Source organism: Shinella zoogloeoides (genome assembly GCF_003574625.1).
In the GTDB taxonomy this organism is placed as follows: Bacteria; Pseudomonadota; Alphaproteobacteria; order Rhizobiales; family Rhizobiaceae; genus Shinella; species Shinella zoogloeoides_A.
In genome coordinates this window covers 1-55,139 of the sequence record NZ_QNUJ01000015.1, presented here as the reverse complement: position 1 = coordinate 55,139, position 55,139 = coordinate 1, and the positions used below count along the sequence as shown (strand labels likewise).

Sequence of the window (55,139 nt, the reverse complement as noted above, 5' to 3'; positions counted from 1 at the left end):
TGCTGCTTCGTTCCATGTCCGCCGAAAACTACAGGTCGCTCCGCTCGATCCGCATGGATCTCGGGCGGGTGAACCTGTTCGTCGGCGAGAATGGGGCCGGCAAATCGAACCTCTATCGCTCGCTGCAACTGGTGCAGGCCGCGGTGCGCGGCACCTTCGCCCACGAGATCGCGGCGGAGGGCGGCATGGCTTCGGCGCTGTGGACCGGCAGGCGGCGGGCCAACGAGCCGGTGCGCATCCGGCTGGAGACGGAACTGCTCGACGAGGACCGGGCGATCACCTTCCGCTACCGCGTCGAGGCGGGGTTGCGCCCGCCGAAGGCGTCGGCGGGTTTCGCCTTCGAGCCGCAGGTGAAGGCCGAGGAGCTTTCCATTGAAACCGGCCGCCGGCCGGTGACGGTGATGAAGCGCGCGGGGCCGGGGATCATGGTCCGGGACGAGACCGGGCGCATGGTCGAGCATCCCGAGCAGGCGCTGACCTCGGAAACCGCGATCGCCCTTCTCGGCGATGCCGGGCACTATCCCGAGATCGGAACCTTCCGCCGCGCGGTGTCGCAATGGCGCTTCTTCCACGGCTTCCGCTCGGATCGCGGCTCGGCGCTGCGCCAGCCCTGCCTTGCCGTCACCGCGCCGCTGCTCGACGAGGACGGCGCCAACATGGCGGCGGTCTTCGCGACGCTCGTGTGGACGCGGGAGGATACGGTCGATCTCGACCGCGCCGTCGCGGAGGCCTTCGGCGGGGCGAAGCTTTCCGTGCCGGAGCCGGAGGAATTCGCATCCTTCGGGCTGGTCTTCCCGCAGTTTCCGCAGCGCGTCTTCCAGCCGCGCGAACTCTCCGACGGGCAGATCCGCTTCCTTTCGCTCGCCGCGGCGCTGCTCTCCTACCGCACGCCGCCGCTGATCGCGCTCAACGAGCCGGAGGCGAGCCTTCATCCCGACATGCTGCCGCCGCTCGCCGGCATGATCGCGCGGGCGGCGGAGACGAGCCAGATCTGGATCGTCACCCATTCCGAACGGCTGGCGCAGGAGGTGGAGGCGCGCTGCGGGGTGCGAGCGAAGCGCGTCGTGCGCAACGACGGGGCCACCTGGATCGACGGCATGCGGCTTACCGGCGAAATGGACGAGGACGAATGAGCGGCGCGGCGATCTTTGCGGTTCTCTTTGCGCGACGGCGGGGGCATCTTCGCGGGAAATGAGCAGCGATTCGACCAACCTCTTCGGGGAAAGGCTTTTTCCACGCACCGTGCCCGTCCTTGTGCCGGTGCCGACGGCCGTCGCCTATTCCTATACGGTGCCGGAGGGCATGGCGGTGGAGCCGGGCTCCATCGTGCAGGTGCCGCTCGGCCCGCGCCTTGTCGCCGGCGTCGTCTGGGACGGCGGGGATGACGGCAGGGTCGATCCGAAGAAGCTGCGGCCCATCGAGAAGGTCTTCGACTGCCCGCCGCTTTCGAAAGAGATGCGCGATTTCCTCGACTGGGTCTCCGCCTATACGGTGACGCCGCCGGGCCTCGTCGCCCGCATGGCGCTGCGCGCGCCGGCGGCCTTCGATCCGGAGCCGATGATCGAGGGCCTGCGCTTCACCGGCCACCGGCCGGAGCGGCTGACGAGCGCGCGCGAGCGCGTATTGGAAATGGTCGAGGACGGCATCCCGTGGACCCGGTCGGGCCTTGCCCATGCCTCCGGCACCTCGACGAGCGTCATCGACGGGCTGGTGAAGCAGGGCAGTTTCGAGACCGTGTTCCTGCCGCCGCCGCCGGTGGTGGCCGCGCCCGATCCCGATTATGTCGCCCCGCGGCTCGAAGGGCCGCAGACGGAGAGCGCGGCCGATCTGGTCGAGAGCGTGCGCAAGGGCGGCTTTTCCGTCTCGCTGATCGACGGCATCACCGGCTCGGGCAAGACGGAGGTCTATTTCGAGGCGATCGCCGAGACGTTGCGGCAGGGCCGGCAGGTGCTCATCCTCTTGCCGGAAATCGCGCTGACGGCGAGTTTTCTCGAGCGCTTCCACGACCGCTTTGGGGCCAAGCCGGCGGAGTGGCATTCCGATCTTGCCCCGCGCATCCGCGAAAAGGTCTGGCGGCAGGTGACGACGGGGGATGTGCGGGTGGTGGCCGGCGCGCGCTCGGCGCTGTTCCTGCCTTTCGAGAATCTCGGCCTCGTCATCGTCGACGAGGAGCACGACCCGGCCTACAAGCAGGAAGACCGCGTCTTCTACAATGCCCGCGACATGGCGGTGGTGCGGGCGCGCATCGGCGATTTCCCGGCCGTGCTCGTCTCGGCGACGCCGTCGGTCGAAAGCCGGGTCAACAGCGAGGTCGGGCGCTACCGCAAGCTGCACCTGCCGACGCGCTACGGCGATGCGGCGCTGCCGGACCTGCACCTCATCGACATGCGCCGCCATCCGCCGGCGCGCGGCGGCTTCCTCTCGCCGATCCTCCTGCGCGGTATCGCCCGCACAATCGAGAAGGAGGAGCAGGCACTGCTCTTCCTCAACCGTCGCGGCTATGCGCCGCTGACGCTCTGCCGTGTCTGCGGCCATCGCTTCCAGTGCCCGCAATGCTCGAGCTGGCTGGTGGAGCACCGGTTCCGTGGGCAGATCCAGTGCCACCATTGCGGCTATGCCGAGCGCACGCCCGAGGCCTGCCCGGAATGCGGCACCTTCGATCATCTGGCGGCCTGCGGGCCGGGGGTGGAGCGCATCGCGGAGGAGGTGGAGCGGCATTTCCCGGAGGCGCGGACCATCGTGCTCTCCTCCGACCTCATGGGCGTCAAGCGCCTCAGGCTGGAGCTGGAGGCCATTGCGCGGGGCGAGGCGGATATCGTCATCGGCACGCAGCTCGTCGCCAAGGGGCACAATTTCCCGCTGATGTCGCTGGTCGGGGTGGTGGATGCGGATCTCGGCCTTTCCAACGGCGATCCGCGCGCGGCGGAACGGACGTTCCAGCTTCTCTCGCAGGTGACCGGCCGCGCCGGGCGCTCGGGCCTCAAGAGCCACGGCCTCATCCAGACCTACCAGCCGGCCCATCCCGTCATGCAGGCGATCGTTTCGGGCGATGCACAGGCCTTCTACGACCGCGAGATCGGCGAGCGAGAAAAGGCGTTGCTACCGCCGTTCGGGCGGCTCGCCTCGGTCATCGTCTCGGCCGACAGCCGCGGCGAGGCGGAGGCGCATGCGCGGGGGCTGCGACAGGCCGCGCCCCATGTCGACGGCATTTCGATCCTCGGTCCGGCGGAGGCGCCGCTGGCGCTGGTGCGGGGCCGCCATCGGTTCCGCCTGCTGGTGCACGGCCGGCGGGGCAGCGATATGCAGACCTTCCTGCGCGCCATGCTGGCGAACGGGCCCAAGGAGCGCGCCTCGCTCCAGGTCCAGCTCGATATCGACCCGCAGAGCTTCCTGTGAGGCGCAAGGTTAACAAAGAGTTGTGCGAATTGGCCCCGTGCGCTTCTGCGCGCCGGGCGCCTGTGCGATAGAAGGCCGCAGCAACCGACGGGAGAGACGCCAGATGGAATTCTACATCCCCACCGAGACCGGCGAGCTCCTGGCGTTCCTGGCGGCCATCGTCACGGGGCTTTTCGGCCTCTTCGTGCTCTTCGCGCCCGGCATGGCGCTCAAGTTCGCCGGGCTCCAGCCGAAGGAGGGCAGCCGTGAGGCCTATGCCTTCGCCCGTTCGGCCGGCGGTTTTCATGCGGGGCTTGCAATCGTGGCGCTGATGATGGCGCAGAGCTGGATCTACATGGCCATCGGTGGCGGTTTCGCGCTGGCCGCCTTCGGTCGCATCCTCTCCCTGATGTCGGACCGTTCCTTCTCGCTGAAGAACCTTCTCGCGCTCCTCGTGCAGGCGGTGCTCGCCGCCCTGCCGCTCGGCTACGCCTTCGGCTTCATCTGACCGGAAAACCGGGCCGCGAAGGCCCGCAGACGTGTAAATAGACCACGCGCAGTCAACTTTTGCCCCGACTGTGGCCGACTTATGGCGCATTCCTGCGTCCGGCGTGTTGCGAGTCCCGGTTTCGTATGCTAGACGAACCGCGAAATTCAGAAAAAGCGGGCGCCCGAGCCTGTGGGAACTGAAGATTACCGCAACGATTTCAGATGGTTAGGACCGTAGCTTCGCTACTGCCCAGCGCTCTGGATGATAAGAAGAGAAGCTTGTGCCCGTGGCAGACACATCCCAGCTTGTTTCCGGTGTTGCAGAAAGATACGCGTCTTCGCTTTTCGACCTCGCTCAGGAAGCCGGTTCGGCTGACAGTGTCGGTGCCGATCTCGCCCGTTTCCAGGCGCTGATCGACGAAAGCGACGACCTGAAGCGGCTGATCGCCAGCCCTGTCTTCTCCGCCGAAGATCAGACCAAGGCCATTGCCGCCGTCGCCGCCAAGGCCGGCATCACGGGCCTCGTGGCAAACTTCCTCAAGGTGGTTGCGTCCAATCGTCGTCTTTTTGCCGTTCCCGGCATGATCAAGGCGTACCGCGTCATCGCGGCCCGCGCCCGCGGCGAAATCACGGCCGACGTCACCTCGGCCCATGCGCTGACCGCAGCGCAGGAAAACGAATTGAAGGCGGCGCTGAAAGGCGTCACCGGCAAAGACGTGGCGGTTGCCGTCACCGTGGATCCGTCCATTCTCGGTGGTCTGATCGTCAAGGTGGGATCGCGCCAGATCGACACGTCCCTTCGCACCAAACTCTCTACTCTTAAGCTTGCACTGAAAGAGGTCGGCTGATGGATATCCGCGCCGCGGAAATTTCCGCAATTCTCAAAGATCAGATCAAAAACTTCGGCAAAGAGGCGGAAGTCTCGGAAGTCGGCCAGGTGCTTTCCGTCGGTGACGGTATCGCCCGCGTTTACGGCCTCGACAATGTCCAGGCCGGTGAAATGGTGGAGTTCCCCGGCGGCATCCGCGGCATGGCGCTGAACCTGGAAAGCGACAACGTCGGTGTCGTTATCTTCGGTTCGGACCGTGACATCAAGGAAGGCGACACCGTCAAGCGTACGGGCGCCATCGTTGACGTTCCGGTCGGTCCGGAACTGCTCGGCCGCGTCGTCGACGCGCTCGGCAATCCGATCGACGGCAAGGGCCCGATCAATGCCAAGCAGCGCGCACGCGTCGACGTCAAGGCTCCGGGCATCATTCCGCGCAAGTCGGTTCATGAGCCGATGTCGACCGGCCTCAAGGCCATCGACGCCCTGATCCCGGTCGGCCGCGGCCAGCGCGAGCTCGTCATCGGCGACCGCCAGACCGGCAAGACCGCCATCATTCTGGACACGATCCTGAACCAGAAGGCCATCCACGACAACGGCCCGGACGGCGACAAGCTGTACTGCGTCTACGTCGCCATCGGCCAGAAGCGTTCGACCGTCGCCCAGTTCGTGAAGGTTCTCGAAGAGCGCGGCGCTCTCCAGTACTCGATCATCGTTGCTGCAACCGCGTCCGACCCGGCGCCGATGCAGTACCTCGCACCGTTCGCCGGCTGCGCGATGGGCGAATACTTCCGTGACAACGGCAAGCACGCCCTCATCGGCTACGACGACCTTTCCAAGCAGGCCGTTTCCTATCGCCAGATGTCGCTGCTGCTGCGCCGCCCGCCGGGCCGCGAAGCTTACCCGGGCGACGTCTTCTACCTGCATTCGCGTCTCCTCGAGCGCGCTGCAAAGCTCAACGACGACATGGGCGCTGGCTCGCTGACGGCTCTGCCGGTCATCGAAACCCAGGGTAACGACGTTTCGGCGTTCATCCCGACCAACGTGATCTCGATCACCGACGGCCAGATCTTCCTTGAAACGGACCTGTTCTACCAGGGTATCCGCCCGGCCGTTAACGTCGGTCTGTCGGTTTCCCGCGTGGGCTCGTCCGCACAGATCAAGGCGATGAAGCAGGTCGCCGGCTCGATCAAGGGCGAGCTTGCCCAGTATCGCGAAATGGCAGCCTTCGCCCAGTTCGGCTCGGACCTCGACGCCGCGACGCAGCGCCTGCTCAACCGCGGTGCACGCCTGACCGAACTCCTGAAGCAGCCGCAGTTCTCGCCGCTGAAGACGGAAGAGCAGGTCGTCGTGATCTTCGCCGGCGTCAATGGCTACCTCGACAAGCTTCCGGTCGCACAGGTCGGCAAGTTCGAGCAGGGCCTGCTCGGCTACATGCGTTCCGAGGGCAAGGCTATCCTCGACACAATCCGCACGGACAAGGCCATCAGCGACGACACGAAGGGCAAGCTCAAGGCTGCTCTCGACGCCTTCGCCAAGACCTTCGGCTGAGCTGACGGTTCTAGCCCTGCGCGCTCACCGGCGCGCAGGCGCCCCGAACTTTGGATTTGACGCATGATCCCTCCGGATCGTGTTACAGGACGGAAAACGGATGCCTTCACTTAAGGATCTGAAAAACCGGATCGCCTCCGTCAAGGCGACGCAGAAGATCACCAAGGCGATGAAAATGGTCGCCGCGGCGAAGCTTCGGCGTGCCCAGGAAGCGGCCGAGGCCGCCCGGCCCTATTCGCAGCGCATGAGCGCCGTTCTCGCCAATATCGCCCAGGCTGTCGGCCAGGACGATTCGGCGCCGCGCCTGATGACCGGCACGGGCAAGGACGATGTCCACCTGCTCGTCGTCTGCACGGCCGAACGCGGCCTGTGCGGTGGCTTCAACTCGCAGATCGCGCGTCTGGCGCGTGACCATACCCGCAGGCTTCTGGCGAGCGGCAAGACGGTCAAGATCATCTGCGTGGGCAAGAAGGGCTTCGATATCCTGCGTCGCGAATTCGCTTCGCTGATCATCGACCGCGTCGACCTTCGCGAAGTCAAGCGCATCGGCTTCACCAATGCCGACGAGATCGGCCGCAAGGTCATCGGTCTCTTCGAACAGGGCGAATTCGACGTCTGCACGCTGTTCTATTCCGAGTTCAAGTCGGTCATCGCGCAGATCCCGACCACGCTCCAGCTCATCCCGGCCTCCGCTCCGGCGGCAGCTGCCGAGACGACCGGCGCAACGGCGATCTACGACTACGAGCCGGATGCCGGCGCGATCCTCGGCGACCTCATCCCGCGCAACATTTCGGTGCAGATCTTCCGGGCGCTGCTCGAGAACGTCGCCGGCGAAATGGGCGCCAAGATGAGCGCCATGGACAACGCGACCCGCAATGCTGGTGAGATGATCAACAAGCTGACGCTCAACTACAACCGTCAGCGCCAGGCTCAGATCACCAAGGAACTCATCGAAATCATCTCGGGCGCCGAAGCGCTCTAAGGACCAGGACAAAGAGGGTAAGAGATATGGCTAAGGCAGCTACCCCGAAGGACACCGCAGCGGCGAAGAAGCCGGCTGCGAGCAAGACGGTAACGGCGGCGGCTCCGGCCGCAGCGGCAACCAAGGCTTCGGCCACTGCCGCCAAGGCAAAGGCACCGGCCGCGAAGACCGCTGCGACCAAGGCTTCGGCTCCGGTCGCAGCCGGCGCAACCGGCCGCGTTACCCAGGTTATCGGCGCCGTCGTTGACGTCGCCTTCGACGGCGCTCTGCCGCTCATCCTGAACGCGCTGGAAACCGACAACAACGGCAACCGCCTCGTTCTCGAAGTCGCCCAGCACCTCGGCGAGAACACCGTCCGCACGATCGCCATGGACTCGACCGAAGGTCTCGTCCGCGGTCAGCCGGTCACCGACACGGGCGCTCCGATCTCCGTTCCGGTCGGCGACGAGACCCTCGGCCGCATCATGAACGTCATCGGCGAGCCGGTCGACGAAGCCGGTCCGCTCGTCACCAAGGCCAAGCGCGCCATCCACCAGGACGCTCCGGCCTATGTCGAGCAGTCGACGGAAGCGCAGATCCTCGTCACCGGCATCAAGGTCGTCGACCTTCTCGCGCCCTACGCAAAGGGCGGCAAGATCGGCCTCTTCGGCGGCGCAGGCGTCGGCAAGACCGTTCTCATCATGGAACTGATCAACAACGTCGCCAAGGCGCACGGTGGTTACTCGGTGTTCGCAGGCGTGGGTGAACGCACCCGCGAAGGCAACGACCTCTACCACGAGATGATCGAATCGGGCGTGAACAAGCACGGCGGCGGCGAAGGCTCCAAGGCCGCCCTCGTTTACGGTCAGATGAACGAACCGCCGGGCGCCCGCGCTCGCGTCGCCCTGACGGGTCTGACGATCGCTGAAGACTTCCGCGACAAGGGCCAGGACGTTCTGTTCTTCGTTGACAACATCTTCCGCTTCACGCAGGCAGGTTCGGAAGTGTCGGCTCTGCTCGGCCGTATCCCGTCGGCCGTGGGCTATCAGCCGACGCTCGCCACGGACATGGGCCAGATGCAGGAACGCATCACCACCACGACCAAGGGCTCGATCACCTCGGTTCAGGCCATCTACGTTCCCGCCGACGACTTGACCGACCCCGCGCCGGCAACCTCGTTCGCCCACCTCGACGCCACGACCGTTCTGTCGCGCTCGATCGCCGAAAAGGGCATCTACCCGGCCGTTGACCCGCTCGACTCCACGTCGCGCATGCTCGACCCGATGGTTGTCGGTGAAGAGCACTACGAAGTCGCCCGTAAGGTCCAGACGACCCTGCAGCGCTACAAGGCTCTCCAGGACATCATCGCGATCTTGGGCATGGACGAACTGTCGGAAGACGACAAGCTGGCCGTTGCCCGCGCCCGCAAGATCGAGCGCTTCCTGTCCCAGCCGTTCTTCGTCGCCGAAGTCTTCACCGGTTCGCCGGGCAAGCTCGTCGCTCTCGAAGACACGATCAAGGGCTTCAAGGGTCTCGTCAACGGCGAGTACGACCATCTTCCGGAAGCTGCCTTCTACATGGTCGGCTCCATGGAAGAAGCCATCGAGAAGGCCAAGAAGCTGGCTGCCGAAGCTGCTTGATGATTGTCGGGCGCCCGCACCGGGCGCCCTTCTCTTCCCGGCCGTATGAAATCAGAAGAAGTGAATGGTCATGGCTGACAGTTTCAACTTTGAACTCGTTTCCCCCGAGCGCCTGCTGGTTTCCGGCAGCGTCAGCGAAGTCGTCATCCCGGCGACCGAGGGCGAGATGACCGTCATGGCCAACCATGCGCCGACCATGACGACGATCAAGCCGGGCATCGTCACCGTGAAGACGGCCGACGGCAAGAAGGACCGCTACGTGGTCTTCGGCGGTTTCGCCGACATCATTCCGACCGGCTGCACGCTGCTCGCCGAATCGGCGGTCCATGTCGACGAATTCAACAACGACGACATCACGCGCCGCATCGAGGCTGTCCGCAAGGAGCTCGACCACGTGAAGACGGACGACCAGAAGTTCGGCATCGAGACCTATCTCGCTGAGCTGACGACGCTCCAGGGCATCGTGATGCCGGTCTGATGCCGGCCGCATGAAACACATCGAACCCGCTCCGGCGGGTTTTTTGTTGCCTTGTTTCGGGCGGAAGGACTCCTTTACCTTTCCGCGAGAATGGCTCACCCTTCATTCTGACAACCGCGGCGCGATTTCCTGTTTCTTTACGGGACGAGAGGAGATTGGCGCGAGATGCGGTCGCCGCGATGGCGGCTGGATGTCAGGATGGAATGGATGAGCAGCAAGATCGTACCCGTCATCATGGCCGGCGGAAAAGGCACCCGCCTCTGGCCCCTGTCGCGCGCTTCGGCGCCCAAGCAGTTCCTCGAATTCCTCGGGGAAACGACGCTCTTCCAGAAGTCGCTGGCGCGGGTTTCCGACAAGGCGCTTTACGAGCCGCCGGTTATTGTCACCAACAGCGATTTCCGTTTCCTTGTCGCCGAGCAGGCGCGGGCGGTCGACATGGCGCTGACCTCCATCCTTCTTGAGCCAGTGGCGCGCAACACAGCGCCCGCGCTCGCAGCCGCCGCGACGCTGATCGCCCGTGTCCATGGCAGTGACGCGATCATGCAGGTGCTCGCCTCCGACCATGAGATCGACGCCGATGCGACCTATTTCGACTGCATCGCCAAGGCGGCCGCCGCCGCCCGCACCGGACGCCTCGTGACCTTCGGCATCACGCCCAAGGAGCCGGCGACCGGCTACGGCTATATCGAGATCGGCGAGGAGCTCGGCAACGGCGCCCATGCGGTGCGCCGCTTCGTCGAGAAGCCGGACCACGACAACGCCGCCGCCATGCTGGCGACGGGCGGCTATCTGTGGAATTCCGGGATGTTCATGCTACCGGTCGGCCATTTCCTGCGCGAGCTGCAGCAATATGCGCCCGAGGTGCTGAATGCGGCGAGCGAAGCGGTCGCCAAGGCGCAGCACGACCTCGATTTCGAGCGGCTGGATGCCGAGGCCTTCGCCCGCGCGCCGGATATTTCCGTCGACTACGCTATCTTCGAGAAGACGCCGATCGCCGCGGTCGTGCCTTCGCCCATCTCCTGGTCCGATCTCGGGAGTTGGGATTCCGTGTGGAAGACCGGCCAGCGGGACGAGGCGGGCAATGTCGCCGACGGCAGCACGACGGTTCTCGACACGCGCAATTCGCTGGTGATTTCCCGCGATATCCATGTCGCCGTGCAGGGGCTGGAAAATGTCGCGGTCGTCGCCAGCGAGGATGCCGTCTATGTCGGGCGGCTGGAGGACAGCCAGAATGTCGGCAGGCTGGTGAAACATCTCGCGGCGCTGCCGAAGACGGCCAAGCTGACGGAGACGCATCCGACGTCCTATCGCCCCTGGGGCGGCTATACGTCGGTGCTGAACGGCGAGCGCTTCCAGGTCAAGCGCCTGTTCGTGACGCCCGGCAAGCGGCTGTCGCTGCAAAAGCACCATCACCGCTCGGAGCACTGGATCGTCGTGCGCGGCACCGCCGAGGTGACGATCGGCGACAGGACGATCCCGCTGCGCGAGAACGAGTCGGTCTATATCCCGCAGGGCGAGATGCACCGGCTCGCCAATCCGGGCAAGATCCTGCTGGAGCTCATCGAGGTCCAGACCGGCTCCTATCTCGGCGAGGATGACATCATCCGCATCGAGGACGAGTTCGGCCGCGGCTAGAGAAGCGTCTCGCCGTCGGGTGTGACCTTCAGGGCCGTCAGGCGGCCGGTGGCGTAGCAGGTCGTGTCGATGCAGATGCGGCCCGGGCGGAAGACCGGCTCGGGCCCCGCCGTGTGACCGTGGATGACGGTGACGGGCAGGCCCGGTCCGTCGCTGAGGAAGGGCTCGCGGATCCACATCATGTCGTGGTCTTCCTGCTGGCGCAGCGGCACGCCGGGCAGGATGCCCGCATGCACGAAGAGGCGGTCGCCGCAGCGGGCGGCGATCGGCAGGCCTTGCAGGAAGGCGATATGGCGGGCGGGTATGCGTGCCCGAAGGTCTGCGCCTAGGGCCTGCAGGCCGCCGGGGCGGTCGAGATAGCCGGAAGGTTCCAGCCCGTAGGAGCGTAGCGTCGCATCGCCACCGAAATCGAGCCAGCGCTGGTGTTGGGGCGGATCGGCGATGAATTTCAGGAACGTGTCGTCATGATTGCCGCAGAGCGCGATGCGCTCGATGCCGTCGCCATGGCGTTCCGCGGCGAGATGCTCGATGACGGCGCTCGAGGCCGGGCCGCGGTCCACATAGTCGCCGAGATAGATGATCAACGGCTGCGTGCCCGGATGGCCGGCCGCATCCTCCCGAATGCGCGCCTCCAGCGTCAGCAGCGTGGCATCGCAGCCGTGCACGTCGCCGATGGCGTAGATGAGCGGCCGGTCGGCGGCAAGGGTGAGACGCTGGCGGGGGGAGGAGGCGGATGCGGTCATGGTGACTGTCATAGCCGCCCGGGCGGGGCGCGGTCCAGAGCCGTTGCCGCGCTGGGCAGGGGCGGCCGCGCTTCACTTCGCCCTCTTGACATCCGCCGCGTTGAGGCCGACTTCACGGGGGGAGAAGACGCGAAGGAGACGAGCCATGAGTGAGGCAGCCCGCACGACGATCGACCAGGCGGAAGTCGACCGCTTTTCCGCCATGGCCGCCGAGTGGTGGGACCCGACCGGAAAGTTCCGGCCGCTGCACAAGTTCAATCCCGTTCGCCTTACCTATGTCCGCGATCTCGTCTCCGCCCAGTTCGGCCGCGATCCGCGGTCCCATCGCCCGCTCGAAGGTCTGCGCATCCTCGATATCGGCTGCGGCGGGGGCCTGCTCTCCGAGCCGATGGCGCGCATGGGGGCGGATGTGCTCGGTGCGGATGCGTCGGAAAAGAATATCGGCATTGCCAAGGCCCATGCGGCCGGCAGCGGCGTTCCGGTCGATTACCGCGCGGTGACGGCCGAGGCGCTGGCGGAAGCGGGCGAGACCTTCGATGTCGTGCTCAACATGGAAGTGGTCGAACACGTCTCGGATGTCGATTTCTTCCTCGGCACCTGCGCCTCCATGGTGCGGCCCGGCGGCATGATGTTCGTCGCCACGATCAACCGCACGCTGAAGGCGGCGGCGCTGGCTATCTTCGCGGCGGAGAACGTGCTGCGCTGGCTACCGCGCGGCACCCATCAATACGAGAAGCTGGTGCGGCCGGAAGAGATCGAAAAGCCGCTCACGGCATCCGGCCTGACGGTGACGGACCGCACGGGCGTGTTCTTCAATCCGCTGCTCAACCAGTGGAACCTCTCGAAGGACATGGACGTGAACTACATGCTGGTCGCGCGCCGCGCGTCCGCCTGATCTTCGCATTCAGGGCGAGGCGGCGTCAGTTCGTGTCGTCGGGCAGGACGGGGAGGGGGGCGACTTCGACGCCTTCCTCAAGAAGGTCGCGTACCTCGTCCGCGGTCGCCCGGCCGATCAGGCCGCGCTGCTCGGTCTCGCCATAGTGGATCTTGCGGGCTTCCTCGGGAAAGCGGTCGCCGACATCCTCGGAATTCGCGCGGATGGTCGAGACGATCTCGCGCAGCTTCGCCATCATCTCGCGCTGACCGGTCTGCACCGCCAGCTCCTGGCGCTGCTGCTTCTTGCGGGCGGTCGACACGGAAGGCGCCATCAGGCGCTTGGCGACGTGGGTCGAGCCGCAGGTCGGGCAGGAGACGAGCGCCATCTTCTGCTGGTGGTCGAAATCGTCCGCCGAGCCGAACCAGCCTTCGAAGGCGTGGCCGTTGTCGCAGGAGAGTTCGTAGCGGATCAAGCGGCAACGCCTCCCTTCGCGGGCGCGCCGGGCTCTTCGCCCGTCACTTCCAGGCTGAAGCTGCGCCCGTTGCGCAGGTTGGGAATCTTGTCGCGGGCGGCCTTCACGGCGGCGGTGTCGACCTCAGCCAGCACCACGGCCTCGCCAGTGCCGCCGGCAGAGGCGAGCACGCGGCCCCAGGGATCAACGATCATCGAATGGCCGAAGGTCTCGCGGCCGTCCTCGTGCAGGCCCGCCTGCGCGGCCGCGACGATATAGACGCCGTTCTCGATGGCGCGGGCGCGCAGCAGCGTTTCCCAATGCGCCTCGCCCGTCTGGCGGGTGAAGGCGGCGGGAACGGAGATGATCTGCGCGCCGGCCTGCGCCTCGGCCTTGAAGAGCTCGGGGAAGCGCACATCGTAGCAGATGGCAAAGCCCAGCCGCCCGAAGGGAAGGTCGGCAAGGCGCGCGACCGCGCCCGGCGAATAGACCGCGCTCTCGCGCCAGCTCTCGCCATTGTCGAGGTCGACGTCGAACATGTGGATCTTGTCGTAGGTGCAGATGCGCGCGCCGTCCGGACCGAAGAGGAAGCCGCGATTGGCGACCTTGCCGTCGGCAAGCGCGATGGCGGTGGAGCCGACATGGACGTGGATGGCGAGTTCGGCCGCAAGCGCTGCTGCTGCGGCGACCACGGGGTCGTCCTCCTCCTGCCGCAGGATGGCCTTGAGGCCGGCGCGGTCCCTCTGCAGGGCGCCGGTCATTTCCGGCGTCTGGACGTAGGTGGCGCCCTTGGCGGCCGCTTCGCGCACGAGCCGCCGCATCGTCTCCACGTTGCGGACCGGATCGGTCCCGGAGCACATCTGGACGGCGGCGATCGTGACGGTCATGGGCGGTCTCCTCAGGCGGCGAGCAGGGCGTCGAGCTCGCCCGCGCGCTCCAGCGCATGCAGGTCGTCGCAGCCGCCGACATGGCGATCGTTGATGAAGATCTGCGGGAAGGTGCTCCGGCCGGCGCGCTGGATCATCTCCTGGCGAAGCTCGGGCGCGTGGGTGGCGTCATGCTCCTCATAGGCTACGCCCTTCGTCTCGAGGAGTTTTTTTGCGGCGCTGCAATAGCCGCAGAACTGACGCGTGTAGATGACGACCGAAGCCATGCGTTCCTGCTCCAATGCTTGAAAAACCTGCCTTTCATATAGGTCCGGGAAGCGCCCTTGCAAAGGTCAAAACGGTCACGTCGCTGACGCCAGCCCGTTTCAGGCTGCGCGTCACGGCGGCGACGGTGGCCCCTGTCGTATAGACATCGTCGACAAGGACGACGCGGCGGCCGAACAGGGTTTCCCGGCCGGCGGTCGTGATGGCGAAGGCGCCGCGCACGTTCTCCTCGCGGGCGCGCGGGCCAAGGCCCACCTGCCGGCGCGTGCGCTTCGTGCGGCGGAGCGCGTCGACAAGCACGGGCTTGCCAGCAAGCCTTCCGATGGCGCGGGCAAGCTCGGCCGCCTGGTTGAACTTGCGCCAGATGAGGCGGGAGCGATGCAGCGGCACGGGCAGGATGACATCCGCCGCCTGCACGCTGCCATCGCCCGCGCGCAGCATCCAGCCGGCCATCATGGGCGCGAGATCGGTGCGGTCGCGGTATTTCAGCGACTGGACGAGGATGCGGGCAAGATCGTCATAAAGCGCGACGGAGCGCAGTCGGTCGAAGGGCGGCGGATTGGCGATCGCGTCGGCGCTGAGGATGCCGGGGCCGAGATCGTGCGAGAAGGGCGTGCCGAGCACGTCGCAATAGGGCCGCTCGATCAGCGCCAGCTTCAACCAGCAATGCGGGCACAGGCTCGCCTTGCTGCCGAGGAGCACGCCGCAGCCCGCGCAGGCCGGCGGATAGACGATGTCGAGCGCGGCGCCGGCAAGGGCGAGAAACCGGCGGGCGGCAGCCTGCCGGAAGGGGACTGCCGGCAATGGATCCGCCTCGATTTCGCCCATGCGGTTGACAATAGTCGCAGTTCGCGGCCAAAGCGAAGGAAATCCGAACGGGACTTCTCTCATGGAAACGCTCTTCGACCACGCCCTCATCGATGCCAACCGCCTGCGGGCGCTGCGCGGCGAGCCGGCGGACTTCCTCCTCAACGTGGTGGCGCGGGAGCTTGCCGAACGGCTCAGTGTCATCGATCGCCGCTTCGAGCGCGCCGTCGAGCTGCACGGCCATACCGGGGCAGCGGCGCGGGCCATCGTCGAGACCGGCAAGGTGGATGCGCTGGAGCGCGTGGAGAGCGACCGGCGCTTTGCCGGGCAAGGGGAGGCGGTCGTCGTCTCGCCGCTCGAGACGGTGCCGCTGGAGCCGCAGTCGGTCAACCTCATCGTCTCGCCGCTTTCCCTGCATCTCACCAACGATACGCCCGGCGTCTTCGTGCAGATCCGCCGTGCGCTGAAGCCCGACGGGCTGTTCCTCGCGGCCATTCCGGGCAGCGGCACGCTGCAGGAGCTGCGCGAGGTGCTGCTCGCCGCCGAGAGCGAGATCGCGGGCGGGGCGAGCCCGCGGGTCATTCCCTTCCCGGATGTGCGCGATGTCGGCGCGCTGCTCCAGCGCGGCGGCTTCGCCCTGCCGGTGACGGACAAGGAGAGCTATACGGTCCGCTACGATTCGATCTTCCCGCTGATGAAGGACCTGCGCGCCATGGGCATGGCCAATCCGCTTACCGGCCGCAGCCGGCGGCCGCTGACGCGGGGTATCCTGCTTCGGGCGGCGGAGCTCTATGCGGAACGGTTTTCCGATCCGGACGGGCGCATCCGGGCGACATTCTCGATCATCTATGTCTCGGGCTGGGCGCCGCATGAAAGCCAGCAGAAGCCGCTGAAACCCGGCTCGGCGAAGATGCGCCTTGCCGATGCGCTCAAGCAGGGCGGACAGGAATAGCCGTCAGTTCGGCGACTTGATCTTGTCGTTGAGCGTCATGAAGGTGTTGTTCAGGCTGTCGCTGAACGCCGTCAGGCCCGCGAGAAGGCCAACGGAGATGAGGGCGGCGAGGAGGCCGTATTCCACGGCGGTCGCCCCTTTTTCGTCGGAGAGGAACGATCGTACTAGTCCTGCAATCATTCCACCTCTCCCGTGTGCCATGCGGCACGTGACTTTCGCGCGCGGTTCAGCAGCCGCTGCCCGCTCCCGGGCCGTCGACGATGCAGACGGCGCCCGGCATTTCCTGCAGCACGCTGCGGCGGACCGTGTAGCGCTTGCCGGTTTCCGCCGGCTGGACGGAGCCCGTGGAGATCATGTCGAACTCGTCCGGCACATTCGCCATTATGCGTTTGTCGGTCTTGGCCGACAGGACCGGGGTGAGGACCAGTGCAAGGGCGATCACCGCCGTACCGAACAACAGGGCAAGGTTCAGCGCACCGGTCCGGGTGTCGCCGGCCGGGGTGAAATCCTTCTCCTGAACGGCTTTCCAGAAGTCTTCGTCACGCATCACAGGGTCTCGTAAGCATTCATTGCAACGTTTAGGCCCAATCTTTGAACGAGGGTGCTAAATGATTGCTTAACGCAGACCGGAAAATGCGAGGTTATTCCCTGCCTTGAGGCTCAGAGCAGGTCCATCAGGAAGGGGATGAGCGGCTCGTCGGCCGGCGGCATCGGATAATCGCGCAGCGCCTTCGGCCGCACCCACTTGATCGCCTGCCCCTCGCGGCCCCGCGCGGTGCCCTCGAAGCGCCGGCAGACATAGAGCGGCATCAGGAGGTGGAAGTCGTCATAGGTGTGGCTGGCGAAGGTCAGCGGCGCGAGGCACGGGATCTTCGTGGCGATGCCGAGTTCCTCGTCCAGCTCGCGGATCAGGGTCTCCTCCGGCGTTTCGCCGGGCTCGACCTTGCCGCCCGGAAATTCCCACAGGCCCGCGAGCTGCTTGCCCTCGGGGCGCTGGGCAAGAAGGATGCGGCCGTCGGCATCGACCAGCGCGCAGGCGGCGACGAGGAGGATGCGGCGCTGTTTGGCGATGGTCTCGGTCATGCCGCGTTCGGTCCCCGGTAGCTGTATTCGTAGACGTCCCGGAAGCCGGCGCGGCGGTAGAGCGCAAGCGCGGCGGCATTGTCCGCCTCGACCTGCACCCAGGCGTGGCGGGCGCCCTTGAGCTTGGCCCAGCGCAGGCTGGCATGCAGGATCGCCGTGCCGAGACCCCGGCCGCGTCGCTCTTGTGCAACGCCGAGCTGGAGGATGCCGGCAAGGTCGTTGTCCTGCACGGCGATGGTCACGGCGGTCGGGCCGAAATCGGGCTCCTCGAAGATGAAGAGGCCGGCCTCCGGCTTGATGGCGTTGATGATCTCGGTAAGACCCGGCTTGAGGCCGGGATCGTCGCCGGCGACGCGGATGCGCGCATCGACGAAGCGGCCGACGTCGCGGCTCGGCAGGTGGTCGAGGCCCTCGTCGCGCGACAGATCCGCAAGGTCCACCATCATGACGACGGTCCGGCCGACATTCGCCCAGCCGGCCTCGTCCATGAAGGCGACGAGCTTTTCGGGGGTAAGGGGCGTCTGGCGCACCAGCAGGGGGCGGCCATAATCGGCAAAGCGCTTGGCCGCCTTTTCGAGACGGATCTCGATGTCGCGCGTATCGGAGGGATCGAGCGGATTGACCGAGTTCAGCCGGCGCGAGGGATGGCCCGCCGTCAGCCGGCACAGCCAGCTTCCGTCATACTGCACGCTGGCCGCGGGCCATGCGCGGAAGCCGACGGCTTCCAGCCGCCGGACTTTCGGGAGATCGCTCATCGTCGTCTTCTGTCCGGAAGGGGTCACGCTCCGGGCCTCCATTCTGGCGCAATTCCGCTGCGCGCTTTTCCGGAACTGCCTAGCTGCGGTAGTCGCCGTTGATCTCGACATATTCCTTGGTGAGGTCGCAGGTCCAGACCGTCGCCCGGCCTTGGCCGAGGCCGATCTCGACGCGCACCGGAATATCCTCGCGCTTCATGACGGCGGTGGCGGCCGCTTCGGAATAGGACGGGTCGCGCTCGCCGTCGACGGCGACGCGCACGTCGCCGAACCAGATGGCGAGGCGGTCGCGGTCGGCCATCTCGCCGGACTTGCCGACGGCCATGACGACGCGGCCCCAATTGGCGTCCTCGCCGGCGACGGCGGTCTTGACCAGCGGGGAATTGGCGATGGAAAGCGCGATGCGCTTGGCCGCCTCGTCGCTCTCGGCGCCTTCCACGGTGATCTCCACCATCTTGCGCGCGCCTTCGCCGTCGCGGACGACCTGAAGGGCAAGGTCGCGCAGGAGATCGCCCAGGGCGGCGCGGAAGGCATCGAGGGATGCATTGTCGGCCGTGACCGGCTTCTGGCCGTCGGCGGCGGCAGCGCCGGTGGCGAACAGCATCAGCGTATCCGAGGTGGAGGTGTCGCTGTCGACGGTGACGGAATTGAAGGTCGGACCGACGCCGGCCGACAGCAGCGATTGCAGCACGCCGGCGGGAATGTCGGCATCGGTCACGACGAAGGAGAGCATCGTCGCCATGTCGGGTGCGATCATGCCGGCGCCCTTGGCGATGCCGTTGATGCGGACGGTGACGCCGCCGAGCTCGGCGGTGCGCGTCGCCACCTTCGGATAGGTGTCGGTCGTCATGATCGCCTTGGCGGCCTCGAACCAGAAATCCTCCGTGCCGGAGGCGGCAAGGCCGTCGAGCACGCCGGAGAATTTTGTGGCGTCGAGCGGTTCGCCGATCACGCCGGTCGAGGCGAGGAAGACCTCACCTTCGCCGCAGCCGACGGCCTTGGCCGCGGCCTCGGCGGTCAGCTTCGTCGATTCGCGGCCCTTGCGGCCGGTGAAGGCGTTGGCATTGCCGGAATTGACCACCACGGCGCGGGCGACGCCGCCCGGAAGGTTGGCGCGGCAGAAATCGACCGGGGCCGAAGGGCACTTGGAGCGGGTGAAGACGCCCGCGACGGCGGCGGGACGGTCGAAGACCATCATCAGCACGTCGGTCCTGTTCCTGTACTTGATCCCGGCGGCGGCGGTCGCCATGCGCACGCCGCGCACCGGCGGCATTTCGGCATAGGTTTTCGGGGCGAGCGGGGAGATGGAACCGGACATGGCGCTTTCCTGAAGGGTGGAGGCCCGGCTCGCGCCGGGCCATGGTCGTCTTACTGCTGGCCTTCGGTCGCGGGGGCGGCGTCTTCCGCGCCTTCCGCTTCCTGCTTGTTGACCGCGTCATAGGCGGTCTTCAGGGCGGCGTCCGTGATGTCGATCGGCGCTGCGGCCTTGGCCTTTTCGAGCAGTTCCAGATACTTGTCGCGCATGACGAGCTGGCGGACCTGCGGCTCGACCTGGTCGAGCGCCGGGGGCTGCTGCTTGCGCTTGTCCTCGACCTTGATGACGTGATAGCCGAACTGCGTCTTCACCGGCTCCTTGGAATAGGCGCCCTTTTCCAGCGCGAAGGCGGCCGCTTCGAATTCCGGGACCATGCGGCCCTTGGCGAAATAGCCGAGGTCGCCGCCTTCCGACTTGTTCGGGTCGGTCGACTTCTCCTTGGCGATCTCCACGAAGTCCTTGCCGGCGTCGAGGTCCTTGATGATGGCCTTGGCCTCTTCCTCGGTCTTGACGAGGATATGGCGGGCGCGGATCTCGTCCTGCGGCTCGATGGCGGCGATTTCCTTCTCGTAGCGCGCCTTGACCTCTTCCGGCGTGACGGCGTCGACGACGTGCTTCTTGAAGTAGGCGTTGTGCAGCTCGCGATCCGTCAGGAAGGCGAGGCGCTGCTTGAAGTCGGCGGTGTCCTGGAGGCCTTCCTTGTCGGCGTCTGCGGCGAGCAGCTTGACGTCGATGATCGAGGAGAGGGCGGCGACGCGCTTCTGGTCGTCCGGCAGGTTGGCGAGCTGCGGATCGAGGCCGGCCATGCCGAGCTTCAGCTCCGATTCGTGGATCTCGACCGCGCCGACCTTGGCGACGACCGGATCGGCTGCCGCATCCTGCGCACGGGCGATGCCGCCGGCGGCGACGATCGCGACAAGAGCGACCGTTGCGAGCTTGCTGTACTTGAACATATCGAAAAGACCTTTCACATCCTCGCCGGAATCGGGCCGATATCCGGTGCCAGACGGCTCAACAGCACCAGAATGTGGCCGTTGTGCAACCGCCTGAGCCGTTGACATCATTCGACCCCCCTCTTATCTGTCACGCAATCCCGCGTCCAGAACAGTTTCCGGGCGTTTCACGGCTTTGCGCGCAATTATCGTGCGACCTGTCACGCGCCGGGCGCCCACAAAGAAAGGACCATCCTGATGGTCAGCCTCGGCGGCATCGCCCGCAAGTTGTTCGGCTCTTCCAACGATCGCCGTGTCCGTTCCTATAAATCCCGCGTCGACGCGATCAACGCGCTCGAACCCGAGATCAAGGCGCTCTCCGACGAGGCGCTCCGCGCCAAGACCGTGGAATTCCGCGAACAGCTGGCCGCCGGCAAGACGCTGGACGATATCCTGGTGCCGGCCTTCGCGGTCGCCCGCGAGGCGGCGTTCCGCGTCCTCGGCCTTCGTCCCTTCGACGTGCAGCTCATCGGCGGCATGATCCTTCACGAAAAGTCGATCGCCGAAATGAAGACCGGTGAAGGCAAGACGCTCGTCGCCACGCTCCCCGTCTATCTCAACGCCCTTGCCGGCAAGGGCGTGCATGTCGTGACGGTCAACGACTACCTCGCCACCCGCGACAGCGCCCAGATGGGCCGGATCTACGGTTTCCTCGGCCTTTCGACCGGCGTCATCGTGCACGGCCTCGACGACGACCAGCGCCGCGCGGCCTATGCCTCGGACATCACCTACGCGACGAACAACGAGCTCGGCTTCGACTATCTGCGCGACAACATGAAGTACGAGCGCGGCCAGATGGTCCAGCGCGGCCACTTCTTCGCCATCGTCGACGAAGTGGACTCGATCCTCGTCGACGAGGCGCGCACGCCGCTGATCATCTCCGGCCCGCTCGACGACCGCTCCGACCTCTACACGACCATCGACGCCTTCATCCCCATGCTGGAAGAGGCCGACTACGAGATCGACGAGAAGCAGCGCTCGGCCAACTTCTCGGAAGTCGGCACGGAGAAGCTGGAAAACCTCTTGCGCGAGGCCGGGCTTCTCAAGGGCGAATCGCTCTACGACGTCGAGAACGTCGCCATCGTCCACCACATCAACAACGCGCTGAAGGCCCACAAGCTCTTCACCCGCGACAAGGACTACATCGTCCGTAACGACGAGATCGTCATCATCGACGAGTTCACCGGCCGCATGATGCCGGGCCGCCGCTATTCGGAAGGCCAGCACCAGGCGCTGGAAGCCAAGGAAAAGGTCACGATCCAGCCGGAAAACCAGACGCTGGCCTCGATCACCTTCCAGAACTATTTCCGCATGTACGACAAGCTCGGCGGCATGACGGGCACGGCCTCCACGGAAGCCGAGGAATTCGGCAACATCTACGGCCTCGAGGTCGTGGAAGTGCCGACCAACCTGCCGATCCAGCGTCTCGACGAGGACGACGAGGTCTACCGGACGGCGGAAGAGAAGTACAAGGCGATCATCGAGGAGATCAAGGCGTCCCGCGAGAAGGGCCAGCCTGTCCTCGTTGGCACGACGTCCATCGAGAAGTCCGAGCTTCTGGCCGAACTCCTCAAGAAGTCGGGCTTCAAGGACTTCCAGGTTCTCAACGCCCGCTACCACGAGCAGGAAGCCTATATCGTCTCGCAGGCGGGCGTACCGGGCGCGGTCACCATCGCCACCAACATGGCCGGCCGCGGCACCGACATCCAGCTCGGCGGCAATGTCGACATGCGGCTGGAGCGTGAGCTCGCCGAGATGGAGCCGGGCGCCGAGCGGGATGCGAAGCGCGATGCGATCATCGCCGAGGTCAAGCAACTCAAGGAGAAGGCGCTCGCCGCCGGCGGCCTCTACGTTCTCGCCACCGAGCGTCATGAAAGCCGCCGCATCGACAACCAGCTTCGCGGCCGTTCGGGCCGTCAGGGCGACCCGGGCCGCTCGAAATTCTTCCTGTCGCTGCAGGACGACCTGATGCGCATCTTCGGCTCCGAGCGCATGGACTCCATGCTCCAGAAGCTCGGTCTCAAGGAAGGCGAGGCCATCGTCCATCCGTGGATCAACAAGGCGCTGGAGCGCGCGCAGAAGAAGGTCGAAGCCCGCAACTTCGATATCCGCAAGAACCTCCTGAAATATGACGACGTGCTCAACGACCAGCGCAAGGTCATCTTCGAGCAGCGCATCGAGCTGATGGACAGCGAGAACCTGTCGGAGATCGTTTCGGACATGCGCCACGAGGTCGTCGAGAACCTCGTGCGCCTGCACATCCCGGAAAACGCCTATGCCGAACAGTGGGACGGTCCCGGCCTCAAGCAGGGCGTCGCCGAGCAGCTGAACCTCGACCTGCCCATCGAGGCGTGGGTCGCCGAGGAAGGCATCGACGAGAAGGACATCCTGGAGCGCCTGCGCGCCGCCGCCGACGGCGCTGCCGCCGACCGCGCCGAGCGCTTCGGCCCGGAAATCATGGCCTATGTCGAGCGCTCCGTGCTGCTCCAGACGCTGGACCACCTGTGGCGCGAGCATATCGTCAACCTCGATCACCTGCGCTCCGTCATCGGTTTCCGCGGCTATGCCCAGCGCGACCCGCTGCAGGAATACAAGGCCGAGGCCTTCGAGCTGTTCCAGGCGCTTCTGGCGAACCTTCGCCAGACCGTCACGGCGCAGCTCATGCGCGTCGAGCTGGTGCGCCAAGCCGCCGATGCACCCGCGCCGGTGCCGCCGTCCATGGAAGGCCACCACATCGACGGCACGACCGGCGAGGACGATTTCGGCGAAGGCGGCAACCTGATGGCCGATGCGGTCGATCCGGAAGACCGTGATCCGAACGATCCGTCGACCTGGGGCCGCGTCGCGCGCAACGAGCCGTGCCCCTGCGGTTCGGGCAAGAAATACAAGCATTGCCACGGCGCCTTCGAGCAGGCGTGACGATCTGAAAATGCCGCCTCCGGGCGGCATTTTCTTTCGGGGGATGAAGGGTGCCGTCCAACCCTTTGTTAACCCTGATCTGACAAGACTGGCTTCATCAGTTTTGCGTAGCGTTCGGGTTCCTGTGTTGATGGCGGTCATTCAGACGGCGGAGAAATTGCTGCCTGCGGGTCTGCGCGGCAAGGCCGAGCCGTTCGTGCGAACGCTCGCGAGCCTTACCGCCGGCAACGACCCCCGTACGCTCGCCCAACGCATGGCGCTCGTCACCTTCGCCATTCGTGTCGCCAGCGCCGCCATCGCCTTCATCACCCAGATCGTCCTTGCCCGCGTGATGGGCGAGTTCGAATACGGCGTCTTCGTCTTCGCCTGGGCGCTCGTCGTGATCTGCGGCGACATGTCCTGTCTCGGCTTCCACACGACCGTCGTGCGCTTCCTGCCGGATTATGCGGGGCGCAATGCCCATGCGGAGATCCGCGGCCTCACCTCGACCGCGCGCATCTTCGCCATGCTGTCCTCCACGGCGCTGGCGATCCTCGGCTTCCTCGTGCTCTGGCTCTTTCATGAGAGCTTTGCCGGCTACTATGTCGTGCCGCTGTTCATCGGCCTCTTCTGCATGCCGATGATCGCGCTCGGCGACGTGCTGGACAGCACTGCGCGGGCGCATAGCTGGGCGCTGGCGGCGCTGAGCCCGACCTATATCATCCGCCCGCTGCTGATCCTCGTCTTCATGGTGCTGGCCGTGCGGACGGGCGCGCCGCATACCGCGTTGACGGCGATGGTCGCGGCCCTCGCGGCGACCTATCTGACGACCGTCGTGCAGTTCTTCAACATCATCCGGCGGCTCGGCAGGCACTATGTCGCGGGCCCCCGCAAGATCGAGATGTCGCTCTGGGTGAAGGCGGCGCTGCCGATCTTCCTCATCGAGGGCTTCGGCTTCCTGCTGACCAATTCCGACGTGATCATCGTCGGCCTCTTCCTCGACCCCGAGAGCGTCGCGATCTATTTCGCGGCGGCCAAGACGATGGCGCTGGTGCATTTCGTCTTCTTCTCGGTGAAGGCCGCCGCGGCGCCGCGCTTTTCGGCGCTGTTTTCCTCTGGCGACCGGCTGGCGCTGGCGCGCTTTGCCGGCGAGACGGTGCGCTGGAGCTTCTGGCCGTCGCTAGCCGTCGGGCTCGGCGTGCTGGCGCTCGGCCATTTCCTGCTGTCGCTCTTCGGCCCCGCCTTCACCGCCGGCCACAGCCTCATGGCGATCCTGCTTGCCGGCATCATGGCGAAAGCCCTCGTCGGCCCCGGCGAGGTATTGCTCACCATGTCGGGCGAGCAGCGGCTCTGCGTCGGCGTCTATGCCGTGGCCTTCGCGGCGAACGTCGCCTTCAACGTCACGCTCATTCCGCTCTTCGGCGTCACGGGCGCCGCCATCGCCACGGCCGGCGCCATGGTCGTCGAGGCGGTGCTGCTGCATCTCGCCGTGCGCGGAAAGCTCTCGATCATTCTCTTCGCCTTTGCCGATCCGGTGCGGGCGAACCTTGCCAACGGGATGGACAACCATGACCGATAGCCACGGCCTCGACCATGCGATCGCGGCGGGCCGCGCCCAGGCCGTGATTCCGCCGGCGGCGCCGCTTGCGCAGCCGCCCGCAGACCAGCGCATTCCCGTCGGTCGCCCGGGCCGCTCGCTGTCGCTCTATCCGGCGACGGCCGGCTACGAGCTGCAGCAGGAACTCGACTTCCTGTCGAACCGCGTCATGGATCCGAACATCTTCTTTACCGGCCGTTTCCTCGCGCCGGCCATGCCGCGGCTGGAGGACCGTACGGTGCGCCTCTCCGTCATCCGCGACGAGAGCGAGGGGCGCAGCCGCATGCGCTTCCTCATGCCCTTCTCGGTCGAGAAGCCGGGCTTTTCCATCGGTACCAGCATCCTGCGCGCCTGGTCGAACCCGTTCGGCCCGCTCGGCACGCCGCTGGTCGATGCCGAGGATGCCGCCGAAACGCTGGACAACCTGCTCGAAGCGCTCGCGGGACCTGCCACCGGCCTGCCGCCGGTGCTCGTCCTGCCGGACCTTCGCCTCAACGGTCCCTTCGCGCAGCTGATGCGCGCGGTCGCCATCAGCCGGAACCTGCCGCTCACCGTGACCGACACCTATCGCCGGCCGATGCTGGAAAGCCTGCTCGACGGCCAGACCTATCTTCAGAAGGCGATCTCGCAGCAGCATTTCCGCGAATTGCGCCGGCAGTGGCGCAAGCTCGATCGCCTCGGCGCGCTCAGCTACAATGTCGCGCGCCAGCCCGCCGATATCCGCCTTCGCATGGAGGAGTTCCTGCTTTTGGAGGCGGGCGGCTGGAAGGGACGCGGCCGCACGGCGATGATCAACGACCGCTACCGCGCCGCCTTCGCCCGCGAGGCGATCACCAACCTGGCCGAGACGGACGGCGTGCGCATCCACACGCTCGACCTCGACGGCCGCGCCATCGCCTCCATGATAGTCTTCCTCACCGGCGGCGAGGCCTATACCTGGAAGACGGCCTATAACGAAGACTATGCCCGCTATTCGCCCGGCAAGCTGCTTCTTGCAGAGCTGACCGAATGGCATCTCGACGACGCCAATATCGCGCGCTCGGATTCCTGCGCCATCCCCGACCATCCGGTGATGAGCCGCTTCTGGGAGGAGCGCGAGGACATGGGCACGCTCATCATCGGCCTGCAGCAGAACCGCGACCGCGATGTGCGGCAGGTGGCGACACAGCTTCACCTCTACCGCAATACCCGCAATGTCGCGCGGTTGCTGCGGGACAAGATCCGCTCGCTCGCCAGGCGTTAAGGGCATTTTCCGGCCGAAGCGGGCATCGCTTCGGCGTCGTATAATCCGGTTAAAACTAGGCGGCGCGGGCCGCCTCTTCCGCCGCCCGCTTGCGCAGGAGATGGCGGATGACCTTGCCGGAGGTCGTGAGCGGCAGGGAATCGACGAAATCCACCTCGCGCGGATATTCGTGCATGGAAAGCCGAGACTTGACCCATTCGCGGATCTCGGCGGCAAGGGCCGGCGACGGCACTTCGCCGGGGCGCAGCACCACATAGGCCTTGACGATCTCCGTGCGCACCGGGTCCGGCTTGCCGACGGCGGCGGCGAGCTGCACGGCGGGGTGGCCGGCAAGGCAATCCTCGATCTCGCTCGGGCCGATCCGGTAGCCGGAGGAGGTGATGACGTCGTCGTCGCGGCCGAAGAAGGTGACGTAGCCTTCCTCGTCCATGCGGCCGAGATCGCCGGTCATCAGCCAGTCGCCGACGAATTTCTCCGCCGTGGCCCTGTCGTTCCGCCAGTAGCCGAGGAACATCACGGGATCGGGCCGTTTCACGGCGACCTGGCCGACGGTGCCGCGCGGCAGCTCCCGGCCCTCGGCGTCGATGATCGCGACGACATGGCCCGGCACCGGCTTGCCGATCGGCCCCGGGCGCGACACGCCGAGCTTGCCGATCGAGCCGAGCACGATGTTGCACTCCGTCTGGCCGTAGAATTCGTTGATGGTGATGCCGAGCGTGTCGCGCACCCATTCCCAGGTCTCGCGGCCGAGGGATTCGCCGGCCGAGCCGATGGTGCGCAGGTTGAGCCGGTATTTTTCGCGCGGATTGGCGACCGTCTTCATCAGCCGCAGCGCCGTCGGCGGAATGAAGGCGTTGCGCACGTCCATGTCCTGCATGATGCGATAGGCCATGTCGGGGTCGAATTTCTGGCCCGGCGAGGAGACGACCGGCACGCCGAGCAGCAGCGCCGGCAGGAGAACGTTGAGAAGCCCGCCCGCCCAGGCCCAGTCGGACGGGGTCCAGATGCGGTCGCCGGGCTGCGGCAGGAATTCATGGTGCATCTGGAAGCCGGGCACATGGCCGAGCAGCACGCGGTGGCCGTGCAGCGCGCCCTTCGGCGGACCCGTCGTGCCGGACGTATAGATCATCATGGCCGGATCATCTGGGCCGCTGTCGACGGAGGCGAACGGGCCGGCGTGCCGGGCAAGAAGGTCGTGGAAGCTCTTCGCGTCGGCATCGTCGGCCGCCTCGGTCGCGATGACGATGTCGAGCGTCGGCAAGTCTTGCCGGATGGGCTTCAGGCGTTCGAGGCCGAACCGGTTGGTGACGATGGCCTTCGCCTCGGCATTCTTCAGCCGGAAGGAAAGGACGTCCGCGCCGAAGAGCAGGGCCAGCGGCAGGGCGATGGCGCCGAGCTTGTAGATCGCGACATGGGCGATCACCGTCTCGAAGCTCTGCGGCAGCAGGATCGCCACCCGATCGCCCCTGCCGACGCCTTCCGCCTGCAGCGCCGCGGCGAAGGCGTCCGAGCGGGCGGCAAGTTCGCCATAGGTCATGGAGAGCGGCGGGGCGTCGGGCAGGAAATGCTGGAGGCAGACGCGGTCCGGCTCGCGCGCCGCCCAGGCATCGGAAACGGCGGTGCCGATGTTGAAGCGTTCGGGGATCTGCCAGCGGAAATCCCGGTACAGGGCGTCGTAGGTCGATCTTTCGGCAAGCATCCGGTGTCTCTCCAGTTTGCTGCATTGCAACTAGCATTCCGGAGGGCCGCACCGCAATGGCGGCTTTCGAAGGTCAGAGCCAGGAGAGGCGGTTGTCGACCTCGGTGACGTCCTTGATCGCGGCGGCCACGGCCACGGCGCGGTCGGCCTCCTCCGGGGAGGTGACGCTGCCGGAAAGCACGATCCGCGTGCCCTTGCAGGTCACGGTGATGTCCGAGGCGTCGACATCGCCGGCGAGCGAAAGCGCGTCCGCCACCGCCGTTTCCAGCCAGGCGGGATGCGGACCGTCGAAATGCTCGGGCAATTCGCCCTTGAAGGTGCCTTCCTTGAAAACCATGATGCGCTCCTATGGCAGGCTTTGCAGGGAAACGTGGGCCGGGCGGATTTGTTCGCGCAGCCCGCGCGATCCTGCCCGCATTCGGATCATAGTGGAAGTCCCCGAAACGGATGAGACCCAAGAGCGTGCACATCGCTCTCGGGTCCCCCTCACAACCGCATCCGGGGGTGTCTGCGGTTGCCGACATTAAATGCGGCTTCGCAAAATTTGTTCCCGCTAAAGAACAAATTTTCGGAGCGACGGCTGGCAGCGCCCTTTCGATGCGATGCGGCCACGATCGTCTCGCCTGCTATCTCCGCGCACACCGTCCAACATGTATCGGACGCGGTTGAGTTCGTGCCGATCGCGCCTTGCCTGCGTGAGAGGAAAAGCCGGAATCAATACCAGCGGAATACCGTCAAACTCCGCTCATCAAAGATTCCGGGCCCAGGCGCCAAGATAGCGACGCATGCAGTACAGCAGTGTCGCCCGTTCCTCGTTCTCACGAATATCGATTATGCGCCCGAAGACGATGCGGTGGGTGGCCTCGTCCACGGCATTGGTAAGTTCGCATTCGAAGCTGACCGAGGCATTGGCCAGGACCGGGATACCCGTGAGGCCCTCTCCCCATTCGCCAAGCGCAAATCGGTCCTTTGCCGGCGTCTTGCCGCCGAAGGCGTCAGAGATGTCTTCCTGGCCCGGCATCAACGTGTTGACGCAGAAATGGCGCGCGCTTTCGAAGGCATGAAAACACGAACTCGCACGATTGATGCAGACGAGAAGCGTTGCCGGCGTATCGCTGACGCTGCAGACCGCGGAGGCCGTAAACCCGTAGCGCTCGCCGCCAGATTTCGTGGTAACGATGCTGACCGCCGAGCCGAGGCGCGACATACCGCTGCGAAACGCGGCCTTGTCCACAATGTCGAAGCGGTGGTCCACCATGCCCATGTCGGCCTCTCAGGTGCGTTTGGTACGCGCGCAACCGAGGCGGTCACGCAGTGTCCACTGTTCATATGCAATGCGCCCCGGCACGCCCGGGGATTACGCATCCCGGTGGCCGGGAGATCGTCCAGACTAGGCGGACAGCTCTTTTCGGACGATTTCCGCGCCGGCACTCAAGGCCTGCAGCTTGCCCCTTGCCACGCGGCGAGACAGCGGCGCCATGCCACAATTGGTGCAGGGGCAAAGCTTATCGGCATCCACGAATTGAAGGGCCTTCCTTAGCGTGGCGGCAACTTCCTCCGGGGTCTCGATGGTATTGCTTGCCACGTCGATGGCCCCGACCATCACCTTCTTGCCTCGGATCAGCTCGATCAGATCCATTGGAACATGAGAGTTGTGGCATTCCAGAGAGATCATGCCGATGCTGGATTTCTGCAGCTTGGGGAACGATTCCTCGTATTGCCGCCACTGCGACCCCAGCGTCTTTTTCCAGTCCGTATTGGCCTTGATGCCGTAGCCGTAGCAGATATGCACGGCGGTTTCGCATTTCAGGCCTTCGATCGCCTTTTCCAGGGTGGCGACACCCCAGTCGTTCACCTCGTCGAAGAAGACGTTGAATGCGGGCTCGTCGAACTGGATGATATCGACGCCGGCGGCCTCCAGTTCCCTAGCTTCCTGGTTGAGAATCTTGGCGAATTCCCAGGCCAGCTTCTCGCGGCTTTTATAGTGGTCGTCAAAAAGCGTATCGATCATGGTCATCGGACCCGGCAGCGCCCACTTGATCGGCTGCTTCGTCTGCTGGCGCAGGAACCTGGCGTCTTCAACGAAAACCGGCTTCTGGCGCGATACGGCGCCGACGACCGTCGGGACACTCGCATCGTAGCGATCGCGAATTCGAACGGTCTCGCGTTTTTCGAAATCAACGCCGTCGAGGTGCTCGATGAATGTCGTCACGAAATGCTGGCGCGTTTGCTCGCCATCGCTGACGATATCGATGCCGGCCTGCCGCTGGTCGTCCAGAGACAAGCGCAGGGCGTCCTGCTTGCCCTCCGTCAGTTGCTCGTCCTGCAATTTCCAGGGGGACCAGAGCGTCTCGGGCTGCGCAAGCCAGGAGGGCTTCGGCAAGCTGCCGGCGGTGGAAGTGGGCAACAGTTTTTTCATGGCAGGCGACCTTGTATTTTCCGTTCGTCAAAGAACGCAGTTGGCAGACCATTGATCGAGAATGGTCTTGTATGGCTTGATAAAATGCTCTTCGGCGAACTTTCCCTGCTCAACAGCCAGGCGGCTGCGCTCCTCCCGGTCATAGACAATGCGCGTCAATGAATAATCCGAGTGCTTCAGGTTCGGCTGATAGCAGGTGCCCGCGGCAGAATTGGCATTGTAGATCTCGGGCCGGTAGATCTTCTGGAACGTCTCCATCGTGCTGATGGTGCTGATAAGCTCGAGATTGGTGTAATCGCCAAGCAGGTCGCCGAGAAAATAGAACGCCAGCGGCGCAACGCTGTTCGGCGGCATGAAATAGCGAACCTGCAGGCCCATTTTCTTGAAATACTGGTCGGTCGGGGAGAACTCGCTCTGATGATACTCGACACCCAGTATGGGGTGATGATTGTCAGTCCGATGATAGGCCTTGCTGCTGGAAGCGCTCAGGCAGATAATCGGCGGCTTATGGAAATTCTCTTTATAGGCCTCTGAATTCAGGAAGCCCTTGAACAGGTTTCCATGCAGCTCGCCGAAATTCTCCGGCGTGCTGAATTCGGGGCGGTTCCTGTTGTGCTCCGGCAGCAAGACGCTGAAGTCGTAATCCCGCACGTAAGAGGAGAAATTATTCCCCACAACGCCCTGAATGCGCTCGTTCGTCTTTCGATCAACGATGTTCGTTTTCAAGATCTCGATCAACGGGAAGGCTTCGTTCTTGCCCCCCGCGTCGATGTTCATCTCGACGGAAATGATTTCGAGTTCGACGGAATACCGGTCGCCGTTGGGGTTATCCCAATGCGCCAGGGCGTTGAAACGATTGTCGATCATCCGCAAGGCGTTGCGCAGGTTTTCCTGGCGGCTTTCCCCTCGGGCCAAATTGGCAAAATTGGTCGTGATCCGTGTATTTTCCGATGGGGAATAATCCTCATCGAAGGAAATACTCTTTATCGTAAATGTAAAATCGTTTTTCATCGCGATCGTATCCTGATTTCCGAGAAAAACCCTGTATCTTTTTTCCGATAATCAGGGCTTCCAATCTTCTTTTCCGGTTTTCTCAGTCAGCAGTCTTCGTACTCTCTGAAGCTAACGGCGGTGCGTGCTATGTAGCTGACGAAAGCATTGGCAAAAAATGGTTTTATCTCATTGAAGCATGAGACATGCTCATGGTTCTGCGCAACGCTCCCCCCGGCCAGAATTCGCAATGCCGTGGGCATGAGCCGCGGCTTCAAGGAGGCAGGCTTCAGCGCGATGGACATCTCCGGCACATTCACGTGACACGCGCCTTGACCCTCTCGCCGTCATGCGACATTGGTTCCCTATCGTGGTTCTGCGGGCGAAAGTCCGGAGCTAAGAGGGAATCTCGGTGAGGGCATGGCCCGAATCCGAAGCTGCCCCCGCAACTGTAAGCGGCGAGCGAAAGTCCATTCATGTCACTGAGGCGTTTCTCGGGAAGACGGACGGAAGCAACGACCCGCAAGCCAGGAGACCTGCCGCGATAGATAACGTCCACGGGCGGGGTGTCCCGGAGTGCCGCTTTCGCGTCGGTACTCCCGTGCCGTCGTCTCTGCGTCATGTCCTGCCCTGCCGCAACCTGATGGCAGCGCCGATGACAGAGACCACGACGACAGGAAAGCCCGCCCGGAGCGGCCCGACAACCCGTCTTGTCGACATTGTCTTTCCCGGAGATACCAACCATCACGGCACCCTTTTCGGGGGAACCGGCCTTGCCCTCATGGACCGCGTCGCCTTCATCGCGGCGACCCGCTTCGGCCGGGCGCCCTTCGTGACCGCCTCCTGCGAACGCATCGCTTTCAAGCAGCCCGCACGCATCGGGCACATCGTGGAATTCACGGCGATACCCATCAAGGCCGGGCGCCGTTCCCTGACCGTCGAGGTGGAAATGGCGGCGGAGACCATTGTCGGCCGCAAGCGGCACACCTGCACGCGCGGCATCTTCCACATGGTCGCCATACCCGAAGGCGAGGATGCGGCGCGCTATGGCCTGCCCGAACTCCTACCTGCTGAGGAACCGGAACCGAGCGAGGCCGTCACGATGGTCGATATCGTCTTCCCGGATCAGGCAAACAGCGCCGGCCGGATGTTCGGAGGCGAGGCAATCGCCTACATGACCAAGGCCGCTTTCGTTGCAGCGTCGCGCCATTCCGGCAAGCTGGTGGTGCTGGCATCGTCCGAGCGCATCGACTTTGCAAGGGCAATCGAGATCGGTGAAATCGTCGAGGCGGAGGCACGCGTCGAGCGCGTCGGCCGCAGTTCCATGTCCATCGAGACAAAACTCTGGTCCGAGAACCTGCTGACGGGCGAGCGGCACGTTACAGCCACGGGGCGCTTCAGCATGGTGGCAATCGACAAGGACCACCGGCCGGTTCCTGTCCATGATACAGCCGTTGCCCTCGAACAAGGGAGGGCATGAGCATGCTGGACAGACAACATCTGTCGATCCTGCGCGAAGTCGACCGCATGGGCAGCCTGACGGCGGCGGCGGAACGGCTGAATGTGACCCAGTCCGCGCTCAGCCACACGATCCGAAAGCTCGAAGAGCGCTACGGCGTCGCCGTGTGGGAAAAGGACGGACGCAATCTTCGCCTCACCGAGGCCGGCCGCTACATCGTCAGACTGGCGCAACGCGTTCTGCCCCAGATGGAGAGGGCCGAAGACGTCTTGTCCGACTACCGCCAGGGACAGCGGGGCTCGCTCAAAATCGGCATGGAATGCCATCCCTGCCACCAATGGCTGATGGGGGTCACGAAACCCTACCTGGTGGACTGGCCGGACGTCGACCTGGAGCTGACGACATCGTTTGCCTTCGGCGGGGTTGCGGCGCTGGCAGGATACGAGATCGATATCCTGATCACCCCGGACCCGATCGAGGCGCCGGGCATCCACTATCTGCCGGTGTTTGATTATGAACTCATACTCGCCGTACCGACGGATCACCCGCTTGCGCTCAAGGACCATGCCGAACCTGCGGATCTGCTGGAGGAAACTCTCTTCACCTATCCGGTGCCGCCGGAGCGGCTGGATGTGTTCACGCAATTCCTGGTTCCCGCCCACTGCCGCCCGCGACACCACCGAAATGTCGAGACCACGGAGATGATGCTTCAGCTCGTTGCAGCAGGTCGCGGCGTCAGCGCCATTCCGAGCTGGCTCGTTCGCCAGGAGGCAGCCGAGCTAGGCGTATGTGCGGTCCGGATCGGGAAGATCGGAATAGCCAAGAGCATTCATCTCGGCCTGAGAAGCGGCGACGAGGCCGTCGATTTCATCTCCGGGTTCCTAGCGACATCGCGGCGGACATCAGCTTGACGGTATCATCGTCTGCCTTGCCGTAGCGACGCCGCCATCGCATCTGGATTGAAGCCAGCTATTTGTGACTAGCAATCGAAATGAGCTGGCTTCCGTCCCATTGATGGGGGAAGATTTCTCTTCTGCCATTTAAGGCTGTCAGTTGGCGCACAGTGGGAAGTGTAGTCAGCGCTAGGCAAGGTTAATACCCAAAGTGGCTTTAGATGCTGATTTTGGGGCGCAAAATGAATCGCGTGCGGATTTATCGTGGGGTCGCAATGAAATGCCTCCCGCTCCTTGGGGCGTTTTTCCCATTGCTGATGTCTGATGCTCTCGCTGACGATGCCGCACTTCAAGCATCTCAGGCCAGCGTTCGATCAAGTGCTCGATATGATTGGAGCGGATTCTATATCGGGTTGAATGCCGGCTATAGTCGCAGCAAGGCTGCGACCAGGAACGACGACGCGTCCTTTGACCCAAACAACCATGAGTACTTCATTTATGACCCGCGAGGTGCCGGGATCGGAGCCTATGCGGGGTATAATTTCCAGTTCAGCAACAACATCGTAGCTGGCGTCGAAGTCAACGGCACGTACAGCTTTGCGGATTCGGACAATGTCCCCCACCGCACCAATTCCGGCAGTGTTGATCCCAATTTCGTCGGCTACAGCAAACTGAAAAATCAAGGCTCGGCGCTTGTGCGAATGGGCTACGCCTTCGACGCTTTTCTTCCATATGTCACCGCCGGCGTGGCGCTTTCCAACTTTGAAGACGGTTGGACGCATATCGCGGGAAATACCTATAGCAAGTCTCAGACGAGAGTAGGCTGGGCTGCGGGACTGGGCGTGGAATACGGCTTGTCCCCAAACTGGGTGATGCGCGCAGACTACCTTTACGCCGATTACGGCAAGACCCGCGATCTCGACTTCTCGGATGATCAGGGAAACTCGTGGTATGCGGGGACAAAGGACAGTTTGACCGTTGGGACAATCAAGTTGGGTGTAGCTTACAAGTTCTGATAAGAACGGTTTTCGAGCGGAAGTCTCCATCGGAACGAGTCCATGCAGCCTGCGATGGGACAGTTGTTCGCCGTCGGCCCCTGAGGGGCGCTATTTCCTGAAATTGCTTGGTGATTTTAGATAAAATGGTGCCCCATGCAGTATTGAATGCTTGCCCGGCTAGGTACAATTTTGCTCAATAATGGCGTTGATCGGCTGATTTTCCTACGTTTACTTGTGAAGTCGCGTCCATTGTAGTATGCCTTTGTTCACCTGAAGCGAAAAGCGAAAGGGGGATCAAAAGGGGGACCAATTGACGAGGGCATTGAACAAGCTTTCAGCGCTTGCCGTAAAGAATGCCGGTCCCGGTAAACTATCTGATGGCGGCGGTCTCTGGCTTTACAAGCGAGATGAGGGGCCGGGCCAGTGGGTCTTCCGTTATACGATGCATAGCCGACGCCGGGAAATGGGGCTGGGCTCCGTTCAGGACGTGTCTTTGAAGGACGCTCGAGAGGCCGCGGACAAATGGCGTTCTGCCGTTGCCAAAGGCCTCGATCCGATCAACGAACGCGAGCGAGAGCGCCGGCAGGCTGAAAAGCGTCTTCACTTGCTGAAGGATGTCGCCAAGGACGCCTTCGAGAGCCGCAAGGCCGAACTCAAGAACGATGGGAAATCCGGCCGCTGGTTCAGTCCGCTGGAAATCCACATTCTGCCGAAACTCGGGAAGAAGGCCGTTGGAGAGATCGACCAGATCGATATCCGCGATACTCTGTTGCCGATTTGGCATTCGAAGGCCGAGACGGCACGAAAGGCTCTGAACCGCCTTGCCATCTGTCTGCGTCATGCAGCCGCTTTGGGGCATGAGGTGGATCTGCAGGCGACCGAGAAGGCGAGGGCGCTGCTGGGGCAGCAGAGGCATAAGGCGGAGAACATCCCGGCGCTTCCTTGGGCAGACGTTCCGGCTTTCTATGCCTCCCTCTCCGACGGCACGACGACACACCTAGCCTTGCGGCTTTTGATCCTGACGGGAGTTCGCTCAGCGCCCCTGCGCTACCTTCGACTTGAGCAAATCGAGGGCGATGTTTGGACGATCCCCGGTGAAAAGCAGAAGGGGCGCAAAGACAAAACGCCCGATTTTCGTGTCCCGCTCGTACCGGAAGCGCTATCGCTCATCGAGCAGGCGAAGCCCCTCGCTCGCGACGGCTATCTTTTTCCAAGCATCAGGAAGGGCGTAATTTCGGATGCCACCATGGCGCGGTTGATGGAGCGCCGTGAGATGGCGGCTCGCCCGCACGGCTTTCGTTCCAGCCTGCGTGGCTGGATCGCCGAGGCGACGAATACACCTTATGAGGTTGCGGAGGCGACATTGGGGCATACCGTGGGCGGCAAGGTGGAACGCGCATACCGGCGCACCGACCATCTTGAGCAGCGGAGAAGCCTTTTGGAGCTATGGGCAGCTCACGTAACTAAGCCGCGCCAAGGATCTGTGGTGGTTCCTTGATTCATCGAGATGGGATGTCGTCGGGACGGCTGCCATGGTACGAGGCCATCGAACAATGTAACGAGATACCCCGATGCTTCCCTGGATCCAACTTGATCGCGCGACCATTCCCGGCGAAGCTGGTGATCTCCGCCTGAAACAGCGCGGTAGCGAATTCTCTATCATGCTCGGCTCGACAGAGCTCATGAACAGCCGGCTGAGCGGTTCGGAAGAGGCGTTGGCGACCTTGAGCTGCGAGCGCATCGTTGGCCGGAAGAACCCAAGCATGCTCATTGGCGGTCTGGGCATGGGATTTACGTTGCGGGCCGCTTTGGCCGCGCTGCCGCAAGATGCCCACGTGGTTGTCGCCGAACTCGTCCCGGTCGTGGTCGAATGGGGTCGTGGACCTTTGGCGGAACTCCATAACGGCACGCTCGACGATCCACGCGTCGATATTCATCTCGGTGACGTCGGTGCCCTCATCCGATCGAGGAAGGCCGCGTATGATGCGATCCTGCTTGATGTCGACAACGGCCCCGATGGGCTGACGCGCGCTTCCAACGATGGTCTATATAGCCATGACGGTCTTAGAGCCGCCAAGTCTGCACTGCGCCCAAACGGTGTGTTGGCAGTTTGGTCCTCTGCGCCGGATCGGGCGTTCACACGTCGATTGCGCGAGGTCGGGTTTGCCACGGACGAGGTGAGCGTGCGCGCCAGCAACAGGAACAGTGGCGCGCGCCATGTCTTGTGGATGGCGATGAGGCGTTGACGGCATTCTATGAATGATGATCAGGACAAATGGGAGTTGCCGCAGGCCGCCTAACAACTGGAGAACTCGGCCAGCACCGACCTGCTTTCCGAACACATAAATTCTGCTCCCCGCCGATCTTGGCAATTTCCTCGAACAGATCATCTGCAATCTTCGCGGAGGCATTGTCCGCGTCGACGAGAACGGCAAGCCGGGATGAACGGAGTTCAGACGGCATGAAGCCTCCTGTCAAAGGAATCGGCAATAAATATACCGACCCGTGACGGAAGGTCGATAGTTTGGCTTGGCGAGGAGACACGAGCGCTGCTCGACATGCCGTAGGGAAAGAGGCACAACTGGATAGCTACCAAAGGAATCAATAATGGCATCAACTTCCCGAAGACCGGCCAATCCAAAGGACGCCGCCGAGGCTTTGTTCAAGCCTACGAAGAAAGCGACGGCCCCGGCAGTCGAGCGTCCAGCTATTCCGAACGCCAAGGAACTTGTATCGCTGAAAATCGATAGCGACGTGCTGGCGCATTTTCAGGCGGACGGGCCTGGATGGCAGGATCGCATCAACGATATCCTGCGGGCCGCTATGAAACAATTGCCCTGATTTTCCTTATATGGTTCGATGATCGCGGATGGTTCGGCATTGGCAAGAGTTTGAGGCGACCGAGCGCTGAGACCACGATCATAGATCGCCGGACCCCATTGTCATCTTTCACAGGCTTCGGGTGGCACCCGAAAACCCACCGTTCGTCAGGGGCACGACGGACGGCAATGGGGCCTTATCCAGACCTTCTGGCTTCAGATCGGCCCGGCAAGTAGCTGCCGTTCAGTAACCGACCTTATCCTAGTCGAAACTATGGTGTTTCTATTTCGCCAAACGCGGACATTCGAGTCAAAGCCAATCCAGATGTCCGCAAGGAGCGAAACATTTTCGGAACATGCAGTGACCTAAGAAGAAAGCATCAAGGTACCGGAAAGCAGGCGCACAAGCGCGCCGTAATGATGCGTACCGGTTTTCGCATAGATGGCCTTGAGATGCGTCTTGACGGTATTTGCGCTAGTTCCGACGAGTTCATCGATATCTTTTGGTGCGACCCCATTTGCGACGTGGCGGGCGACCCTCGCTTCGCCCGGGGTTAGGTCAAACAGGCCGCGAAGCAGCGACGAATCCGGTACGGCTAATGACGAAACAATACTAACCGCGAGAATGCAGAGGCCTCCGGGGATCAGATCGCGCCCATTGTTTCGCACGGGAATAACGTGAACAACACACGCATCCTGCTCCTCGTTGGCCGGAACCGGGATCGACATGACTTGCCTTTCCGCCAGCGATTCGGAGAGCGATTTCAATGCTCTCACCAGTAACTGATCACTCTCGGGATGGCGAAGCATCACACGGTCACGCCGATCAAGAATAAGGGAAGGGACAAGCGGGTGCATAAGACCATTTGCTGCCAGCATTCTCCCTTGGAAATTGATCACGCAACTGGGCAACCCAAAGGCACCCAAGCCCTCTGCAACCTGAATGGCCGCTGTAGTCTTCAGCCTTGCGGTCATACTCAGCGCACGAGCAAGGTGAGGGCGGATGCCGTCAAGCCAAACGACTACTTCTCGAGGGACCGGTCCGTCAACGTATGCTCCGTCCAGACTTACTGCCAGCGCGTCACCATCCGCCGTCATCAAGTGCGTGCCAACTGACCATCCCAATCCCATTGGATAAAGAAAATCTCGATAGAGCGGCTCCGCCGCAAGCTCATGTGTTTCAAAGACGTCGAGGTCCGTGAGAAAGCCACTGTGATTTAGCCGGTCGGCACGTTCCCGCCGGGTATTAAATCTGTCCCACCCTTCGTCCACAAAACGCTGGAAGTAAGCCGCTGAATTCGGATTAGTAATGAATTTCGTGTCCGGTCCAGACTGTGTGAAGATTACACCACCAAGCGTGCCGGCGTTTCTACTCAGCGCTGTGACGGCATCCTCCCATTTTTCGGGGATCAATGCTGCTTCATAAATGGCGTCAATCACACCGGTAGAATCCCGCGGATTCATGCCCTTCCCCGATATTTTCTTCTAGTGCTTGCCGATCGCTGAAGCGAGTAAATTTAGCAATAAACGACGTACTAGAGAGCCTTCTCCGCACTCCCCAAGAAATATTTCATATATTTCTTAAATAATCAAAATAATTTCTTAAAATTTACATATCCACCAATCTGATCGTATTTATAGATATCGATATTGCTCTCGCGCCATTCATAAAAGACACTCACCTCGGGCCGGATACCGTTCCATTCGACAACCTCACTCGAAAGCGTAAGCTCCGGGCGAACCGTCACATCCTTGCGCTTGGCGCCCCAGAGCGGGTTTGTTTGCGTGAAACTGGTTTGTTTCCAACTTATCTTTGGCACAAGCTGCACGCTAGCGATGTCGATGTTGAAACCGACCTCCGCCTTGGTAGAGAAATAGTGGTAGAAGTCGTTTCGGCTGTCGAGCGTTTCGGCCGAGAGCCGGCTGAAGACCGTCGCATTGGGGCTGAAGGTCCAGTCCCCAAAGACATAGCCACGATAAAACGGTCCGGACACGTCCTTGTTCTCAGAAAACATGTAGCCAACCTGACCACCCAGTCCGACGCCGGCACGATCCGATAGCCGGAAGCGCTTCCAGTTCTCCACGTTCGGCAGGACATAGGAGCCGTCCTTAACGACTTCGCTCTCCAACGCGGCCTGCAGGAAAAGGCCGGGCACCGCGGGGACCTGCTTGGCCACGGCAACCTGAACCGTGCCACTTCTGAGCGTGTCCTCCTTGAAAAGCCGTGCCGAAGCGTTGAATTTCGTCAGATAGCCGTTGTTCCAAAGCTTCTCGGCGGAGAACCACGGCTCGATCCCATACGAGACCTTCTTCTGGGCCGGCGGTTGATACTCCAACGGGATGCCATTGAAATAGACTGTCCCACCTTCGCCCACCTTTGACGGGTTGCTGTCGGTAGCCATTCGCGCGCCGTAACGAATACGCAGCACGCGCAGTTCCGCCTCCTCGATGAAGGGCAGGATATTCCGCTTCACAATCTGGGGCGTTTCCGGCTCCAGATAAATCTGCCGAAAAATGTCGAGTGCTTCAGAGTATGCGCCTGATCGCATGAGAAGGCGCGCCAACTCAAGCCGGATGCGCGGGGCATTTGTTTGATTTTTGAGGTGGTTGAGACGCTTAATGGCGCTCGCGCTATGCCCTTTCGAGGCCTCGAACATCGCTCGTTTGAATTCGACATCTACTTCCGCCTGTGTGGCGGCAAATGCGTTCGCCGCCACACAGGTAAGCAAGAGCGCCGAAATGGTGCTCGTGTACTTCATTATCGCTTGGCGCCGTAACCGCCCGTCAGCACCGCGCCACCTGGGGAACCATCATTCAGAACAAAAGCACCGCCGACTTCTTCGGCTCCCGAACCGTAGAAGCGGCCATCAACTGTGCCCGACATTCCCCCCGTGGTACCGACAGTTCCGGAGAAGGAGCGTCCCACGACGTCCATGCCAGTGGCAGACATATTCAAACCGTTGTTTGAACCGCCATTCTCAAGCTTGGAGCTCGACGTCGTGAAATCTGCCTTTGCGGTAGCAAAATTAACATTCAGCTGGGCGTCGGCACTCATCACGTCATAGTTGGTGCCATCGTAGTAAATGCCGCCAGCAGTACCTGTGAAGGTTTCAGTCGAGCTGAGGTTAAGAGCATCCAACTCCGCTTGGGTCGTTTCCTTGCCAACGCTGAAGCCGCCCATATGGGCATCCGGCGAAAAGTTAGTGTCCACCCAGGCACCATAAGTCTGGTATTCGAACCCGTTATCGTCCGGTGACCCAACGACGACGGTGCGCTTTCCGTTGTTGGTTGTGGCAATTAACAACTTCCCATCAGTCGAATAATCGGCCGTCGAGTTGTTTGCGTTCCAAACGCTTTCCTGGGGATCATTAGCGGTCTTCAAGGATACAGACGTAATTTCCCGGTTCCCGTCCACAGTAACATAAGCCGTTACCGGCGACGAAGTCTGAGTGCTCAGATCTTCATCTCCCTGATTGGTCGTCTCAAGTCCATTCCCCTCGAACTTGGTACGATTCTTCGGATTCGTGGAAATCGCGGAGAACGATTGGAAATCAAGCGTTTTTGCGCCGGGTCCGCCAGATCCGCCTCCACATCCCACTAATGCCAGTGGCGCTACAAAACAGCTGAGTAGCGCGATTTTACGGTAAGAATACATCCCTGCTCCTATCGGTACCGTTTTCAACCTGGGTATCCAAATAGAAGTTGTATTTTTCCGCGACGCCTCACCTAATCGGGTGAGGAGACTTATTTATTTGCACAAGGAAAACTTAATGGAGCGGAATGCGAGTACCAAAAGCCCTTGATGGCTAGCAACAAGGTATACCCTCGCGTGACCGCTTCGGCGTTACACCCGCCGCCGTCACATCTGGGTTGACGTCGGCTATTTGTGACAGGGTAGCCTCGGGCCTAAAGGTCGAAGTTACACACATGGCTCGAATTGGCTACGCACGCGTCAGCACAGGCGATCAGGATTTAGAAGGGCAGCTTGACCGGCTTCGGGCCGAGGGCTGCGAAATCATTCGGTCAGAAAAAATGTCGGGCGCAAGCCGCGAAGGCCGTAACGAGCTCTCGACAGTCTTAGAATTCCTTCACCATGGAGACGAGCTGGTCGTAACACGCTTGGATCGCCTTGGCCGCGACACGCGCGACGTTCTGAGCATCGTGCACGAGTGTCAGGAGCGAGGCGCATTCGTGACGGTGCTCGATCCTCATGTGTCCACCCGAGGGGAGATGGGGCACATCATTCTGACGGTCCTTGGCATGGTCGCCCAAATGGAGCGCCGCTTCATAAAGGAGCGGCAAAAGGAGGGGATTGAGCGAGCCAAGTCTGCGGGCGTCTACAAAGGCGGTCGTCAGCGTATTGATTACACGCTAATCCGTGACCTAGACTGTCATGGTTTGGGTGTCACGGCAATCGCAGAGCGCGCTTCGTGCTCGCGTATGCAGGTGTATCGGATTTTGAGTGCCCACAGAGTAACCGGAAATTCCACGTGACGCCGTCCGATTGCAATCTTCGAGCCATATAGACCCATTAATTTCGAACAGCTCCGATGTTCGACAAGGTATATCCTTATGGACAAATTCCCATCCCCTTTAGGTCCTTCGGAGATGGCGAAAGTTGTTTAAAAAGATTATCTGCAGAGATGAGCGACGTTTAGAGGTCGTCAGACCGAAAGTACCCATGGGGAAAAAGGTCGCACGAAGGATTCTAAATACCCTCTCGTAAGAAATCTCCAGTTCTATATTCCTTTCCTATTTGCTTTCTTGGTCTTCTTATCATATGAATAAAGCCAGACATCAATTTCTTGCGGTGTCCGATTAGTAATAATGGCCACTGACTGAACAATTTTATTGTAAGCAATCCAATGCCTTACCTTCAGGCCACCGATCATCTTTTCCTCCACCTGTCCATGGCTTAGCCGTGCGATACTTCTCCATGATCGCACATCAATCACCGGCCACTTATGAGGCAGCGTCCACGCGAGTATGCAAGAGGCGGTTGGAAGGCGTACACCATCAAGTCCTAGTAGAATTCGAACGGCAAACTCTGGATTACTTGCACTAAGAGCCATTTTTGTGAATTGACGAACAGCTTCTTCCGTATTGGAAGCCAGAGCATTTTTCGTCTTATTCGAGAGTTTCTCACCGTTTTTCACGAACGCTACCCGTTTCAGGTCGCCGGATGTTAGGTATCCCCTTTCTGCAACGCCTTGTTCTACAAAGTCGGCAATCAATGTTTCCAGACTGCTGCTGGAGGCGTATTCAATAGGTAGTGCAGGCTCATCAATCATTCGGGCACTAATTTCAGCAGATAACTTGGCAACCATCGTATCAGACATGCGTAAATTCCTCTGATTTTCGCTGATCTACCGATATGCTGACTTCGGTGAGGCGCGATATGACATCCGGGGTTTTCCTGCGGAGGAGAGCAGGATCAATCTTCGGACAAGTGACCTTCGGATTGGTGTGACTTTTAAGTTCTAAGTCCGGGTAAGCTTGCTCGCATCCTCATATTGTTAACGAAACTTTGACGTATCTGTATACGATAATTGTGTCGCGCGTTATTACAATCCCTATGCGTGCAATATTTCATCCTTCATTAATCGGAATTGATGACTGTTAGGTCTTCTGTACCGTTAAAGTTGTCGGATCTCGCTATTCCGAGGAGGAAAAAATGAATGAGATGCCCAGACTTAAACAGGTAAGGGCCGGGGGCCAGCCACGAGAACGTGCGGCGCCTACTGCATTGGAAGTGTTTGCCTTCCAGGCATCGCTTTTGAAGGACATGCACAGTCAGGCAGCGGAGGTTGACTGGTTTCTCGCTCACCTTCTCGACATGGCGCGAACCCACGTCCTTGATCTGCAGACCGGTGTGAAGCAGACTCAAAAGCACCGTGGCCGATAATGCGGTTACCTATCTACTCGCAGGTTTTCTTGCGGGCGAGGCCGGCAGATTCATCGTTTGCCGCAAGCTTTTCTGAGCGCTCAAGCGCATCGACATTCTCAAGATGCGTCTTGAGCGCTTCGAGCGATTCACGGGGGGTATCCCCTTCGAGAGCGCTAACTCGGGCCACGCCGAGATCAAGCCTCACTTGGGCGTCCTTCTTGGTGCGATGGGGCATGAAGCCAGCCTCCGTTGAGCAGCTTACGTTGCGTTAGGATTGCCGCCCTGACAATTGTTGATTGTTAATGGTTGGTTTTTGCAGGGTGTGGAGACGACAAGCCCAAAGGCTTCGCGGCGGGATCAAGGTGGTCCTGTATGATCTCGATTAAGGCCTCTTTTGCTTCAGCAGCAGGTTTTCCGGCCCTCATCATTCGCTCGGCTGTTTCTCGCATTTTCAGCCAGAGTGCGCTGTCGGCGTTGTCGTTTGATTTTTGCATCCCAGCGTCCTCTTCATCCCAAGGCGACTGTAGCATGAGTTGTATATTCGTAAACGGTAAAGAGATGACATCGCGAGGAATTATTCAGCGGTGAAATAGACACTCCATGCCAAGATGGCCGCCGCAATATTCATGCTGCCAGCAAGGAGCATCGCTCATATTGTGGGACGAGATAAAGCGAGGATCGCCGATATGATTCCTGGAGCGGATACAGCGTAGAAAAGCGTCATCGCGGCATTTTCCTAACGATCCACCTGTTGTTGTCCCTTGTTACCGTATCCCACGCATCAAAGCACGTGCGGAGGCCGCCTACACCACTGAGGGCGATTGCCGAAGGTAGCACCTGCGTTTGCCAAGTGGGACATTAGAGTCTCACCGTCCGGCGCCAGAGATTACCACATTCAATCGCGCAATAGCTTGGGGTGCCAACCTCTGCTGAAACCATGGCTCATAGCCCGCTTCGCTAGGTCGAGTTGCCAACGTAGATAAGCGCAATCGGCAAGAAGTGTGGCTATAGCAGCGCGGGCGTCACCATTATGCCATGCCAGCGTATTGTCGATCTCGCTTGGGTTCTCATATTGTCTTTCGAGCGGGCGCACGTCGTTACTCTCCTGTGAGATACCACAGTCGGGGGGAAAGTCGGATTAAAGTGAGCGGCAGGCATCGCCGGTTTGTTCCTAATATGTTCTGTTTTGCGGTGGAGTCAACTCACCCTTCGCGGAATCTACATCGCGCTAGGGAGGGCTGTATCGCTTCCACGCCTCCAGCAGTGGCGTGAGCATGGCTCCTCAGAACAAAGCCAGCATTCACTCGTTTCTGGAGCCACTGCGTAGACTTGTGCTGGTCTGGACCAAGCACGGTACCCAGCACTTCATTCATCGGTTGAGTTGGATTGGTTCTGCGGACCTGACGTGGACCACCAGCCGTGCTCGATGGTGTCCAGTATGCGAGCCAAAAGCTTCGGACCCAACGATACGCACCTCTTGATCAGCCAGCCGCTCCAGCTCGACAGCGGTCTGCGGGTCGTCCGAATAGACGTGTATCGTGCTGATCTCCTCATTTGAGGAAAGAAACTCGTCTCCGGAAGCACAGATAGGCTGGGTCAAGCCCAACAGAAAAGCGGTCTCGGCCTTGTCGCCGGCGTCGATGGATTCGTAGTTTGGCGGCCCTGGAAATACGCTTTGCGTCAACCGACCGGAGAAAACCAGCTGAGCTTGGTCGCGAACATCCAAACACGCTGCGGCAGACGCGGCCGCCCCGGCTTTTGCCGTTGCCCCACCCTTCGAATGACAATCAACGAACTGCGTAAACGCCTTACGAGCGGAAGAAACGTCGATCGCATACTTGGCCTTGCCGATCACCGAGATGTTGAGCGTGGTACCTTGCATCACCTCTTCGATAAAATTCGGCGAAGGAACATCAAATGCAAGGAAGCCGAAATAGTCGCTGCGTTCGCCTCTGAGGGGATACGCCTTGTTGGCGTCTACCTGCCAAACTGCATTCGCAGATTGGACATCCAGGCCCTCGATATAGGCGATCTTTTCCAAGCCGGGTGTGGCCATGAAACCGATCTGGAGATTATCCCTCTTCACCTCGACGACGCACACGTTACCCCAGTCTTCCTCGTGGTGCGTGAAGGCCCAGCGGCCTGATGTGGTACTCCCGGCTGAGAGCTCTGTGTCGTCCGATTTCTCGTCGGCCGCTCCATGCTCTGTTCCTAAAGGCATCGCGGCGTTTAGGTTAGTCGATGTGTTTTGGTCCATGGCGAACGGGGACGTCGCGCTGCTTTCAACGGAGCTAAAGATGCGGTGTCCGAACTTGTTTAGCTCAGTGCGACATTCCAGAAAGGCCCGGCTGAGCGCCGGATATGCAGACGGTGATGTGGCTGGTACGATCCAGTCAGGTTCGTTTCCCTTGAACCGAAAGGTCGCTTGGTGAGGGAAAACGCCCGCTTGTCCTCGGCCAAACACCATGAAGAGCATAACAATCGGCTCTTCCGGTTGGAACACCAACTGAGCAAACAATTCCTGGGCCGTGGCTGCCTTAAACGGTATCGGGGCATACTCCTGTCCGAGTACCGGTGGCGCCATTGCCGTAACGCTCACCTCAGTCGAGGCTCCGGCGGGCATGCGCGGGCTCTTCTTGAGTTGCAAACCCAGTTCGTACGCTTCACAGATGTTTGCTCGCACACGCTTGCGGTGTGCCTTATCTGCGGCTGCGTAGTCGGCGCGAAGCATGTTTATGGCTTCGACAGTGGACAATGCAGCCTCGTTAGTTTTCGGATTATCCGATTTCTTAGCCATCGTTCTGGCCTCCGCACGGACGCATTCCGGCAGCCTTCACGAAGGGGCGGGACGTGAAAGTCCCGCGAAGGTTCAGCTTCAGCTTAGACATCGCCACCTGCCTTGCTTTCGAGGCCATTGATCAGGTTAGCGATTTCGGAAGCCCGCCAAACACGGGTACGTGCACCGAGGCGAATGCCCTCGGAAATAAGGCCACGATTCACCATTTGGTAGAAAGTGGAACGGCAAATGGGAAGCATGCCGTCCGGCTTGACGATCTGCCGCACGCGCAGCAGTCGGAGAGTTTCATTGATGCCTGTGTCATAGTGTGTCCCTTTGTTGCTGGGACCCCCTATTCACAACAAAAATGGGCCTGATGCCACAACATCTGGATCGGCAAAAAAACGTCAAATTGGCGTTATTTCTCGGACTTTTGAGAGGGCATGGCCTTTAGCGCGCTTTGAACGGTATCTATCACTGCATTGGGTTTTACGGTGCACACTACCCGAAAAATAAGTTTTGCGTCGAGGCCGACAAAATCGCGGACGGATTTGCGCTCCGGATGGCGCTTAAGCTCCTCCTTCGATGGCGCTATAGCAAAAGAGCGTGCAAGATTACAATTCAGTCGCCATTCTAAATTGTCGAATAGTGCCAATGCCAATGTGGATACTGGCGTTCGTTTGCTTCCGCGCAGTTCATAACGCCTCTTCCGGTTTAGTGACATTATTCTGCTTCTTCTGATCGATGGGCGAACGATCTTTGTGAGATTGGCATAGCCGTAATTCTCAAGATGATTGGAGATAATTGCTAGTTTCTTTTTTGGAATTCTATCAAGTAATTTATCTATTTCCATAATAATATTATAGGATTCTTTCCATTCTTCGGCATCAATTTTTCGTATTGAATCTGAATATCCAAGTTCTCGATCTATACATTCATGCAGGCTGTCGCTCATGCCCATTTGAATTTGGTTTAAGAAAAACTCAAAATTTCTTTGTGCTCGTTCGATCTCACGAGAAAAATGCTTAGGGTTTTCCCCAAAACACGCCAGAGTAATGGCGATCATGTGAGCAACGGTGTCTTCAAAGGATCGGCCCTCGCGGAGCTCCCACTCCCGGACACGTTCAGCGCGAAGGGCCTTCTCTGATTTTGGTTTTTTCAGTTGAACTCGGACAGATGTAATAGGCTTCTGATCGGACAAGTTGCTAGCTGCTAAAGCGTTTGATTCATGTCCGTATTCCAGAATGGATATTGGAAATACGGTGAGTCGACGCGGGTTGCTCGATGGTTCGTCACTCCCTTGTAGGGAAGTGCGCGGCTTCGACAAAGTGCGCAGGTAGCACATTGTCAATGGGGGATAAAAAGGGGATGGCGCCCTCAGTCAGAGTGCTATCTTCTTGAAATTATTGCGTCTTTCTAAGAAATATGGTGCCCCATGCCGGAATCGAACCAGCACTCCTTTCGGAACTCGATTTTGAGTCGAGCGCGTCTACCAGTTCCGCCAATGGGGCACGGCACTTGCAGCAACCGCGTTTACACGAAGCGCCTGCGGGCGGCAACCGGCAAAACGGCGGGCGGGTGCGATCACTTATGCGTGCGGTGCATTTACAAAGCCGGCCCACCTGATAGAACTCGGCGCCGTTTCGCCGGCATGTCCGCCGGTCTTTCTGGACGAGCCCGATGACCGTATCCCTTTCCCGCAAGACATCCGCAGGCCTCCTTTCGCTCGGCATGGCCGCGACCGTGGGCGGGGCGCTCGCCTTCGAGCATATCGGCGGCTATATTCCCTGTGCGCTCTGCCTTCTCCAGCGCGATCCCTATTACTACGGCATTCCGGTGGCCGTCGCGGCTCTGCTTTCCGCCCTCTTCGGCGGTCCGGCCTGGCTGACGCGGCTGCTGCTCGCCGTCGCGGGCATCATGATGCTCGTCGGTGCCGGCATGGGCGTCTATCACGCGGGCGTGGAATGGGGCTTCTGGGAGGGACCTGCGACCTGCGCCACCTCCGCGCAGGGCGTTACGCAGAATGCCGGTGACCTCCTCTCCGACCTCAATGCCAAGCACGGCCCGTCCTGCACGGAAGCGTCCTTCCGCCTGCTCGGCCTGTCGTTCGCCGGCTGGAACGTGATCGCAAGCCTGATCCTCGCCGCGATCGCCTTTTCCGGCGCGCGGTCGGCGAAAGCTTGATGCCCGCAACCTGATCTCGAATGCATGCCGCAGCTGCGCGAAAGCGCTCCCGCGCGGCAGGCCTCAGGGTTGCAGTTCGACGTCCCAGTAGAGATAGTCCATCCAGCTTTCATGCAGATAGTTGGGTGGAAACAGTCGCCCGTTGTTGTGCAGATCCTGAACCGTGGGGTGGTAGGGCTTCTGATGCGGGTGCATGCCCGCCTGTTTCGGCAGCTTGCTGCCTTTTCTCAAATTGCACGGGGAGCAGGCCGCGACCACGTTGTGCCACGTCGTCTCGCCGCCATGGGCGCGGGGGATGACATGGTCGAAGGTCAGGTCGTCCGGCGACCCGCAGTACTGGCATTCGAACTTGTCGCGCAGGAACACGTTGAACCGGGTGAAGGCCGGATGGCGTGACGGCTGCACGTAGGTTTTCAGGCACACGACGCTCGGCAGGCGCATCGTGAAGCTGGGAGAGGAGACCGAATGTTCGTATTCGGCGATGATGTTTACGCGGTCAAGAAACACGGCCTTGATCGCGTCCTGCCAGGACCACAGCGACAAGGGATAATAACTCAGCGGCCTGTAGTCAGCATTCAATACAAGGGCTGGCAGGGCCTGTGGTGAAACAGAAATCGTCAAGGGCGTCTCCTCGCGCGATTCGGCATCTGCCTTTCTATATTAGGCCTGTTGTTACAGCATTGTGAAGCAAGAAAGAAAAAGCGAAAACAAGGTATTTTGAGGGCTCAGCCCTCCAGCACCGGCGCCACTTCGCGGCGCATTTCCCGCGCGTAATAGGCCCAGAAAAGCCGGGCCGAGACGCCGCGCCAGGGCGACCAGCTTTCCGCGATCCGGTCGAGCTCCTGCGGGCTCGGGCGGACGGCAAGGCCGAGCGCATGGGCGACGGCGTTCTGAAGGGCGATGTCGCCCGAGGGGAAGATGTCCGGATGCCCGCCGCAGAAGAGCAGATAGACATCCGCCGTCCAGCGGCCGATGCCCTTGATGGCGGTGAGCTTGCGCGTCGCGGCCACCGCCTCCATCGTGCAGACGGCGTCGAGATCGAGGTCGCCGCGGTCGACCGCCTCGGCCGCCCTGCGCAGGGTGTCCGCCTTGGCGCGCGACAGGCCGACGGCGCGGCAAGCCTCGTCGGAAAGGCCGAGCATGTGGTGGGGCGTGATGTCGCCGGCCTTCTCTTCCAGCCGCCGCCAGATCGCATCGGCGCTCGCCCGCGAGACCATCTGCGCCACGATGATGCCGGCAAGGCCGCGGTAACCCGGTGCAAGCCGGCGCAGCGGCACCGGGCCGGCCTTGTCGATGACGGTGAAAAGGCGCGCGTCGAGCAGCGCGAGGTCGACGAGCCCCGCGGCGACATCCGCCTCCGTTCTGATCATGTGCAGTTGCATGGTTCCAAGCGGTCCTTGCGCGGTGATGGCGCGACACGCCTCTTCATGCCAGAAGACCTCATGCAAAGCCCTTTGTCAAAAAATCGCGTTTTCCGTTTCGCGCCGAGCCCCAACGGCCTGCTGCATCTCGGCCACGCATTGTCGGCGATCCTCAACCATGACCTTGCCGCGGCCTGCGGCGGGCGCTTCCTGCTGCGCATCGAGGACATCGATCCGGCGCGCTCGCGGCCCGAATTCGAGGCGGCGATCTATCGCGACCTCGCCTGGCTCGGGCTCGATTGGGAAAGGCCGGTGCGGCGACAGTCGGAGCATCTCGCCTTCTATGCCGAGGCGCTGGAGCGGCTGAAGGCGATGGGCGTGCTCTATCCCGGCTTCCTCAGCCGGGGCGAGGTGAAGGCGCGCGTCGAGGCGCATGAGGCGGCGGGCGGCGTCTGGCCGCGCGATCCGGACGGCGCGCCGCTCTATCCGGCGGAGGAGCGCGGGCTCGATCGGGCGAAGGCGCTCGCCCTCATCGCGGAAGGCCGGCAGCACGCCTGGCGGCTCGACATGGAGCGGGCCCGGGCGCTCGCGCCGGCGGCGCTGGACTGGTCGGAGAGCGGCGAGGGGCCGGAGGGCGAGACGGGGACGGTCGCGGCCCTTCCGGAGCGCTGGGGCGACGTCATCCTCTCGCGGCCGGATGCGCCGGCAAGCTACCATCTGGCCGTCGTGCTCGACGATGCGGCGCAGGGCGTCACCGATGTCGTGCGCGGGCAGGACCTCTTCCATGCGACGGCCGTCCACCGTCTGCTGCAATGCCTGCTCGGCCTGCCCGCGCCGTGCTATACCCATCACGGACTGGTGCCGGGCCCGGACGGGCGAAAACTCTCCAAGAGCAATCAGGATACGGGGATCGCCGCCTATCGCGACAAGGGCGTCTCACCGGCCGGCATTCGCGCCCTGCTCGCGGGCTATGGCTTCGTCCTCCATTGATTCCTCGTCGGCTTGCTGCGTTTTCCTGACGCCGCGGATGCGGTCGAGGATCAGGTGCTTGACGCGGTATTTCAGCAGCGCGGCGTTGATCTCGGCGCCCATGATGAAGATCGCTCCGATCATGTAGAGGAAGACCAGCGCGATCATGATCGAGGCGAGGCCCGCATAGGTCGATACATAGTTGGCGAAGGCGGTGAGGTAGGAAGCGAAGGCATAGGCGCCGACCGCCCAGAAGAGCAGCGTCAGCAGGATGCCGGGCAGCACGTCGGCGATCCTGCGCCGGCCGGCGGGAAGCCAGAGATGGGCGATCAGCAGGCCGATCAGCAGCACCAGCACGGTGCCGACGAGCCCCCAGCTTTCCACCCAGGAATAGACATAGGAAAGCCAGGGCAGCCAGTCGCCGGTGGCGCGCACCGCAAGGGGCGCGGCGACGAGTACGATGCTGATGACGGCAAGCGCCAGCACGCCCGCGATGACGAAGCCGAGGCTGGCAAGGCGCGTCATGTACCAGTAGCGCGTTTCGGCCACGCGATAGGCGCGGTTGAGGGAAATACGCAACGCCTCCACCCCGTTGGAGGCGAAATAGGCGGCGGCGAGCACGGAGACGGTCAGCAGCCCGCCGCGTGGGATGGTCAGCACCGCGACGACCTCGCGGGAGATCGGCGCGGCGATCGATTCCGGCCAGGTATCGAAGATGAGGTGGACGGCGGTCTCGGCGAACTGGTCGGCGCCGAGGAAAGAGCCGAGCGCGGTGCCGAAGATCAGGAAGGGAAAGACGGCGAGCAAGGTGGAAAGCGCCACATGGCTCGCCATGGCCCAGCCGTCGTCCTCGGAAAAATGCCAGATCGCATCGAAAATGACCTTGTAGGCGCAACGGATGGCGGTCGGCATCGGCGTATCCCAGTCCCTTGCGGCCGCACGGCCGCCTCATTCATTGTCTCTCCGGTCATAACCCCTTACATCGGCTTTTGTTTAAAGGTTACGCGCGGATTTACCATTCGAAGGCCGCCTTGCGTCGCGAAAGCGGCGCGGGGCCTGGCGGTGAATATGGGAAACCGGCGCGGATTTGTACAGGAAACCGCCATGTCTTCTGAGAATGCGTCCGTGCCGCCGAGCATCATCGTCACGGGTTGTTCCTCCGGCATCGGCGCCCATTGCGCCCGCGCGCTGAAGGCCGAGGGCTGGCGCGTCTTCGCGACGGTGCGGCGGGAGGAGGACCTTGCGGGGCTCGCGGCGGACGGCATCGAGGCGCTGCTCATGGACTATACCAGGCCCGAGACCATCGCCGCCCTGGTGGAGACCGTGCTGGCGCGCACCGGCGGCCGGCTCGATGCGCTCTTCAACAACGGGGCCTATGGCCAGGCCGGCGCGGTGGAGGACCTCCCGGTCGAGGCGCTGCGCGCGCAGTTCGAGACGAATGTCTTCGGCTGGCACGACCTGACGCGGCGGGTGATCCCGGTGATGCGCCGGCAGGGGCACGGGCGCATCGTACAATGCTCGTCGATCCTCGGCATCGTGCCCTATCGCTGGCGCGGCGCCTACAATGCCTCGAAATTCGCGCTGGAGGGCCTGTCGCTGACGCTGCGCATGGAGCTTGCCGGCTCGGGCATCCATGTCAGCCTCATCGAGCCGGGGCCCATAGCCTCGCGCTTCACCGCCAATGCGCTGGTGCAGATCGAGAAGGCCATCGATCTGGAGAATTCGGTGCATGCGGAGGAATATCGCCGGCAGTTGCGGCGGCTGCGCGGGGAGGCGAAGCCGGCACGCGGCAAGCTCGGGCCGGAGGCGGTGCATGCGGTGCTGCGCCATGCGCTGACGGCAAGGTCGCCCCGGCCGCACTATGTCGTGACATCGCCGGCGCGGCAGGGCGTTCTTCTCAAGAAGCTGCTGCCGGCGGCGCTCTTCTACCGTATCATCGGGCGGCTCGGCTGACGCGGCGCGGCGTCGCAGGCTTCACGCCGCAAAATGCGTGCACTTTGCGCGAAATGCCCTATTTGAATAGGGCTGACAGAAATCAAACCGGATCGTTGGCATGTCTTCCTTCCTCACCTTCCTGACCATGCTCGTCATGGGCCTCGTCGCCATCGTGCTTGTGCGCGGTCTCGTCAACATGGCCAGAGGCGGCAGCGGCAACACCTCGAACAAGCTGATGCAGGCGCGCGTGCTGCTGCAGGCGATCGCCATCATCCTCATCATGCTGACCTTGTGGATCACCGGCGGCGGGCGCGGCTGATGGTCAAGCTCAACAAGATCTATACCCGCACGGGCGACAACGGCACGACGGGCCTCGTCGTTGGCCCGCGCCGCAAGAAGCACGACCTGCGCGTGGAATCCTACGGCGAGGTGGACGAGGCCAATTCCGTTATCGGCCTCGCCCGCCAGCATCTTGCCGATTTCCCGGCGCTCGACCGGATGCTGATGCGCGTCCAGAACGACCTCTTCGACCTCGGCGCGGATCTTGCCACCCCCGAGACCGGCAGGAAGCTAGACTACGAGCCGCTGCGCATCGCGCAGGCGCAGGTGGACCGGCTGGAAAAGGAGATCGATGCGCTCAACGCCGATCTCGAGCCGCTGCGCTCCTTCGTGCTGCCGGGCGGCACGCCCGCGGCGGCGGCGCTGCATCTTGCGCGCACCGTCGCGCGCCGGGCCGAGCGCCGCATCGTCGCGCTGCAGGATAGCGAAGGCGAGACCGTGTCGGCGGCGGCGGTCGCCTATATCAACCGGCTTTCCGATTTCCTCTTCGTCGCGGCGCGCTGGGTGAACGACAAGGGGCGCGCGGACATATTGTGGGTGCCGGGGCAGAACAGGTAAGCTCTCCGGCAGGGTCCTGCGAGCGCGTCGAAAATCGCGCAAGGGGCCGCGGGCCGGAAGGGGATCCATGTTCATACCGCTGCATGACGCGAACGCCCTGAAATACATCAAGGTGCAATATGTCACGATCGGCCTGATCGTGGCGAATGTCGCCATCTGGCTGGTGACGGGCCTTGCCTCCACGCAGGCCTTTTCCGATGCCGCGGTGGTGGGGCTCGGCTATATTCCCGCGGTCGTCTTCGACTTCGCCGATCTGGAGCCGGGGCTCGTCCTGGTGCCGGAGGACGCGACCTACATCACCTATGCCTTCCTGCATGGCGACTTCATGCATCTCGCCTCGAACATGCTGTTCCTCTGGGTGTTCGGCGACAATGTCGAGGATGCACTGGGGCATTTCCGCTTCCTCGTCTTCTACCTTCTCTGCGCGGCGGCGGGCGCCCTGGTGCACGGGCTGGTGCAACCGGATTCGGAAGCGCCGCTGATCGGCGCGTCGGGGGCGATCTCGGGCGTGGTCGCGGCCTATTTCCTGCTGCATCCGAAGGTGCGGGTCTGGGTTCTGGTGTTCTTCCGCATCCCGTTGCCGCTGCCGGCGGTCATCCCGCTTGCCTTCTGGATCGCCCAGCAATTCTACATGCTGCTGGCCGACGGCGACAGCGGCGTCTCCTGGGGCGCGCATGTCGGCGGCATCCTGGCGGGGGCGGTTCTCGTGCTCGTCCTGCGCCGGCGCGGCGTGCCGCTGTTCGACCGGACCATCGTGACGCCGAGGGCCGTCAGGCATGTGGAGGCGGGGCCGGTTCCCGCCGAGGCGGCGCCGGTCCCCACCCCGGCGCCGCCGCGCCATTGGGGTCGATGATGGCGACATACAGCGAAAATTGACGTGAACGTAAAGGTAATTTATAAGCCTTCCGTTTTCACCTGGGAGGGCGGATGATGCATTGTAATTGGGGAAAAAACGCGTATCGATGTCGCCAACCGGCAATCAGGTCGCCTCTGAAAGGCGCATTTTCCCTCGTGGGCATTTGAAGGAAGGAAGCCATGAAGATCCTGGTCCCAGTCAAGCGTGTTGTTGACTACAACGTAAAGATCCGTGTGAAGTCTGATGGCTCGGGTGTCGAGCTTGCCAATGTGAAGATGTCGATGAACCCGTTCGACGAGATCTCGGTCGAGGAGGCGCTGCGTCTGAAGGAAGCCGGCAAGGCGGAGGAAGTGGTGGTCGTGTCGATCGGCCCTGCGAAGGCCGAAGAGACGCTGCGCACCGCGCTCGCCATGGGCGCCGACCGCGCCGTGCTGGTCGAGACGGACGACGCCGTCGAGCCGCTGGCGGTTGCCAAGATTCTGAAGGGTGTTGCCGAGGCAGAACAGCCCGGCCTGATCATCGTCGGCAAGCAGGCGATCGACGACGATTCGAACCAGACCGGCCAGATGCTCTCGGCCCTGCTCGGCTGGGCTCAGGCGACGTTCGCCTCCAAGGTGGAGATCGGTTCCGGCTCGGCCCAGGTAACGCGCGAAGTCGACGGCGGTCTGCAGACCATCGAGGTCAAGCTTCCGGCGGTGGTCACCACCGACCTTCGCCTCAACGAGCCGCGTTATGCCTCGCTGCCGAACATCATGAAGGCGAAGAAGAAGCCGCTCGACAAGAAGGCTCCGGCCGATTTCGGCGTCGATACGAGCCCGCGCCTGAAGGTGCTGAAGACCGAGGAGCCGTCCGGCCGCAAGGCGGGCGTCAAGGTCAAGACGGTCGCCGAGCTGGTCGAAAAGCTCAAGACCGAAGCCGGCGTGCTGTAAGCAGGAAAGGGAGATACAACCATGGCCATTCTTCTTCTGGCAGATCACGACAACGCCACCCTTTCCGACCAGACCGCCAAGGCGCTGACGGCAGCGAGCAAGATCGGCTCCGACGTGCATGTGCTCGTCACCGGCTCGGGTGCCAAGGCTGCGGCCGATGCGGCCGCCAAGCTCTCGGGCGTCTCCAAGGTCCTGCTCGCCGACGATGCCAGCCTCGGCAACAATCTCGCCGAACCGCTGGCCGCGCTC

At 62.3% G+C, this 55,139-nt stretch carries 57 protein-coding genes, 1 tRNA gene, 2 pseudogenes and 1 riboswitch (1 of these 61 running past the window's edge); of the genes and pseudogenes, 30 read left to right on the top strand and 30 right to left on the bottom strand.

The features are described 5' to 3' along the window. The 9 genes from DSD28_RS24140 to DSD28_RS24100 form a co-directional block, all read left to right on the top strand. Positions 1–1,133, top strand: partial view of an AAA family ATPase gene (locus tag DSD28_RS24140; RefSeq protein ID WP_119258980.1) — the 3' portion only. It extends 1 nt beyond the left edge of the window; only the last 1,133 of its 1,134 coding nucleotides appear in the window; its start codon straddles the left edge of the window (only 2 of its three bases are visible, at positions 1–2); its stop codon occupies positions 1,131–1,133. Positions 1,134–1,191: 58 nt separating this feature from the next. Further along, positions 1,192–3,396, top strand: coding sequence for a primosomal protein N' (locus tag DSD28_RS24135; RefSeq protein WP_119258979.1), 2,205 nt, complete (start codon positions 1,192–1,194; stop codon positions 3,394–3,396). A gap of 103 nt (positions 3,397–3,499) precedes the next feature. Then, positions 3,500–3,883 carry a DUF4345 domain-containing protein gene (locus DSD28_RS24130; RefSeq protein ID WP_119258978.1) on the top strand — a complete coding sequence of 128 codons (384 nt, stop codon included), beginning with the start codon at positions 3,500–3,502 and terminating at the stop codon, positions 3,881–3,883. A gap of 262 nt (positions 3,884–4,145) precedes the next feature. Beyond that, complete coding sequence (locus DSD28_RS24125) at positions 4,146–4,712, top strand: F0F1 ATP synthase subunit delta (protein ID WP_119258977.1); 567 nt, start codon at positions 4,146–4,148, stop codon at positions 4,710–4,712. Beyond that, positions 4,712–6,241 (top strand): F0F1 ATP synthase subunit alpha, encoded by a 1,530-nt coding sequence (gene atpA, locus DSD28_RS24120; protein ID WP_119258976.1) that lies wholly within the window; start codon positions 4,712–4,714, stop codon positions 6,239–6,241. The genes DSD28_RS24125 and atpA overlap by 1 nt, the downstream gene beginning before the upstream one ends. Positions 6,242–6,341: 100 nt before the next feature. Then, positions 6,342–7,223, top strand: a complete 882-nt coding sequence (locus tag DSD28_RS24115; protein ID WP_119258975.1) for a F0F1 ATP synthase subunit gamma — start codon at positions 6,342–6,344, stop codon at positions 7,221–7,223. Between the two features lie 26 nt (positions 7,224–7,249). Continuing rightward, the gene (atpD, locus tag DSD28_RS24110; protein WP_119258974.1) at positions 7,250–8,842 is read left to right on the top strand and encodes a F0F1 ATP synthase subunit beta; all 1,593 of its coding nucleotides are present in this window, start codon (positions 7,250–7,252) and stop codon (positions 8,840–8,842) included. Between the two features lie 70 nt (positions 8,843–8,912). Then, positions 8,913–9,320 carry a F0F1 ATP synthase subunit epsilon gene (locus DSD28_RS24105; protein WP_119259045.1) on the top strand — a complete coding sequence of 136 codons (408 nt, stop codon included), beginning with the start codon at positions 8,913–8,915 and terminating at the stop codon, positions 9,318–9,320. A 207-nt stretch (positions 9,321–9,527) separates the two neighbouring features. Beyond that, positions 9,528–10,955 (top strand): mannose-1-phosphate guanylyltransferase/mannose-6-phosphate isomerase, encoded by a 1,428-nt coding sequence (locus tag DSD28_RS24100; RefSeq protein ID WP_119259044.1) that lies wholly within the window; start codon positions 9,528–9,530, stop codon positions 10,953–10,955. On the opposite strand, the gene DSD28_RS24095 is transcribed toward DSD28_RS24100, so the two are convergent. Next, complete coding sequence (locus DSD28_RS24095) at positions 10,952–11,698, bottom strand: metallophosphoesterase family protein (protein WP_119258973.1); 747 nt, start codon at positions 11,696–11,698, stop codon at positions 10,952–10,954. The genes DSD28_RS24100 and DSD28_RS24095 overlap by 4 nt on opposite strands. Before the next feature lie 145 nt (positions 11,699–11,843). Between DSD28_RS24095 and ubiG the strand changes: the two genes are divergently transcribed. Continuing rightward, positions 11,844–12,593: a bifunctional 2-polyprenyl-6-hydroxyphenol methylase/3-demethylubiquinol 3-O-methyltransferase UbiG gene (gene ubiG, locus DSD28_RS24090; protein WP_119258972.1), complete on the top strand. Its 750-nt coding sequence runs from the start codon at positions 11,844–11,846 to the stop codon at positions 12,591–12,593. A 25-nt stretch (positions 12,594–12,618) separates the two neighbouring features. Here ubiG and DSD28_RS24085 read toward each other — a convergent pair whose 3' ends face one another. The 4 genes from DSD28_RS24085 to DSD28_RS24070 are packed head-to-tail and all read right to left on the bottom strand — an operon-like array spanning position 12,619 to position 15,005. Beyond that, complete coding sequence (locus tag DSD28_RS24085) at positions 12,619–13,047, bottom strand: DUF1178 family protein (RefSeq protein ID WP_119258971.1); 429 nt, start codon at positions 13,045–13,047, stop codon at positions 12,619–12,621. Next, on the bottom strand, positions 13,044–13,913 hold the full coding sequence (locus DSD28_RS24080) for a carbon-nitrogen hydrolase family protein (protein WP_119258970.1): 870 nt from the start codon (positions 13,911–13,913) through the stop codon (positions 13,044–13,046). The genes DSD28_RS24085 and DSD28_RS24080 overlap by 4 nt, the downstream gene beginning before the upstream one ends. An 11-nt stretch (positions 13,914–13,924) precedes the next feature. Beyond that, a complete protein-coding gene (gene grxC / locus DSD28_RS24075; protein WP_119259043.1) occupies positions 13,925–14,179 on the bottom strand; it encodes a glutaredoxin 3 in 255 nt (84 codons plus the stop codon). 34 nt (positions 14,180–14,213) lie between these two features. Beyond that, positions 14,214–15,005 (bottom strand): ComF family protein, encoded by a 792-nt coding sequence (locus DSD28_RS24070; RefSeq protein ID WP_119258969.1) that lies wholly within the window; start codon positions 15,003–15,005, stop codon positions 14,214–14,216. Positions 15,006–15,066: 61 nt separating this feature from the next. On the opposite strand from DSD28_RS24070, the gene DSD28_RS24065 reads away from it, so the two are divergent. After that, entirely contained in the window at positions 15,067–15,936 is an 870-nt protein-coding gene (locus DSD28_RS24065; protein WP_119258968.1) for a methyltransferase domain-containing protein, read from the top strand. 3 nt (positions 15,937–15,939) lie between these two features. Here the strand turns inward: DSD28_RS24065 and DSD28_RS24060 are convergent, their stop codons facing one another. The 6 genes from DSD28_RS24060 to DSD28_RS24035 all read right to left on the bottom strand — a co-directional run bounded on the left by DSD28_RS24060 (position 15,940) and on the right by DSD28_RS24035 (position 20,042). After that, positions 15,940–16,116, bottom strand: coding sequence for a Flp family type IVb pilin (locus DSD28_RS24060; RefSeq protein WP_119258967.1), 177 nt, complete (start codon positions 16,114–16,116; stop codon positions 15,940–15,942). A 46-nt stretch (positions 16,117–16,162) separates the two neighbouring features. Then, positions 16,163–16,483 (bottom strand): hypothetical protein, encoded by a 321-nt coding sequence (locus DSD28_RS24055; RefSeq protein ID WP_119258966.1) that lies wholly within the window; start codon positions 16,481–16,483, stop codon positions 16,163–16,165. Positions 16,484–16,596: 113 nt separating this feature from the next. Further along, positions 16,597–17,019 (bottom strand): (deoxy)nucleoside triphosphate pyrophosphohydrolase, encoded by a 423-nt coding sequence (locus tag DSD28_RS24050; protein WP_119258965.1) that lies wholly within the window; start codon positions 17,017–17,019, stop codon positions 16,597–16,599. Beyond that, complete coding sequence (locus tag DSD28_RS24045; protein WP_119259042.1) at positions 17,016–17,774, bottom strand: GNAT family N-acetyltransferase; 759 nt, start codon at positions 17,772–17,774, stop codon at positions 17,016–17,018. Before DSD28_RS24045 ends, DSD28_RS24050 begins: the two co-directional genes overlap by 4 nt. 79 nt (positions 17,775–17,853) lie before the next feature. Beyond that, positions 17,854–19,092 (bottom strand): bifunctional glutamate N-acetyltransferase/amino-acid acetyltransferase ArgJ, encoded by a 1,239-nt coding sequence (gene argJ, locus DSD28_RS24040; protein ID WP_119258964.1) that lies wholly within the window; start codon positions 19,090–19,092, stop codon positions 17,854–17,856. 50 nt (positions 19,093–19,142) lie between these two features. Continuing rightward, positions 19,143–20,042, bottom strand: a complete 900-nt coding sequence (locus DSD28_RS24035; RefSeq protein WP_119258963.1) for a peptidylprolyl isomerase — start codon at positions 20,040–20,042, stop codon at positions 19,143–19,145. 237 nt (positions 20,043–20,279) lie between these two features. Here DSD28_RS24035 and secA point away from each other — a divergent pair, with 237 nt between their 5' ends. From secA to DSD28_RS24020, 3 genes are all read left to right on the top strand, one after another. Continuing rightward, positions 20,280–23,000 (top strand): preprotein translocase subunit SecA, encoded by a 2,721-nt coding sequence (gene secA / locus DSD28_RS24030; protein ID WP_119258962.1) that lies wholly within the window; start codon positions 20,280–20,282, stop codon positions 22,998–23,000. A gap of 130 nt (positions 23,001–23,130) precedes the next feature. Continuing rightward, positions 23,131–24,558 (top strand): lipopolysaccharide biosynthesis protein, encoded by a 1,428-nt coding sequence (locus DSD28_RS24025; RefSeq protein ID WP_119258961.1) that lies wholly within the window; start codon positions 23,131–23,133, stop codon positions 24,556–24,558. Next, positions 24,548–25,819, top strand: a complete 1,272-nt coding sequence (locus DSD28_RS24020; RefSeq protein WP_119258960.1) for a GNAT family N-acetyltransferase — start codon at positions 24,548–24,550, stop codon at positions 25,817–25,819. The genes DSD28_RS24025 and DSD28_RS24020 overlap by 11 nt, the downstream gene beginning before the upstream one ends. Positions 25,820–25,874: 55 nt before the next feature. Here the strand turns inward: DSD28_RS24020 and DSD28_RS24015 are convergent, their stop codons facing one another. The 5 genes from DSD28_RS24015 to DSD28_RS23995 all read right to left on the bottom strand — a co-directional run bounded on the left by DSD28_RS24015 (position 25,875) and on the right by DSD28_RS23995 (position 30,948). Then, the gene (locus DSD28_RS24015) at positions 25,875–27,518 is read right to left on the bottom strand and encodes an AMP-binding protein (protein WP_119258959.1); all 1,644 of its coding nucleotides are present in this window, start codon (positions 27,516–27,518) and stop codon (positions 25,875–25,877) included. A 73-nt stretch (positions 27,519–27,591) separates the two neighbouring features. Further along, positions 27,592–27,855: a BON domain-containing protein gene (locus tag DSD28_RS24010; RefSeq protein ID WP_119258958.1), complete on the bottom strand. Its 264-nt coding sequence runs from the start codon at positions 27,853–27,855 to the stop codon at positions 27,592–27,594. 411 nt (positions 27,856–28,266) lie between these two features. Further along, on the bottom strand, positions 28,267–28,782 hold the full coding sequence (locus DSD28_RS24005) for a flavin reductase (protein WP_119258957.1): 516 nt from the start codon (positions 28,780–28,782) through the stop codon (positions 28,267–28,269). Between the two features lie 126 nt (positions 28,783–28,908). Then, positions 28,909–29,937, bottom strand: a complete 1,029-nt coding sequence (locus DSD28_RS24000; protein ID WP_119258956.1) for a methionine synthase — start codon at positions 29,935–29,937, stop codon at positions 28,909–28,911. Between the two features lie 27 nt (positions 29,938–29,964). Continuing rightward, positions 29,965–30,948 (bottom strand): DUF1852 domain-containing protein, encoded by a 984-nt coding sequence (locus DSD28_RS23995; protein ID WP_119258955.1) that lies wholly within the window; start codon positions 30,946–30,948, stop codon positions 29,965–29,967. A 333-nt stretch (positions 30,949–31,281) separates the two neighbouring features. Beyond that, positions 31,282–31,485: riboswitch (cobalamin riboswitch) on the top strand. A gap of 97 nt (positions 31,486–31,582) precedes the next feature. Between DSD28_RS23995 and DSD28_RS23985 the strand changes: the two genes are divergently transcribed. From DSD28_RS23985 to DSD28_RS23965, 5 genes are all read left to right on the top strand, one after another. Beyond that, entirely contained in the window at positions 31,583–32,407 is an 825-nt protein-coding gene (locus DSD28_RS23985; protein WP_119258953.1) for an acyl-CoA thioesterase, read from the top strand. A 2-nt stretch (positions 32,408–32,409) separates the two neighbouring features. Further along, complete coding sequence (locus DSD28_RS23980) at positions 32,410–33,297, top strand: LysR family transcriptional regulator (RefSeq protein ID WP_119258952.1); 888 nt, start codon at positions 32,410–32,412, stop codon at positions 33,295–33,297. Between the two features lie 203 nt (positions 33,298–33,500). Continuing rightward, a complete protein-coding gene (locus DSD28_RS23975; protein WP_119258951.1) occupies positions 33,501–34,295 on the top strand; it encodes an outer membrane protein in 795 nt (264 codons plus the stop codon). 292 nt (positions 34,296–34,587) lie between these two features. Then, the gene (locus DSD28_RS23970; RefSeq protein WP_119258950.1) at positions 34,588–35,775 is read left to right on the top strand and encodes a tyrosine-type recombinase/integrase; all 1,188 of its coding nucleotides are present in this window, start codon (positions 34,588–34,590) and stop codon (positions 35,773–35,775) included. A gap of 73 nt (positions 35,776–35,848) precedes the next feature. Continuing rightward, positions 35,849–36,523: a spermidine synthase gene (locus tag DSD28_RS23965; RefSeq protein ID WP_119258949.1), complete on the top strand. Its 675-nt coding sequence runs from the start codon at positions 35,849–35,851 to the stop codon at positions 36,521–36,523. 112 nt (positions 36,524–36,635) lie between these two features. Here DSD28_RS23965 and DSD28_RS26330 read toward each other — a convergent pair. Then, positions 36,636–36,740, bottom strand: a pseudogene (locus tag DSD28_RS26330) (NYN domain-containing protein); the annotation flags it as partial. Between the two features lie 144 nt (positions 36,741–36,884). On the opposite strand from DSD28_RS26330, the gene DSD28_RS23955 reads away from it, so the two are divergent. Further along, positions 36,885–37,118, top strand: a complete 234-nt coding sequence (locus DSD28_RS23955; protein WP_119258948.1) for a BrnA antitoxin family protein — start codon at positions 36,885–36,887, stop codon at positions 37,116–37,118. A 344-nt stretch (positions 37,119–37,462) separates the two neighbouring features. Here DSD28_RS23955 and DSD28_RS23950 read toward each other — a convergent pair whose 3' ends face one another. The 3 genes from DSD28_RS23950 to DSD28_RS23940 all read right to left on the bottom strand — a co-directional run bounded on the left by DSD28_RS23950 (position 37,463) and on the right by DSD28_RS23940 (position 40,751). Beyond that, positions 37,463–38,560, bottom strand: coding sequence for a helix-turn-helix transcriptional regulator (locus DSD28_RS23950; protein ID WP_119258947.1), 1,098 nt, complete (start codon positions 38,558–38,560; stop codon positions 37,463–37,465). A 125-nt stretch (positions 38,561–38,685) separates the two neighbouring features. Continuing rightward, positions 38,686–39,855, bottom strand: a complete 1,170-nt coding sequence (locus DSD28_RS23945) for a tetratricopeptide repeat protein (RefSeq protein ID WP_119258946.1) — start codon at positions 39,853–39,855, stop codon at positions 38,686–38,688. After that, positions 39,855–40,751: a transferrin-binding protein-like solute binding protein gene (locus DSD28_RS23940; protein WP_162911543.1), complete on the bottom strand. Its 897-nt coding sequence runs from the start codon at positions 40,749–40,751 to the stop codon at positions 39,855–39,857. Before DSD28_RS23940 ends, DSD28_RS23945 begins: the two co-directional genes overlap by 1 nt. Before the next feature lie 272 nt (positions 40,752–41,023). Between DSD28_RS23940 and DSD28_RS23935 the strand changes: the two genes are divergently transcribed. Beyond that, a complete protein-coding gene (locus tag DSD28_RS23935) occupies positions 41,024–41,590 on the top strand; it encodes a recombinase family protein (protein WP_119258944.1) in 567 nt (188 codons plus the stop codon). A gap of 245 nt (positions 41,591–41,835) precedes the next feature. On the opposite strand, the gene DSD28_RS26115 is transcribed toward DSD28_RS23935, so the two are convergent. Beyond that, on the bottom strand, positions 41,836–42,435 hold the full coding sequence (locus tag DSD28_RS26115; RefSeq protein WP_162911542.1) for a hypothetical protein: 600 nt from the start codon (positions 42,433–42,435) through the stop codon (positions 41,836–41,838). Positions 42,436–42,770: 335 nt separating this feature from the next. Here DSD28_RS26115 and DSD28_RS23930 point away from each other — a divergent pair, with 335 nt between their 5' ends. Beyond that, a complete protein-coding gene (locus DSD28_RS23930; RefSeq protein ID WP_119258943.1) occupies positions 42,771–43,001 on the top strand; it encodes a hypothetical protein in 231 nt (76 codons plus the stop codon). Between the two features lie 13 nt (positions 43,002–43,014). Here the strand turns inward: DSD28_RS23930 and DSD28_RS23925 are convergent, their stop codons facing one another. The 6 genes from DSD28_RS23925 to DSD28_RS23905 form a co-directional block, all read right to left on the bottom strand. Continuing rightward, positions 43,015–43,218: a hypothetical protein gene (locus tag DSD28_RS23925; RefSeq protein WP_119258942.1), complete on the bottom strand. Its 204-nt coding sequence runs from the start codon at positions 43,216–43,218 to the stop codon at positions 43,015–43,017. A 64-nt stretch (positions 43,219–43,282) separates the two neighbouring features. Next, positions 43,283–43,477, bottom strand: coding sequence for a hypothetical protein (locus tag DSD28_RS26110; protein WP_162911541.1), 195 nt, complete (start codon positions 43,475–43,477; stop codon positions 43,283–43,285). A gap of 875 nt (positions 43,478–44,352) precedes the next feature. Next, on the bottom strand, positions 44,353–45,780 hold the full coding sequence (locus DSD28_RS23915; RefSeq protein WP_119258940.1) for a hypothetical protein: 1,428 nt from the start codon (positions 45,778–45,780) through the stop codon (positions 44,353–44,355). An 83-nt stretch (positions 45,781–45,863) separates the two neighbouring features. Further along, on the bottom strand, positions 45,864–46,046 hold the full coding sequence (locus DSD28_RS26520; protein WP_119258939.1) for a hypothetical protein: 183 nt from the start codon (positions 46,044–46,046) through the stop codon (positions 45,864–45,866). Positions 46,047–46,177: 131 nt separating this feature from the next. Further along, complete coding sequence (locus DSD28_RS26105) at positions 46,178–46,960, bottom strand: hypothetical protein (protein ID WP_162911540.1); 783 nt, start codon at positions 46,958–46,960, stop codon at positions 46,178–46,180. Between the two features lie 225 nt (positions 46,961–47,185). Beyond that, a tRNA-Leu gene (locus tag DSD28_RS23905) sits at positions 47,186–47,270 on the bottom strand. Positions 47,271–47,439: 169 nt separating this feature from the next. Between DSD28_RS23905 and DSD28_RS23900 the strand changes: the two genes are divergently transcribed. Beyond that, positions 47,440–47,943 (top strand): disulfide bond formation protein B, encoded by a 504-nt coding sequence (locus DSD28_RS23900; protein WP_119258938.1) that lies wholly within the window; start codon positions 47,440–47,442, stop codon positions 47,941–47,943. A gap of 63 nt (positions 47,944–48,006) precedes the next feature. Here DSD28_RS23900 and DSD28_RS23895 read toward each other — a convergent pair whose 3' ends face one another. Both DSD28_RS23895 and DSD28_RS23890 read right to left on the bottom strand, forming a co-directional pair. Then, on the bottom strand, positions 48,007–48,564 hold the full coding sequence (locus tag DSD28_RS23895; protein ID WP_119258937.1) for an HNH endonuclease: 558 nt from the start codon (positions 48,562–48,564) through the stop codon (positions 48,007–48,009). Between the two features lie 104 nt (positions 48,565–48,668). Continuing rightward, entirely contained in the window at positions 48,669–49,319 is a 651-nt protein-coding gene (locus tag DSD28_RS23890) for a DNA-3-methyladenine glycosylase family protein (RefSeq protein WP_119259041.1), read from the bottom strand. 51 nt (positions 49,320–49,370) lie between these two features. Between DSD28_RS23890 and gluQRS the strand changes: the two genes are divergently transcribed. Beyond that, positions 49,371–50,294 carry a tRNA glutamyl-Q(34) synthetase GluQRS gene (gene gluQRS / locus DSD28_RS23885; RefSeq protein WP_162911539.1) on the top strand — a complete coding sequence of 308 codons (924 nt, stop codon included), beginning with the start codon at positions 49,371–49,373 and terminating at the stop codon, positions 50,292–50,294. Here the strand turns inward: gluQRS and DSD28_RS23880 are convergent. Next, on the bottom strand, positions 50,241–51,185 hold the full coding sequence (locus DSD28_RS23880; protein ID WP_119258935.1) for a YihY/virulence factor BrkB family protein: 945 nt from the start codon (positions 51,183–51,185) through the stop codon (positions 50,241–50,243). The two genes, gluQRS and DSD28_RS23880, sit on opposite strands and share 54 nt — an antisense overlap. Before the next feature lie 192 nt (positions 51,186–51,377). Between DSD28_RS23880 and DSD28_RS23875 the strand changes: the two genes are divergently transcribed. The 6 genes and pseudogenes from DSD28_RS23875 to DSD28_RS23850 all read left to right on the top strand — a co-directional run. After that, the gene (locus tag DSD28_RS23875; RefSeq protein WP_162911538.1) at positions 51,378–52,226 is read left to right on the top strand and encodes an SDR family oxidoreductase; all 849 of its coding nucleotides are present in this window, start codon (positions 51,378–51,380) and stop codon (positions 52,224–52,226) included. A 100-nt stretch (positions 52,227–52,326) separates the two neighbouring features. Beyond that, positions 52,327–52,527: a twin transmembrane helix small protein gene (locus DSD28_RS23870; protein ID WP_119258934.1), complete on the top strand. Its 201-nt coding sequence runs from the start codon at positions 52,327–52,329 to the stop codon at positions 52,525–52,527. Continuing rightward, a complete protein-coding gene (locus tag DSD28_RS23865) occupies positions 52,527–53,105 on the top strand; it encodes a cob(I)yrinic acid a,c-diamide adenosyltransferase (RefSeq protein ID WP_119258933.1) in 579 nt (192 codons plus the stop codon). Before DSD28_RS23870 ends, DSD28_RS23865 begins: the two co-directional genes overlap by 1 nt. A gap of 67 nt (positions 53,106–53,172) precedes the next feature. After that, on the top strand, positions 53,173–53,958 hold the full coding sequence (locus tag DSD28_RS23860) for a rhomboid family intramembrane serine protease (RefSeq protein WP_119258932.1): 786 nt from the start codon (positions 53,173–53,175) through the stop codon (positions 53,956–53,958). Between the two features lie 182 nt (positions 53,959–54,140). Next, the gene (locus DSD28_RS23855) at positions 54,141–54,890 is read left to right on the top strand and encodes an electron transfer flavoprotein subunit beta/FixA family protein (protein ID WP_119258931.1); all 750 of its coding nucleotides are present in this window, start codon (positions 54,141–54,143) and stop codon (positions 54,888–54,890) included. Positions 54,891–54,911: 21 nt separating this feature from the next. Continuing rightward, positions 54,912–55,139, top strand: a pseudogene (locus tag DSD28_RS23850) (electron transfer flavoprotein subunit alpha/FixB family protein); the annotation flags it as partial.

Coding starts and splice junctions, on each gene's coding strand:
- DSD28_RS23900 (WP_119258938.1), top strand. CDS start 47,440: ATGACCGTATCCCTTTCCCGCAAGACATCCGCAGGCCTCCTTTCGCTC.
- DSD28_RS24105 (WP_119259045.1), top strand. CDS start 8,913: ATGGCTGACAGTTTCAACTTTGAACTCGTTTCCCCCGAGCGCCTGCTG.
- DSD28_RS23915 (WP_119258940.1), bottom strand. CDS start 45,780: ATGGCTAAGAAATCGGATAATCCGAAAACTAACGAGGCTGCATTGTCC.
- DSD28_RS23865 (WP_119258933.1), top strand. CDS start 52,527: ATGGTCAAGCTCAACAAGATCTATACCCGCACGGGCGACAACGGCACG.
- DSD28_RS24100 (WP_119259044.1), top strand. CDS start 9,528: ATGAGCAGCAAGATCGTACCCGTCATCATGGCCGGCGGAAAAGGCACC.
- DSD28_RS24135 (WP_119258979.1), top strand. CDS start 1,192: ATGAGCAGCGATTCGACCAACCTCTTCGGGGAAAGGCTTTTTCCACGC.
- DSD28_RS24035 (WP_119258963.1), bottom strand. CDS start 20,042: ATGTTCAAGTACAGCAAGCTCGCAACGGTCGCTCTTGTCGCGATCGTC.
- DSD28_RS24095 (WP_119258973.1), bottom strand. CDS start 11,698: ATGACCGCATCCGCCTCCTCCCCCCGCCAGCGTCTCACCCTTGCCGCC.
- DSD28_RS23925 (WP_119258942.1), bottom strand. CDS start 43,218: ATGCCCCATCGCACCAAGAAGGACGCCCAAGTGAGGCTTGATCTCGGC.
- DSD28_RS23855 (WP_119258931.1), top strand. CDS start 54,141: ATGAAGATCCTGGTCCCAGTCAAGCGTGTTGTTGACTACAACGTAAAG.
- DSD28_RS23980 (WP_119258952.1), top strand. CDS start 32,410: ATGCTGGACAGACAACATCTGTCGATCCTGCGCGAAGTCGACCGCATG.
- DSD28_RS23930 (WP_119258943.1), top strand. CDS start 42,771: ATGAATGAGATGCCCAGACTTAAACAGGTAAGGGCCGGGGGCCAGCCA.
- DSD28_RS23945 (WP_119258946.1), bottom strand. CDS start 39,855: ATGAAGTACACGAGCACCATTTCGGCGCTCTTGCTTACCTGTGTGGCG.
- ubiG (WP_119258972.1), top strand. CDS start 11,844: ATGAGTGAGGCAGCCCGCACGACGATCGACCAGGCGGAAGTCGACCGC.
- DSD28_RS23995 (WP_119258955.1), bottom strand. CDS start 30,948: ATGAAAAACGATTTTACATTTACGATAAAGAGTATTTCCTTCGATGAG.
- grxC (WP_119259043.1), bottom strand. CDS start 14,179: ATGGCTTCGGTCGTCATCTACACGCGTCAGTTCTGCGGCTATTGCAGC.
- DSD28_RS24020 (WP_119258960.1), top strand. CDS start 24,548: ATGACCGATAGCCACGGCCTCGACCATGCGATCGCGGCGGGCCGCGCC.
- secA (WP_119258962.1), top strand. CDS start 20,280: ATGGTCAGCCTCGGCGGCATCGCCCGCAAGTTGTTCGGCTCTTCCAAC.
- DSD28_RS23875 (WP_162911538.1), top strand. CDS start 51,378: ATGTCTTCTGAGAATGCGTCCGTGCCGCCGAGCATCATCGTCACGGGT.
- argJ (WP_119258964.1), bottom strand. CDS start 19,092: ATGTCCGGTTCCATCTCCCCGCTCGCCCCGAAAACCTATGCCGAAATG.
- DSD28_RS24130 (WP_119258978.1), top strand. CDS start 3,500: ATGGAATTCTACATCCCCACCGAGACCGGCGAGCTCCTGGCGTTCCTG.
- DSD28_RS24045 (WP_119259042.1), bottom strand. CDS start 17,774: ATGAGCGATCTCCCGAAAGTCCGGCGGCTGGAAGCCGTCGGCTTCCGC.
- DSD28_RS24115 (WP_119258975.1), top strand. CDS start 6,342: ATGCCTTCACTTAAGGATCTGAAAAACCGGATCGCCTCCGTCAAGGCG.
- DSD28_RS26110 (WP_162911541.1), bottom strand. CDS start 43,477: ATGCAAAAATCAAACGACAACGCCGACAGCGCACTCTGGCTGAAAATG.
- DSD28_RS23955 (WP_119258948.1), top strand. CDS start 36,885: ATGGCATCAACTTCCCGAAGACCGGCCAATCCAAAGGACGCCGCCGAG.
- DSD28_RS23870 (WP_119258934.1), top strand. CDS start 52,327: ATGTCTTCCTTCCTCACCTTCCTGACCATGCTCGTCATGGGCCTCGTC.
- DSD28_RS24065 (WP_119258968.1), top strand. CDS start 15,067: ATGGAAACGCTCTTCGACCACGCCCTCATCGATGCCAACCGCCTGCGG.
- gluQRS (WP_162911539.1), top strand. CDS start 49,371: ATGCCAGAAGACCTCATGCAAAGCCCTTTGTCAAAAAATCGCGTTTTC.
- atpA (WP_119258976.1), top strand. CDS start 4,712: ATGGATATCCGCGCCGCGGAAATTTCCGCAATTCTCAAAGATCAGATC.
- DSD28_RS23880 (WP_119258935.1), bottom strand. CDS start 51,185: ATGCCGACCGCCATCCGTTGCGCCTACAAGGTCATTTTCGATGCGATC.
- DSD28_RS24005 (WP_119258957.1), bottom strand. CDS start 28,782: ATGGGCATGGTGGACCACCGCTTCGACATTGTGGACAAGGCCGCGTTT.
- DSD28_RS24055 (WP_119258966.1), bottom strand. CDS start 16,483: ATGCGTGACGAAGACTTCTGGAAAGCCGTTCAGGAGAAGGATTTCACC.
- DSD28_RS23950 (WP_119258947.1), bottom strand. CDS start 38,560: ATGAATCCGCGGGATTCTACCGGTGTGATTGACGCCATTTATGAAGCA.
- DSD28_RS23975 (WP_119258951.1), top strand. CDS start 33,501: ATGCTGATTTTGGGGCGCAAAATGAATCGCGTGCGGATTTATCGTGGG.
- DSD28_RS24010 (WP_119258958.1), bottom strand. CDS start 27,855: ATGGTTTTCAAGGAAGGCACCTTCAAGGGCGAATTGCCCGAGCATTTC.
- DSD28_RS23860 (WP_119258932.1), top strand. CDS start 53,173: ATGTTCATACCGCTGCATGACGCGAACGCCCTGAAATACATCAAGGTG.
- atpD (WP_119258974.1), top strand. CDS start 7,250: ATGGCTAAGGCAGCTACCCCGAAGGACACCGCAGCGGCGAAGAAGCCG.
- DSD28_RS23985 (WP_119258953.1), top strand. CDS start 31,583: ATGACAGAGACCACGACGACAGGAAAGCCCGCCCGGAGCGGCCCGACA.
- DSD28_RS24025 (WP_119258961.1), top strand. CDS start 23,131: ATGGCGGTCATTCAGACGGCGGAGAAATTGCTGCCTGCGGGTCTGCGC.
- DSD28_RS24070 (WP_119258969.1), bottom strand. CDS start 15,005: ATGGGCGAAATCGAGGCGGATCCATTGCCGGCAGTCCCCTTCCGGCAG.
- DSD28_RS23940 (WP_162911543.1), bottom strand. CDS start 40,751: ATGTATTCTTACCGTAAAATCGCGCTACTCAGCTGTTTTGTAGCGCCA.
- DSD28_RS24060 (WP_119258967.1), bottom strand. CDS start 16,116: ATGATTGCAGGACTAGTACGATCGTTCCTCTCCGACGAAAAAGGGGCG.
- DSD28_RS24050 (WP_119258965.1), bottom strand. CDS start 17,019: ATGACCGAGACCATCGCCAAACAGCGCCGCATCCTCCTCGTCGCCGCC.
- DSD28_RS24000 (WP_119258956.1), bottom strand. CDS start 29,937: ATGAAAAAACTGTTGCCCACTTCCACCGCCGGCAGCTTGCCGAAGCCC.
- DSD28_RS23965 (WP_119258949.1), top strand. CDS start 35,849: ATGCTTCCCTGGATCCAACTTGATCGCGCGACCATTCCCGGCGAAGCT.
- DSD28_RS23935 (WP_119258944.1), top strand. CDS start 41,024: ATGGCTCGAATTGGCTACGCACGCGTCAGCACAGGCGATCAGGATTTA.
- DSD28_RS24015 (WP_119258959.1), bottom strand. CDS start 27,518: ATGCTTGCCGAAAGATCGACCTACGACGCCCTGTACCGGGATTTCCGC.
- DSD28_RS26115 (WP_162911542.1), bottom strand. CDS start 42,435: ATGTCTGATACGATGGTTGCCAAGTTATCTGCTGAAATTAGTGCCCGA.
- DSD28_RS24080 (WP_119258970.1), bottom strand. CDS start 13,913: ATGACCGTCACGATCGCCGCCGTCCAGATGTGCTCCGGGACCGATCCG.